The organism is Shewanella donghaensis (assembly GCF_007567505.1).
GTDB classification, from domain to species: domain Bacteria; phylum Pseudomonadota; class Gammaproteobacteria; order Enterobacterales; family Shewanellaceae; genus Shewanella; species Shewanella donghaensis.
This window is the reverse complement of sequence record NZ_CP041783.1, coordinates 4,440,700-4,498,370: the sequence shown is the minus strand read 5'-3', so window position 1 is coordinate 4,498,370 and position 57,671 is coordinate 4,440,700. Positions and strand designations below refer to the sequence as shown.

The 57,671-nt window shown below is 40.0% G+C and carries 51 protein-coding genes (2 of these 51 only partly in view); 21 read left to right on the top strand and 30 right to left on the bottom strand.

What is annotated here, in order from left to right:
* On the top strand, positions 1-591 hold the end of the coding sequence (locus FPK91_RS19205) for a winged helix-turn-helix domain-containing protein (RefSeq protein ID WP_144213456.1). 1,488 nt of this gene lie to the left of the window's left edge; 591 of the gene's 2,079 nt are visible here — the last part of the coding sequence; its start codon lies off the left edge, out of view; the stop codon is at positions 589-591.
* A gap of 44 nt (positions 592-635) precedes the next feature.
* On the opposite strand, the gene FPK91_RS19200 is transcribed toward FPK91_RS19205, so the two are convergent.
* The 5 genes from FPK91_RS19200 to FPK91_RS19180 form a co-directional block, all read right to left on the bottom strand.
* The gene (locus FPK91_RS19200) at positions 636-2,801 is read right to left on the bottom strand and encodes a c-type cytochrome (protein WP_144213454.1); all 2,166 of its coding nucleotides are present in this window, start codon (positions 2,799-2,801) and stop codon (positions 636-638) included.
* A 1-nt stretch (position 2,802) separates the two neighbouring features.
* Positions 2,803-3,417 carry a cbb3-type cytochrome c oxidase subunit II gene (locus FPK91_RS19195; RefSeq protein WP_144213452.1) on the bottom strand — a complete coding sequence of 205 codons (615 nt, stop codon included), beginning with the start codon at positions 3,415-3,417 and terminating at the stop codon, positions 2,803-2,805.
* Positions 3,407-4,816 (bottom strand): cytochrome-c oxidase, cbb3-type subunit I, encoded by a 1,410-nt coding sequence (gene ccoN, locus FPK91_RS19190; RefSeq protein WP_144213450.1) that lies wholly within the window; start codon positions 4,814-4,816, stop codon positions 3,407-3,409. Before ccoN ends, FPK91_RS19195 begins: the two co-directional genes overlap by 11 nt.
* Before the next feature lie 3 nt (positions 4,817-4,819).
* The gene (locus FPK91_RS19185; RefSeq protein WP_144213448.1) at positions 4,820-5,152 is read right to left on the bottom strand and encodes a c-type cytochrome; all 333 of its coding nucleotides are present in this window, start codon (positions 5,150-5,152) and stop codon (positions 4,820-4,822) included.
* A gap of 217 nt (positions 5,153-5,369) precedes the next feature.
* Positions 5,370-5,711, bottom strand: coding sequence for a zinc ribbon domain-containing protein YjdM (locus FPK91_RS19180; RefSeq protein ID WP_144213446.1), 342 nt, complete (start codon positions 5,709-5,711; stop codon positions 5,370-5,372).
* Positions 5,712-6,174: 463 nt separating this feature from the next.
* Between FPK91_RS19180 and FPK91_RS19175 the strand changes: the two genes are divergently transcribed.
* The gene (locus FPK91_RS19175; RefSeq protein ID WP_144213444.1) at positions 6,175-8,862 is read left to right on the top strand and encodes an EAL domain-containing protein; all 2,688 of its coding nucleotides are present in this window, start codon (positions 6,175-6,177) and stop codon (positions 8,860-8,862) included.
* Positions 8,863-8,994: 132 nt separating this feature from the next.
* Here FPK91_RS19175 and FPK91_RS19170 read toward each other — a convergent pair whose 3' ends face one another.
* Positions 8,995-10,038, bottom strand: coding sequence for an alkene reductase (locus FPK91_RS19170; protein ID WP_144213442.1), 1,044 nt, complete (start codon positions 10,036-10,038; stop codon positions 8,995-8,997).
* A gap of 226 nt (positions 10,039-10,264) precedes the next feature.
* Positions 10,265-10,525, bottom strand: a complete 261-nt coding sequence (locus tag FPK91_RS19165; protein WP_144213440.1) for a TIGR02922 family protein — start codon at positions 10,523-10,525, stop codon at positions 10,265-10,267.
* Between the two features lie 341 nt (positions 10,526-10,866).
* Between FPK91_RS19165 and FPK91_RS19160 the strand changes: the two genes are divergently transcribed.
* Positions 10,867-11,589, top strand: coding sequence for a YebC/PmpR family DNA-binding transcriptional regulator (locus FPK91_RS19160; RefSeq protein WP_144213438.1), 723 nt, complete (start codon positions 10,867-10,869; stop codon positions 11,587-11,589).
* Between the two features lie 88 nt (positions 11,590-11,677).
* On the opposite strand, the gene hpf is transcribed toward FPK91_RS19160, so the two are convergent.
* From hpf to FPK91_RS19145, 3 genes are all read right to left on the bottom strand, one after another.
* Positions 11,678-12,034: a ribosome hibernation-promoting factor, HPF/YfiA family gene (gene hpf, locus FPK91_RS19155; RefSeq protein ID WP_144213436.1), complete on the bottom strand. Its 357-nt coding sequence runs from the start codon at positions 12,032-12,034 to the stop codon at positions 11,678-11,680.
* Between the two features lie 511 nt (positions 12,035-12,545).
* Positions 12,546-16,883: an alpha-1,6-glucosidase domain-containing protein gene (locus FPK91_RS19150; RefSeq protein ID WP_144213434.1), complete on the bottom strand. Its 4,338-nt coding sequence runs from the start codon at positions 16,881-16,883 to the stop codon at positions 12,546-12,548.
* A 105-nt stretch (positions 16,884-16,988) separates the two neighbouring features.
* Entirely contained in the window at positions 16,989-19,967 is a 2,979-nt protein-coding gene (locus FPK91_RS19145; protein ID WP_144213432.1) for a TonB-dependent receptor, read from the bottom strand.
* A gap of 448 nt (positions 19,968-20,415) precedes the next feature.
* On the opposite strand from FPK91_RS19145, the gene FPK91_RS19140 reads away from it, so the two are divergent.
* A complete protein-coding gene (locus FPK91_RS19140) occupies positions 20,416-20,859 on the top strand; it encodes an OsmC family protein (RefSeq protein ID WP_144213430.1) in 444 nt (147 codons plus the stop codon).
* A gap of 389 nt (positions 20,860-21,248) precedes the next feature.
* Here the strand turns inward: FPK91_RS19140 and FPK91_RS21195 are convergent, their stop codons facing one another.
* Both FPK91_RS21195 and FPK91_RS19135 read right to left on the bottom strand, forming a co-directional pair.
* Positions 21,249-21,374 (bottom strand): hypothetical protein, encoded by a 126-nt coding sequence (locus FPK91_RS21195; protein WP_264371771.1) that lies wholly within the window; start codon positions 21,372-21,374, stop codon positions 21,249-21,251.
* 274 nt (positions 21,375-21,648) lie between these two features.
* Positions 21,649-22,476, bottom strand: a complete 828-nt coding sequence (locus tag FPK91_RS19135) for a hypothetical protein (protein WP_144213428.1) — start codon at positions 22,474-22,476, stop codon at positions 21,649-21,651.
* A 226-nt stretch (positions 22,477-22,702) separates the two neighbouring features.
* On the opposite strand from FPK91_RS19135, the gene FPK91_RS19130 reads away from it, so the two are divergent.
* Complete coding sequence (locus tag FPK91_RS19130) at positions 22,703-23,653, top strand: helix-turn-helix domain-containing protein (protein WP_144213426.1); 951 nt, start codon at positions 22,703-22,705, stop codon at positions 23,651-23,653.
* A gap of 24 nt (positions 23,654-23,677) precedes the next feature.
* Here FPK91_RS19130 and FPK91_RS19125 read toward each other — a convergent pair whose 3' ends face one another.
* Entirely contained in the window at positions 23,678-24,412 is a 735-nt protein-coding gene (locus tag FPK91_RS19125; protein WP_144213423.1) for a DUF599 domain-containing protein, read from the bottom strand.
* 341 nt (positions 24,413-24,753) lie between these two features.
* Here FPK91_RS19125 and FPK91_RS19120 point away from each other — a divergent pair, with 341 nt between their 5' ends.
* Positions 24,754-25,098: a DUF3634 family protein gene (locus FPK91_RS19120; protein WP_144213421.1), complete on the top strand. Its 345-nt coding sequence runs from the start codon at positions 24,754-24,756 to the stop codon at positions 25,096-25,098.
* 170 nt (positions 25,099-25,268) lie between these two features.
* On the opposite strand, the gene FPK91_RS19115 is transcribed toward FPK91_RS19120, so the two are convergent.
* The 13 genes from FPK91_RS19115 to FPK91_RS19055 form a co-directional block, all read right to left on the bottom strand.
* Positions 25,269-25,760, bottom strand: coding sequence for a DUF3833 domain-containing protein (locus FPK91_RS19115; protein ID WP_405127374.1), 492 nt, complete (start codon positions 25,758-25,760; stop codon positions 25,269-25,271).
* Between the two features lie 52 nt (positions 25,761-25,812).
* On the bottom strand, positions 25,813-26,430 hold the full coding sequence (locus FPK91_RS19110; protein WP_144213417.1) for a chalcone isomerase family protein: 618 nt from the start codon (positions 26,428-26,430) through the stop codon (positions 25,813-25,815).
* 69 nt (positions 26,431-26,499) lie between these two features.
* Entirely contained in the window at positions 26,500-27,024 is a 525-nt protein-coding gene (locus FPK91_RS19105) for a DUF2878 domain-containing protein (RefSeq protein ID WP_144213415.1), read from the bottom strand.
* Between the two features lie 3 nt (positions 27,025-27,027).
* Positions 27,028-28,305, bottom strand: coding sequence for an SAM-dependent methyltransferase (locus FPK91_RS19100; protein WP_144213413.1), 1,278 nt, complete (start codon positions 28,303-28,305; stop codon positions 27,028-27,030).
* Positions 28,306-28,428: 123 nt separating this feature from the next.
* A complete protein-coding gene (locus tag FPK91_RS19095; RefSeq protein WP_144213411.1) occupies positions 28,429-29,253 on the bottom strand; it encodes a DUF1365 domain-containing protein in 825 nt (274 codons plus the stop codon).
* A complete protein-coding gene (locus FPK91_RS19090; protein ID WP_144213409.1) occupies positions 29,250-30,518 on the bottom strand; it encodes an NAD(P)/FAD-dependent oxidoreductase in 1,269 nt (422 codons plus the stop codon). The genes FPK91_RS19095 and FPK91_RS19090 overlap by 4 nt, the downstream gene beginning before the upstream one ends.
* Positions 30,519-30,589: 71 nt before the next feature.
* Positions 30,590-31,357 (bottom strand): SDR family NAD(P)-dependent oxidoreductase, encoded by a 768-nt coding sequence (locus FPK91_RS19085; protein WP_144213407.1) that lies wholly within the window; start codon positions 31,355-31,357, stop codon positions 30,590-30,592.
* On the bottom strand, positions 31,357-31,872 hold the full coding sequence (locus FPK91_RS19080) for a nuclear transport factor 2 family protein (protein ID WP_144213405.1): 516 nt from the start codon (positions 31,870-31,872) through the stop codon (positions 31,357-31,359). The genes FPK91_RS19085 and FPK91_RS19080 overlap by 1 nt, the downstream gene beginning before the upstream one ends.
* 400 nt (positions 31,873-32,272) lie before the next feature.
* Entirely contained in the window at positions 32,273-33,550 is a 1,278-nt protein-coding gene (locus FPK91_RS19075; protein WP_227006780.1) for an ammonia-forming cytochrome c nitrite reductase subunit c552, read from the bottom strand.
* 208 nt (positions 33,551-33,758) lie between these two features.
* Positions 33,759-34,970 carry an NnrS family protein gene (locus tag FPK91_RS19070; RefSeq protein WP_144213401.1) on the bottom strand — a complete coding sequence of 404 codons (1,212 nt, stop codon included), beginning with the start codon at positions 34,968-34,970 and terminating at the stop codon, positions 33,759-33,761.
* A gap of 442 nt (positions 34,971-35,412) precedes the next feature.
* Positions 35,413-36,834, bottom strand: a complete 1,422-nt coding sequence (phrB, locus tag FPK91_RS19065) for a deoxyribodipyrimidine photo-lyase (protein WP_144213399.1) — start codon at positions 36,832-36,834, stop codon at positions 35,413-35,415.
* 59 nt (positions 36,835-36,893) lie between these two features.
* Positions 36,894-37,853, bottom strand: coding sequence for a YbgA family protein (locus FPK91_RS19060; protein ID WP_405127321.1), 960 nt, complete (start codon positions 37,851-37,853; stop codon positions 36,894-36,896).
* Positions 37,854-38,355: 502 nt separating this feature from the next.
* Positions 38,356-39,276, bottom strand: a complete 921-nt coding sequence (locus FPK91_RS19055) for a polyprenyl-phosphate transporter (protein WP_144213395.1) — start codon at positions 39,274-39,276, stop codon at positions 38,356-38,358.
* 245 nt (positions 39,277-39,521) lie between these two features.
* Here FPK91_RS19055 and FPK91_RS19050 point away from each other — a divergent pair, with 245 nt between their 5' ends.
* From FPK91_RS19050 to FPK91_RS19030, 5 genes are all read left to right on the top strand, one after another.
* Positions 39,522-39,998, top strand: a complete 477-nt coding sequence (locus FPK91_RS19050; protein ID WP_144213393.1) for a hotdog fold domain-containing protein — start codon at positions 39,522-39,524, stop codon at positions 39,996-39,998.
* A 165-nt stretch (positions 39,999-40,163) separates the two neighbouring features.
* Positions 40,164-41,354 carry a DUF418 domain-containing protein gene (locus FPK91_RS19045; RefSeq protein ID WP_227006625.1) on the top strand — a complete coding sequence of 397 codons (1,191 nt, stop codon included), beginning with the start codon at positions 40,164-40,166 and terminating at the stop codon, positions 41,352-41,354.
* Between the two features lie 86 nt (positions 41,355-41,440).
* Positions 41,441-42,073 carry a YceI family protein gene (locus FPK91_RS19040; protein WP_144213391.1) on the top strand — a complete coding sequence of 211 codons (633 nt, stop codon included), beginning with the start codon at positions 41,441-41,443 and terminating at the stop codon, positions 42,071-42,073.
* A 71-nt stretch (positions 42,074-42,144) separates the two neighbouring features.
* Positions 42,145-42,414 carry a DUF1294 domain-containing protein gene (locus FPK91_RS19035; RefSeq protein ID WP_158638100.1) on the top strand — a complete coding sequence of 90 codons (270 nt, stop codon included), beginning with the start codon at positions 42,145-42,147 and terminating at the stop codon, positions 42,412-42,414.
* A 153-nt stretch (positions 42,415-42,567) separates the two neighbouring features.
* A complete protein-coding gene (locus tag FPK91_RS19030; RefSeq protein WP_144213387.1) occupies positions 42,568-43,038 on the top strand; it encodes an FKBP-type peptidyl-prolyl cis-trans isomerase in 471 nt (156 codons plus the stop codon).
* Positions 43,039-43,196: 158 nt separating this feature from the next.
* Here the strand turns inward: FPK91_RS19030 and FPK91_RS19025 are convergent, their stop codons facing one another.
* Complete coding sequence (locus tag FPK91_RS19025) at positions 43,197-44,411, bottom strand: M24 family metallopeptidase (RefSeq protein ID WP_144213385.1); 1,215 nt, start codon at positions 44,409-44,411, stop codon at positions 43,197-43,199.
* Positions 44,412-44,695: 284 nt separating this feature from the next.
* On the opposite strand from FPK91_RS19025, the gene FPK91_RS19020 reads away from it, so the two are divergent.
* The 4 genes from FPK91_RS19020 to FPK91_RS19005 all read left to right on the top strand — a co-directional run bounded on the left by FPK91_RS19020 (position 44,696) and on the right by FPK91_RS19005 (position 49,733).
* Complete coding sequence (locus tag FPK91_RS19020; RefSeq protein WP_144213383.1) at positions 44,696-46,483, top strand: aminopeptidase P family protein; 1,788 nt, start codon at positions 44,696-44,698, stop codon at positions 46,481-46,483.
* A gap of 334 nt (positions 46,484-46,817) precedes the next feature.
* Complete coding sequence (locus FPK91_RS19015; protein ID WP_144213381.1) at positions 46,818-48,119, top strand: DEAD/DEAH box helicase; 1,302 nt, start codon at positions 46,818-46,820, stop codon at positions 48,117-48,119.
* A gap of 234 nt (positions 48,120-48,353) precedes the next feature.
* Positions 48,354-48,989 carry a peroxiredoxin-like family protein gene (locus FPK91_RS19010; RefSeq protein WP_144213379.1) on the top strand — a complete coding sequence of 212 codons (636 nt, stop codon included), beginning with the start codon at positions 48,354-48,356 and terminating at the stop codon, positions 48,987-48,989.
* 75 nt (positions 48,990-49,064) lie between these two features.
* On the top strand, positions 49,065-49,733 hold the full coding sequence (locus FPK91_RS19005) for a DUF2913 family protein (RefSeq protein WP_144213377.1): 669 nt from the start codon (positions 49,065-49,067) through the stop codon (positions 49,731-49,733).
* Positions 49,734-49,816: 83 nt separating this feature from the next.
* Here FPK91_RS19005 and FPK91_RS19000 read toward each other — a convergent pair whose 3' ends face one another.
* Positions 49,817-50,380, bottom strand: a complete 564-nt coding sequence (locus FPK91_RS19000) for a DsrE family protein (protein WP_144213375.1) — start codon at positions 50,378-50,380, stop codon at positions 49,817-49,819.
* 214 nt (positions 50,381-50,594) lie between these two features.
* Here FPK91_RS19000 and FPK91_RS18995 point away from each other — a divergent pair, with 214 nt between their 5' ends.
* The 3 genes from FPK91_RS18995 (at position 50,595) to FPK91_RS18985 (ending at position 52,773) form a co-directional block, all read left to right on the top strand.
* Entirely contained in the window at positions 50,595-50,867 is a 273-nt protein-coding gene (locus FPK91_RS18995) for a DUF2960 domain-containing protein (RefSeq protein ID WP_144213373.1), read from the top strand.
* Positions 50,868-50,902: 35 nt separating this feature from the next.
* Positions 50,903-51,412: an RDD family protein gene (locus FPK91_RS18990; RefSeq protein ID WP_144213371.1), complete on the top strand. Its 510-nt coding sequence runs from the start codon at positions 50,903-50,905 to the stop codon at positions 51,410-51,412.
* Between the two features lie 239 nt (positions 51,413-51,651).
* Entirely contained in the window at positions 51,652-52,773 is a 1,122-nt protein-coding gene (locus tag FPK91_RS18985; protein ID WP_144213369.1) for a GGDEF domain-containing protein, read from the top strand.
* 83 nt (positions 52,774-52,856) lie between these two features.
* On the opposite strand, the gene lptG is transcribed toward FPK91_RS18985, so the two are convergent.
* Together lptG and lptF are read right to left on the bottom strand one after the other, a co-directional pair.
* On the bottom strand, positions 52,857-53,915 hold the full coding sequence (gene lptG / locus FPK91_RS18980; protein ID WP_144213367.1) for an LPS export ABC transporter permease LptG: 1,059 nt from the start codon (positions 53,913-53,915) through the stop codon (positions 52,857-52,859).
* Positions 53,912-55,024: an LPS export ABC transporter permease LptF gene (gene lptF, locus FPK91_RS18975; RefSeq protein ID WP_144213364.1), complete on the bottom strand. Its 1,113-nt coding sequence runs from the start codon at positions 55,022-55,024 to the stop codon at positions 53,912-53,914. The genes lptG and lptF overlap by 4 nt, the downstream gene beginning before the upstream one ends.
* Positions 55,025-55,278: 254 nt before the next feature.
* On the opposite strand from lptF, the gene pepA reads away from it, so the two are divergent.
* From pepA to FPK91_RS18960, 3 genes are all read left to right on the top strand, one after another.
* Positions 55,279-56,787, top strand: a complete 1,509-nt coding sequence (gene pepA / locus FPK91_RS18970; RefSeq protein ID WP_144213362.1) for a leucyl aminopeptidase — start codon at positions 55,279-55,281, stop codon at positions 56,785-56,787.
* 312 nt (positions 56,788-57,099) lie between these two features.
* A complete protein-coding gene (locus FPK91_RS18965; RefSeq protein WP_144213360.1) occupies positions 57,100-57,549 on the top strand; it encodes a DNA polymerase III subunit chi in 450 nt (149 codons plus the stop codon).
* Between the two features lie 89 nt (positions 57,550-57,638).
* Positions 57,639-57,671, top strand: the beginning of a protein-coding gene (locus tag FPK91_RS18960) for a valine--tRNA ligase (protein WP_144213358.1). It continues 2,883 nt past the right edge of the window; the window shows 33 of its 2,916 coding nt (coding positions 1-33); its start codon is at positions 57,639-57,641; the stop codon falls past the right edge of the window.

The following is a 57,671-nucleotide window of genomic DNA, read 5'->3' as shown; positions in this document are numbered from 1 at the left end:
CTGACAACAATAGATTGGTCTGAAGATGACAGTAAAGTCGTGGCTTCAGTCAATGATAAACTCTACCTTTTAAACATTAACTCAATGCAATGGAATAGCGTCAAGTTTGATTTTAACAATGTGCATTACGTTAGCTTTATAGGAAATGAGCACTTATTATTTAGCGCAGAAAAAAATGAAAACTGGAATCTTTGGTCTTTAAATCTAGCGACAAAAGAAACTGCATTAATGACAAATACCGAAGGCTATAGTGGGCATATTGAAAATGGATATTTATTTTACACAAAGTTCAGTTCTAAAGGGATATTTTATAAAGAGGTGACAACTGAAAAGGAGTTTTTATTAGTTGAAGGTATCCCTGTAACCGATTGGAATAATTGGCAAGTAAATAGTGATAACCTTACTTACCAACAAGGTGGACAGTTAAAACAATATAACCTTAAAAGTAAGGAAACCTCGATACTATATGAACACGCCGAAAAGCCTCTCCAGTATTGTCGAACCGATACTCACTTAAAAGCGATAATATGTGAACTTAAAGAACGCTCAGTTAGTAATATCTGGCAAGCTAACATGGAAAGTTTGATATAAATAATAATGCCTGCATTAGCAGGCATTATTCTGTCATAAGGAAACTAGTCAATATTGATGTCCTTATCCTTATGGTCGTACATATCAGGTGTAGTATGTAGGTTTCCTGCAAAACCTGCTTTTTCTAACTGCTGCCGAACCTCTTTAACCTGAGCTGCTGTTACTGGCTCTTTTCGGTCCCCTAAATACAAACGTACAAAGCTAATCAGTTTTGCTAATTCATTATCAGATAACACATTCTGAAAGCTTGTCATTGGCATAAAGTTTCGCTCTTCATCCAAATATGTCGGTGCTAATCCACGAATCGTCACTGCAATAGTATTAAAAGGGTCGCTATGCATGATGATGCCGTTATTTAATAATGTTGGCGCTATAGGATCTCGCCCTTTACCATCTGCACCATGACATGCTCCGCATGTTTCAGCATACATGTCATAAGCCGTCATCTGCGCCTCAGAAAAGGATGATTCAACAAACCCTGTCGGTGATAACTGCTTTTGACCATCTGGAATCGTGTTATAACGATCGCCCACCAGTAAATAACGGGAAATGGTTTCAATATCATCACGGGTCATTAAGCTGGTGCTGTTTTTAACGACATCTGCCATACCAGCAAAAGCTGAGCCTTTTGATGAGTGCCCTGTATGTAAGAAGTCAGTCAAAGACACTAAGTCCCATCGGTCCTCATATAACTCTTGTGCCGTAATATTAGGGGCATTCCAACCATCAATAATATTACCCTGAAATATTTTCTCTGGGATTAAGGCTTGTGCCAAATTCCTTGGAGTATGACATTCAGAGCAATGACCTAGCCCCATGACCCAATACTTGCCTCTTTGCCATTGTTCTAGCTCCTGCTCATTAAGTTCAACGTGCTCAGGTGCCGAATACGACAGCGGGTCAGTATCCATAAACACTAAGTTCCAACCCAATAAACCGGTTCGAATATTCGATGGGAATATCATGGCATTTTGATCATTTTGTCTCGGTACTGCAGTAATCGACTGTAAGTAGCCCCACAAATCTTGCGTGTCTTGGTCGGTTAGATACTGATAAGAGGTATACGGCATTGCAGGATATAAATACCCATGTTTCCCTTTGCCATCAAATAGCGCAGCTTTAAACTCGGTATAATTATGGTCACCAATACCCTCACTAAAATGAGGCGTTATGTTGGTTGAATACACCATACCGAAAGGGGTTTTAAAAGGCAGCCCGCCAGCAAAACGCTCACCACTTTCAGAGCTATGACAAGCGACACAGTCACCAGCATTAGCCAAGTACTCCCCTCTTGAAACTGATTTGGGATCAAGTGCTGCAAGCTTCTCGTCATATTTGTTTCTTTGGGCAGTAATGTAAGCGCCGATAGCCAAAATTTCATTACGGCTTAACTGTTCTGAAAACGCGGGCATCAAATTGTTTAAACCAAATTCGATAGTGTGCTTTATCTCTTCTATGCTACCGCCATGAAGCCAAATATCATCAGATAATAGTGGCGCACCAATGTCAGTATTAGCTACTGTGCCATCGCCATGACAACTCGCACAATATTGAACGAATATCTCTTTGCCTAAATCCACTTTAACTTGTGGCGCATTTAAATTTCTGCGTTGTAACGAAGCAATGTAATAAGACATCTTTAAAATCTGATCTTCGGATAATATGCCTTTCCAGCCAGGCATAGCACCATGACGTCCCTGTTCAATAGAATACAAAATATCTGCTTCAGTTCCGCCATATAGCCATTCATGGTCAATCAAGTTAGGAAAGTGCTTTTGCCCCTGAGCATTCGCGCGATGACAAGCGCCACAATGATTTTGAAACAGTAACTCCCCACTGTTGGTAACATCGGCATTATTGGCTAATGCAATTAAACTGAGATCGGTTAATGGCTTCATTTGAAGGTTCAGATCTGTAACAGGTGAGCTAAGCGCATCTTCATTTTGCTCCCACCCCATCAATCCGGCCCAGTTACCCAGCCCCGGATATAAGACTAAAAATCCTGCTGCAATAATAAAAGCGGTCAAATACGACAGATAAAATATACGAGGTGGTGGAGCATCATTTTCTTTTATACCATCAAAGGTATCTATCGTTTTATCTTTATCTGCAGTATGCTCAGTACGCCAATACTTAAGCACCACTAACGCCATAAAGGCGAGAAAGATAAGAATGAGTACAACGACCCAAGTATTCCAGAAAACAGTCATGTTAACGCTCCTGATCGCTGGCTGTATCATTCCCTAAGCTTTGTAAGTAGTGAACCAAAGCCTCTCCTTTCGTCACACCTTTTACAACAAGACGCGACTGTTCTATTTCTTTATCGGTATATGGCACTCCCAATCCTTGCAGAACACGCATTTTGTTTTCAATATCGTCACCGCTTAACACTTGTTCAAATAACCATGGATAAGCGGGCATTATGGAGGTTGGTATCACTTGTCTTGGATTAATAAGGTGTAAACGCTGCCACTGAGCCGAATACTTTCGGCCTAAATTAGTTAAATCGGGACCCGTTCTTTTAGAACCCCAAAGATTCGGATATTCGTAAATATCATCCCCTTCTTTATTGGCTCGTCCATCACGTTTTACTTCAGGCTCAATGTTACGCACCATTTGAGTGTGACAAACATGACAACCTTCGCTGATATATATATCTCTACCCGCTACTTCTAAAGCGGTTAATGGCTTAGCCAATGAGGTCGCTCTTATCTCATCTGTTCGAACTAAATTTGGAACAATAAGTACCAAAATAGAAAAACTGGCCACCACAATAGTGGCAGCAATGAGGATAACGAGCGATTGGGTAAAATCTTTACTTAGCATCGGCTATATCCTCCTGCTGCAACGAAACCGTTTTATAAAGATTAAATACCATTACCAGCAAACCTAATACAAAACATGCACCGCCAAAGAATCGCACAAATAACCAAGGGGCTTTAAAATCCATCGCTTCAACAAAACTGTATGCCAATGAACCGTTTTCTTGCTGTGCAAGCCACATATAGCCTTCGCCTATACCCGCAACCCAAAGCGCGATGGCATAAAGTGCAACGCCTAAATGCGCTAACCAAAAATGCCATTTAAGTAGTCTGTTGGACCAAAGCTCCTTTTTACCCCAAAGCCTAGGAATAAAATAATAGAACATCGCGATACCGGACATTGCCACCCAACCCAGTGCAGCAGAATGCACATGACCAATGATCCACTCAGTGTTATGCGCCAGCATGTTAAACCAACGAATCGCCAACAATGGCCCTTCAAATGTCGCCAAACAGTAATAAAGAATCGCCGACATGAAGAACCACATGATGTAATCTGTTTTCAACTTCTCTTTGTTTTGCAGTAACGTCATTGCGCTATTAAATGCACCTGCCCAGGAAGGAAGCCATAAGATAAGAGACATCACAATACCAATATTCTGCACCCAAACAGGGACTGATGAATAAAGCAAATGATGCGTTCCCGCCCATGTATAAAAACCCACTAATCCCCAAAAGTGGATTACAGATAAGCGATATGAGTAAATTGGACGTTCAGAAATTTTAGGGATGAAATAGTAATTCATACCGATAATGCCAGCCGTTAACAGAAAGCCAACCGCGTTATGGCCCCACCACCATTGAATGATGGCATCTTGCGCCCCAGCATAAATTGAATAAGACTTCATAGCAGACGCTGGCATGGCTAAATTATTGAGTACAAAAATAAGACCGATGACAATAATAAATGCACCGAAAAACCAATTAGCAACAAAGATGTGGTTTACTTTACGCTTAGCTATCGTGCCAAAAAACAATACCGCATACAGCACCCACACCAGCACAATTAACAAATCAATTGGCCATTCTAGTTCGGCATACTCTTTACTCGAGGTGTAACCCATAGGTAGTGTTATTAACGCGAGTAAAAGCACTAATTGCCAACCCCAAAACACCATCCAAGATAAGCTTTGATTAAACAGTTTTGTTTGGCCCGTTCTTTGGGCGATATATAACGAAGTCCCCATAAGCATGTTTACCACAAAACCATAGATAACCCCTGATGTATGCAAAGGCCTCAAGCGGCCAAACTGAATATATTCAGAATCAAAATTAAGCGCTGGCCAATAAAGTTGTGCCGCGAGTACCACCCCGATAAACATCCCTGCGACAGACCACGCCACAGCAGCGACAATAAAATACCTAACGACTTTGACATCATAAAGCTCTATGCCTTGTGACATATATTATTCCCCTTCCTTTTTAGTACCCAAAACTGAAAAGTAGTAAGAAATATCTTTAATATCTTGCTCAGATAAAGCGTCTGCCTGCTGTTGCATCAAAATAGCTAAGCCACTGGTTCGTTGCCGAGACTGGTAGTCTTTTAAGGAGGAAATCAAATAACCTATTTTTTGGCCACGTAGATTGGGGTATGGGTCGATAGTAGAGATACCATCTTCGCCATGGCATGTCATGCATACTTTAGCTTTTTGTTTACCGATTTCAAATGATGGTCCGTAGTCAGCTTTAACATTTAAAGACACGATAGTAAGCATAACTAGTAGGGATATTCGGTTCATTCTTAACTCGCTTATAGTTTCATATACCCTATTGAAACTAGTATAAATCTCTCATTTTTCCATGATTATGGATAATAAGATTTAAATGCCCTTACTCGAACGGTTATTTACTCCCCTCCTATTGATCATATTCTGGCACTTTGAGCTGAAACAAAAAAACCTGCACTAGGCAGGTTTTTAATCATACAAAATCAATTAGATTCTGTGTAAAGCGTAATTAGCTTTGTTTTCTAACAAACTTGGATTTCAGCATCATTTGACCGTGACCATCAACTTTACAATCGATATCATGATCACCATTTACAAAACGTTTAATCACGGCTTTAGTACCTACTTTAAGCACTAATGAAGAACCTTTTACTTTAAGGTCTTTAATTAGCGTCACTTTGTCTTCTTCAGCAAGTAGATTACCTACTGCGTCTTTTAAGATTATTGCATCAGGATCAACGATTTCTTCGTTTGGGTTCCATTCATGAGCACATTCTGGACAAACTAGCTGTGAGCCATCTTCGTAAACATAGGTTGATTCACATTTTGGACATGGTGGGATATTGCTCATGATGAGTTCTCTTTAATTTAATGATTACTTGCATTAAGCACGTTCAACAACACTTTAATGCAGAAATAGATAATTAATATTATACGCAAGATACTGGCTACCTGCTAGGAGGCTAAGTTGCGACTCTTCACAGTTTCAACCCTTGATGTGAAGTTAGTTAAAGTATCTAAAAAACCTCATTAATACTTTACTTAAATCTTCAATTGCAAATTTAACTAATATTAATAACTAAATATACAGAAAACAGCCGTATTCAACCAAGGGGGATATGACACCGAAAAACATCATTACAGAAGAAAATATTCAGACCTTGCTACCGATTGGAAATAATTGCGAACACTGTTTCATCGATTTATTATCGCTCAGCCAGTTGACCTAAACTAATTTGCACATCATATTGAATGTTAAAGGTTAATAAAAATTAATCATATTTTTTACTTATAAAAGATCCAAGGTCGTGTCTGTGAGTTTAGTAACTCATTATCTTCATAAATGGAACATTAGGTTAAGTATTTTACTTGCCTTAGTATGCTTATTGCCCATTCAAAACTGGCTTATTAGCACGATGACGGCTGATGCTCTGAGCCCTCATGACATCAATCTTACCCTGCCGCTTGCTGATGATTTTTATCGTCATAATGCCATTACTCCCGACACTAGAATAAACAAGGTCTTTGTCAGTGGTAGTTTTTCAGACTGGTATAGTGATGACCCTTTTTATGAAATGCTGCCAACATCAGCGCAGCAATGGCACTATGCTCTCCCAGTCCACCCCGGAGATATAGAATATAAATTGGTGTTGCATGTTGAAGGCCAAGATAATCCCATTTGGATTCTAGACCCTAACAACCCTCAAATAGCCACCAACCCTTGGGGCGGAGAAAATTCGGTTTTATATATTTTTGACTGGATAAAAGCCGGTTCGATGATGCAGTTTATTATGCTGTCGATAATTGGAGCACTGCTTCTTTTTTGCGTTTTAGAACCCTTTTTATATTGGCTATTACACTTAAGAATGCCCTTTTATCGTAAGCTGGTCATCAGTAATGTCATTATTCTGGTTTGTGCTCAAATTGTATTTTTTGGTTACCAGCTTCAACAGAATAGACAACTTATTAAGCTCTCAGTCAGCGATACGCTACATAATATGCATTTGTTGTTAGCCAGCAACAACATCGATTTTGAAAACCTAGATAATCAACAACGACACATCTCAAATACCATTGATAACTTTTTCTCCCAAGCAACGACCCGCATAGATAAAAAACAAAATAGCTTATTTCAAATCACCCTTTCAGACTTTGCGGTATTAGATAAAAATGGCCAATTAATTAGTTTGCATCACCGACGTCAAAATGAATCAATCCAGCAAGACAGAGCAATAAAACTAGGCTTTGTAAATACTGAAGATTACTTTATGAATGGCTTATGGGCTCAGTTAATACCTCAAGCCAAAGAGCAAGCGCTAGCTGGCCAATTGCTGACTCAAAAACGACCCCGTACGATGCGTACAATTGAAACCACGCGTACTCGTCAAGCTGAATGGGTACTGGGCTTTAGTCAGCTTATGCAACCTATCGTATACCGTGGTCAGCTTAAAGGGTTTTACGGTGCCTCTATTCAGGTAAAACTCTATGGTGCAGAACTCTTCAATATGCTGTTTTTCCAACTACTGCTGTTGGCTGCAATATTAGGTTTAGCCAGTTGGTTATTAATGCGTGTGGGTAAAATCGTCACCAAAGATATTTTAACGCTCACCAATTGGACTCAAAAAATAGTTAAAGGCGATCTTAATCAAAAGATATCCATTAACAGCCAAGATGAAATCCAGCAGCTGGCAGAAGACTTTGAGATCATGCGAGAGTCATTGGTTGATAGCTTTAAAAAAAATGAACAACAAAATACCAACCTGTTTACCGAAGCTTATTTTAATAACCTTACCGGTCTGCCCAACCGTAAAAAGCTTTATATGGACTTGTCGGAGCAATCGGCTGAATCCTTAATAGCATTCAACATCAATCAGTTTGGGCAGATTAATGATTTCTATGGTGTCAAAACGGGCGATGCCATCATTAAAGTAATTTCAGAGCGAATATCTAAAGTCGCTGAGATGCACACGGTTTATAAAACCGGTGCCAATGAATTTGTCGTCACAATAAGTAAACACATTAATGACCCCCTATTACAGCAATTAGCCGAAACCATCATTGATGATGTGACCCGACATGCCATCATGGTTAACGGTAATGAAATTCACATCAACCTCAGTGCCGGTGGTGCACACTGTATTGATGAAAACTACTCTCAACTTCATCAACATGCCGATTTAGCCAGAAGAATAGCCTTAAGGCACTTTAAGCGTTATCAGCTTTTTTCATTATCAATGGCCGACCCCAAAGCATTTGAAGAAAACATGCATCAAAGCCGCATGCTGGCACTCGCAGTGGCAAACGATGCTGTAACCCCATTTATACAAGTCATTCAACCAATCAATGGCAGTTCAGAGCCTAAATTCGAATGCTTAATGCGTATAAAGCAAGGTGATGGCACCTACCTACCACCTGCAATGTTTATGAAAACAGCCATTCAGTCTCGAATTTATCCTCAGTTAATGCAAAGTATGCTGGCAAAATCTTTTGCATTATTTCATGACCAACCTTATGAGTTTTCTGTCAATATTTCTCTTGATGACATTGTGCTACAAGAGTCTGTTAATCAATTACTGAATTTACTCAGTAGCTTTCCAAATATCGCGAAGCGGTTAACCTTTGAGTTACTAGAAAGCGATGAGATAACCAACTACTCGGTTGTCGCTGACTTTATATCTAAGGTAAGACCATTTGGTTGTAAAATTGCCATTGATGATTTTGGTGCTGGTTATTCAAACTTTGTGCATTTGCTGAGTTTAGATGTGGATATCATTAAAATTGACGGTTCACTGATTCAACATTTAGACCAAGATAAAAAGGCTCAGCACTTAGTGGAAACAGTGTCTCAATTCGCTAAAAAAATGAATATTCAAACGGTGGCTGAATTTGTGGATTCTGACAAGGTATTGGATATGGTCAAGCATTACAAAATTGACTACGCACAAGGTTTTTTATTAGGAAAACCACAACCGACAATAGCGGCAGCATTAGGAAAAGATTAATCTTATCGAGTACTCAACAACTAATTCACAAGAACTAATTCACAAGAAAACAAGCAAGAACGAATAGGCCAGTGCTTACAGATAGCAAAAAGCCGCAAGGATATTGCGGCTGTCATCATATCAGTTAATCAATTAAACCAACTCTTTGAGCATGCCATCTTCATACTCTGTTAGCTCGAGACCATTACGCACCTTCTCAACATAGTCGGGGTTAGCAATGAAAGCGCGGCCAATGGCCAGTAAATCAAATTTATCATTACTGATAGCTTCGCTGCCGGTCTCAGCGGTATAGCTTCCAACACCGACAATCGTTTGATTGTAATGCTGACGAAGGTAACTTGATGCTTTACCGCCTAAATAATCAAACTCCATTGAATCATCAAAAATACCAAGGTGAATAAAGGCTAAATTGCGGGGTTCAAGTTGTGATAACAAATAATCAAATACCTGACGATCGCGGCTATCCGGCTCTATGTTGAAATACGCACCTGGTGATAATCTAATTGCCGTTCTGTCGCTACCAATTCTTTCGCTTATCGCGTCAATAACCTCTAATGCAAAACGTGACATGTTCTCAGGCGTTTGACCATAATCATCGGTGCGGTTATTAGAAGAGTGATGTAAAAATTGATCAACCAAATAGCCATTAGCACCATGTATTTCTACGCCATCAAAGCCTGCTTCAATTGCGTTTGCTGCAGCGATGGCATAATCCTCAACTAACTGACTAATATCCGCTGTTGTTGCCGCTTTTGGGGTTTGATATGTAAGTTCTCGCATACGCGATAGATTCCCCTCTAAACCTAAGTTCGATGCTGAAATAACCTCTCCACCGGGAAAGAAATACGAATGCGCCACTCGGCCCGTATGCCAAAGTTGAGCGAATATTTTACCGCCCTTCTCTTTCACTGCGGCAGTGACCACTTTCCAGCCTTCGATTTGAGCCTGGGTGTATAAACCTGGCGTATTCGGGTAACCCTGAGCATCTGGTCGTATTATTGTTGCTTCACTTATGATTAATCCTGCATCAGCACGGCGGGCGTAATAGTCTGCCATCGTTTGGGTTGGAACTAACTCGTCATCAGCCATACAGCGCGTTAAGGGCGCCATTAATATCTTATTGCTCAGTGTTAGGGTGCTATTCAGTTTAAAAGATTCAAATAGTGTCGCTGACATAATACTTCCTTGGTAAATTCACATCGCTGCAGTTACGGTCATCTGTTTTTATTCTATAGACACAAAAATAGGGTGACTATATTAGCCACCCTATTTTTAATAAATTCGCTTGAGTATACGAAAGCTTATGTAAATGAGTTCAATTAACTTATATAAATTAATTCAATAAACTTAAGTTAAATCAAGAGTGAAATTCAACGTCAATTAGATTTCACTTACGTAAGGACTAGACGAGGTTTTGTTGTGAGTAGACTCGTTCACCCAGTGCGTTCAATATTTTGCATTCGCCATCTAGCACAGCAATAATCGATTTTCCGTGTCTAAAATTACTTGGCAATACAACCCTGCCAGTTTCACTAATGTTTAACCCTGTTAGCACGGTGTTTTTCATTGTTAGACCCACTGGAGCCTCATAAAATAACACTGTCACAGTCGCTTTATTATTGTTGTCTACTGTCGTTGCTAATGGTTGTGTTGGTTCGGTCATAAGTTCGCTCTCTAGTTTTTCAAACGACTAAAACTATTAATTCTTACTGATGTTATGAGTTTAGATTATTATGAGTCTAAACGCCTCATTTATCGGGGTATTACTTAACATTAACCGAACAATAATAGTCATAAGCAATGCTTTTAAAGCGGGTTTAGAGCGAAGCGCTATCAAAACGAAAAAGATTTTCAATCACTACTTAATGTCGGTGAGGTTCATTATTTACAAATAAAGTCGCTAAAATCGACAAAATGGGTCATGAAACAGTATCTTCCCCTAAACAGTTGTCATTATTTTTGCTAGAATCATCGACAATTTTTCGATATAAGAATGAGATTAAGATGGGAAGAGCATACCAAAACCGTAAAGAATCCATGGCAAAAACAGCAGGCCAAAAAACGCGTATTTACTCGCGCTACGGTAAAGAAATATATGTTTCAGCTAAAAACGGTGGTTTTGATCCCGACGGTAACTTGGCATTACGCAGTTTAATTGCACGCGCTAAAAAAGACCAAGTGCCTACCCATGTTATCGAACGTGCGATTGAAAAAGCTAAAGGCGGTGGCGGTGAAGATTATGATACAGCTCGCTACGAAGGTTTTGGCCCTGGTGGATGTTCTGTCATCGTTGACTGTTTAACTGACAACGTAAAACGTACCTTTACTGAAGTGCGCCAAGCATTCGTTAAAAATGACGCAAAATTAGGTGGCCCTGGAACTGTTGCTCACAGTTTTGATCATCAAGCTGTTTTCGTTTACCCAGGTGAAGATGATGAAGCCGTTTTAGAGTTGCTTATGATGGCTGATGTGGACGTGACGGATGTTGAATCAGAAGATGGCATGATCAGCGTTTTTGCACCTATCACTGAATACAATAAAGTCCGTGTTGCGCTTACTGAAGATAATGCTGATATCAGCTTTGAAGTTGAACATATCACTTTCGTGCCTCAAGCAATGACAGAGATTGTTGGTGAAGACGTTGAAACTTTCGATAAGTTTATTAACGCTTTAGAAGATTGTGATGATGTACAAAATGTTTATCACAATGCTGAGATTAAAGACTAGTTTATTCGTTTTTAAGCCAATAAAAAATGCAGTCCTTTGACTGCGTTTTTTATGCTTTGCTTTTGCTCTTTAAATAAGGGCTAGTCGCTTATTTTAATTCCATTTCTTGAACTTTTTCATAAGCAATTTCTGGTGCAGTTACATCTGGTTTGCTGTGTAAGTCTGCTTTGAGTTGTCCTTTACGATGCTTTAGTGCTGCGTCGAGTTTTTTACCTGCTTGAGCAAGTGCTGGGTACATAACTTGATCAGAAGCTTTTGCGGCAATACGACCACCTTCGTAGTTAGTCGTAATTTCTACTTCAAATTCGCCGTGTTCTTTTGAAATAATGATATCGATTGATATCAACGTAGGGAAATGGCTGGCAATTTTAGTGAACTTTTCGTTTACGTGATCTTTTACTGTATCAGTAACATCAACATGGTGACCCGAAAGATTTATTTTCATAGATAACTATCCTTTAATAATATAGCGTCGCTATATACTTCACTTTCTTTTAGCAGAAATTTTATGGTTACACTAAGTATATTGGGGGCTTGTGTCCTAGTTCACAAGGGCAGTTAGATGATTTTTTGTTAATTATACAAAAACATATCACTACCTATCATACTTAATGTTATTGATTTCGCTTGCAGCTTCTTATCTTGTAAACAACAATCAATCTAGTTTACAACTTTAGTATAGACACAAAATTAAAACAAAATCTGCAACTTTTGTCGTGTTTGCAGTTAATTTGTACATATTACGGTTATTCAAGCAATTAACTTCACAATTAGTTTATTTTTCAATCGTTATAACTTCTCTATCCCTTATAAACTGCGCCTGTTTTGTGATTTTTAAAGCGATATTCAACACATCGTAGAGGCTTATTTTATATTTTTAGATGCCTCAATAACTCACTTAAATAAAACCCAGCATTTAGCTGGGTTTTATTATTTTATTGAAATAACGGTGAAATTTAATTCACTTTCGTTACTGATAATATTGGCGAACTCGAACTAGGTCCTGTCACAGTAAAGCGGTAAGTTCCAGCATCGACGACATCAAAGTGCATATTATTGCCTTTTGATACCAACGACTTCATTTCACTCTCGTTCACCGTCTCATCGTCTGCCGCCGCGCCAAAGTCAACCGTAGACCAATCACCAGTGGCAATCTTAAACTCGTTATCTCCAGCTTCTAACGTGATATCTACAGTGTAAACAGATGACCCTTGGTAAGTGAGCGCATCCACTTCACCCCAGCCATTCATGCCACCGCGGATATATACGATATTGGCACCAAACATCTCTGTTTTATTCACCATTAAAACAGGTTCAGTTCGATTGCTCATATCAAATGTAAAGGTATACATTTCTTCAGAATCGAAATCTAGGCTCAAGTTTGAACCTTTCACAGCCAGTAATTTATCCGTTGATAAGGTTACCGTGCCATCTTCATCAACGCTGCCATAGTCAACAGTAGACCAATCACTCGAGGCAATTTTAAAGCCCTTTACACCTGCTGAAATATTCATTTCAACTTGGTAAATACTGCCACCCATGTATACCAATTCATTGTCGGTACTCCAACCATTCATATCACCACGAAGATATACTTGTGTCCCCACAAATGGCTCCTCGTTATAAACGATTAGTACTGGATTTTCTTTGTCTGATGCATCTAACGAGAACACATAAGTTGCATCAGTTGCAGCAGTAAAGCTTAAGTTAGCACCAGATCTTGCCAGTTGCTCTGCCACGTTCTCATCAACACCGGCTTCAGCGTCTGAAACGCCACCAAAATCAACTGTACTCCAGTCGCCTGATGCCACTTTAAAGTCATAGCCACCAGCAGCAAGCGTAATCGCTACACGGTACTCACCCGCACCGATATAAGTAAAGCTATCAACTTCACCCCAGCCATTCATACCGCCACGAACAAACACTTCTGTACTACCATAAGGCACGACATCTGGTGCGCCAGCGGTAGCATTAGCACTTAAACCCTCACCTTGTAAATCACCTTGAGTTTTAATAAATACGGCGGTGGTTTGAGCGGGTACGGTAAAGGTGCCTTCTCCCTCTCCTGCGTTAAAGCTTGCACTTTGCACTGTCGAATCTATCGACATTGCCAACGTAGGATGAAGTGTGAAATCAGCTGCTGTTGGTACAGTATGTGATTGTTCTTGGTCACTACCGTTAATCATAACCACTAATGCATCGACACCAGAATCAATGTCCACTAAATCACTGCCATCATCGATACTCATGACAATGACGCCCTGAGTTTGGTTTTTACCAATATTATGAAAACCAACACGGTCTATGATGTCTTGCTCAGTAGTGAGTCGAAGTAAGGGGGATGTTTTACGAATAGATAAGAACTCATTAAACACACTAGATGCAAACTCAATCTCAGACATTGAAGGTGCAGAATTAGGATTACCAGCGAGTTTAATGATTTGATCCATTTTCTCAGCGTTATCTTGTTCTAACGGTAATCCCACATTCCAGTTACTGCTATTTTTGGTAAAATCCACCCAGTTAAACCAATCACCTGAATCATAAGTATTACGGTCTAAAGATTTTGAACGCAGCATCTCGCCGCCCATTTGAAAAAATGGAATACCCTGACTTAATAGTGGAATTGTAGCGGCAATGTTTTGCACCCGAACACGACTATCAAGTGATAAACCGATATCATTTGAGTACTGTAAAATATCCCACAAGGTTTCGTTATCGTGCTTTGATACATAGTTAATGCTGTCAGCAGGATCCAAAGTGTAAGCCGTTGGCTGTGAGTTCCAGCTAAAGCTACTGCCTAATGCGGTATTGCCACTAAAATCTTTTAAAACGTAGTTTTGTAAGTTACCCGCCATAGACAAACGCAGCGTATCTTGATCTCGGAGGTAATCATCTTTTTGCTCCATAGCAAACAGTGCACCGCTGCGAACTGATTCGCGAATACGGTCGTTATAAGTACCGACTTCACTGCCAGCCATATTAGCTTGAACCGCTTGCTCAAATAAGCGGTTATCGGCTACTTCACCAAAGTTCCAGCCTTCACCATAGAAGTAGTTATCAGCATCAACGGCCTGCACTGCTTCACGCGCATCTAAAATACTCGATTTAGGCATATGACCCATGACATCAAAACGGAAACCATCAAAGCCATATTCTTGAGCAAGAATGACCATTGAATCGGTGACAAATTTATCCATCATACGATGTTCTGTTGCGGTGTTATCACAACAAGTCGATGACTCGATATTACCGCTAATTTCGTTGTATCTATGGTAATAACCAGGCACGACTTTATCGAGCACTGAGTTATCCCATAACCCTGATGAACTAGTGTGGTTGTATACAACATCGAGCACGACACGCAAACCCAAATCGTGTAAAGCTTTATTCATTTCACGCATTTCGATGACACGAGCAACGCCTTCAGCATCACTAGCATAGCTGCCTTCAGGTGCTATAAAATGTTGCGGATCATAACCCCAGTTAAAACTGTCATAACCGCGCATGGCATTAACTAATGCTTGTGCATCTTTAGAACCCGGTTGGCTATCTTGTAAAATACTTTCAATAGTTGCTGACTTATCTTGCGTTTTACAGGCATCGGCATTGTCTTCAATCTTGCTACAAAGCTTACCTAAGGTATCAGTGATATCGACTCGCTCAGCAGCATCCTCATTGATGGTCGCTATATCTGTTGCTGGCAGCATATGAAAATGAGTGACACCACTTTCGGCAAGCTGACGTAAATGCTCAACAGGTGCGCTCCCCTCTTCAGTAAAGGCTAAATACTTACCGCGATTAGCAGCTGTTGTACTTTCATCACGAGCACTGAAATCACGAATATGACCTTCGTAAATAACTGCATCTTCTGGATTAACAACGGTTATAACATCGTGGTCATCCCAACCCTCAGGTTTAAGATCATCGTCGCTTAAATTAATAAACTGACTGTATCGACCGTTAGTTGATACGTTAAGTGAATAGGGGTCGGTAGCCTCTAAGGTTTCAATGGCTTTAGTCACAGGATGAAATACCGTTAACTCATAACGGTAATACATGCGATCTAAACTCATATCACCACTAAATGACCAGATACCTGTTGCTGCATCTAATGTCATTGCTTCAGTGCTAGTCAAGGTTTTCGCGGCATCATAAACCTTGAGGTTTAATGACTGCGCTGTAGGTGCCCACACCTTTGCGACAATGTTACTGCCGTCATAGATAATGCCTAAATTAGTTTCATCGGCATCATTGTCACCTGCGGTATAAAGCGCATCAAGCACTTTGGCAGCCTGCACATGGGTTGCTGCTACAGGTTTATTGTCACTGTCGTATGCCACTAACACTAGTTGGTTTTTAGCAACCATTTTAGCTTCATCAGCGCTAAAGTTAGCTTCATAAGCAGGCCAATCAGCCAAATGAGGTACTAATGCTTTGTGAGCATCGGATAACTCTGAATCAGCTAACTCAACCTGCACTCCGCTGATATTGCTGTCGTTATCGGCAGCAATACCTGCTGTAGCGGAATGATGTAACATAATTTTAGCAATGCCATCTGGTGACTCATTCCACACAAAGGTGTTTTGATCTAACCAATGCGCACTGGCGCCCGCTATAGAAAAGCCAACATCTAGAATTGGGAAATCGTAAACATCACTTTCACCATGAATAGTGAAGTTAGCACGATTAAATTCAGCTTCTGCAGCAGCATCATCTTCAAACGGCTTAAGGTTTAAACTTAAATCGCCATCACCTAACGCCTTACCTGAGCCTTCTGTGCCGATATGGACAATGAAATTAGCACATTCGCCATAACCTTCTTTAAGGTTAATGATCCAGTAAGCACCATAGTTTGGATCGATACCATCAAATTCATGACCATTAGCCCAGTCTGAAGAATCAAATGGCGGCGCATAACTGTCACAAACATCGTTATTCCAAGTATGCAATTTATAACCAGGGTATTCGGTATTCGAATCCGTGTTGTTGTTATCTTTAATTCGGTTGTAGTAAAGCACCGCTTGATTTTCACCAGCAAAAGCAACTGGCTCAGGAAGCTCAGGGTTATAACCCACAATACAACTTTCATTTTTAGCATCAGGGAATTTAGGTGCTGGACAACTCAAAGGCGGCGGTGGCACACATTCAGTGCCTGCAGCATTTGGAATGTTTGGAACATTGCACGTTAGTAAAATCTCACCAGGCTCTGATGAATCTCCACCACAACCAGCAAGAGTAGCTAAGCTCGCTGCAACTGCTGATAACTTTATGACTCTAGAAATACTCATCATGAGTGAGCTCTCCCCATTGAATTTTGATTTAATTGCGCCATCATTTTTTTGTTATTAATTTGATGACTCATCACAGGTAATAACTTGATATTATTATTTTTTTGATTACATGGCATAAGTGAACCCCAAGTAATATTCGCGGCCAAAGTATTGAATTGTGCCTGTCTTGTTTTCAGTGCCGAAGTAACTTTTTGTAGGCTCATCGGTCAAGTTATTCACTTGGAACAACACGCCTAACCCATCAGTTACTTGGTAGGACGCTTGGTAATCAACAACAGTTTCTCCATCAAAGTTCACCACTTGCTCATTAATCGCCACTTGTTCTGATACAAAATCATCGCGGAAACGTCCGCTTAAACGTGTTTCAAAACCTTCGTAAGAGTAAAATAGCGTTGCACTCACCACGTTATTCGATAAACCAGGTAAATCTTGGGTCGATGTATCGCCACCTAAGTTGGTAATCGATTCAACTTCTGATTCGGTATAAGAATAACTTGCGTTAAAGCCCAAGCCTGACCAACCCGCTGGTAGTGATGCAAATACGTGGGTATAGGCTAGCTCTAAACCACGGATGTAACCGCCCTCGGCATTATTGACTGCTGTGGTATAAGTGCCATTGGTGGTTTCAATTTGTTCACCACTGTCTTCATCGATGATGTAATCAGGAACGTTGAATCCATTGCCTTTAAAGTCAAAGTTCTCAATTGCAACCGTATCAATGAACGAGTCGATATTTTTGTAGAAAAGCGCAGCAACTACGGCACCTTCATCAAAATAGTACTCATATGATAAGTCGTATTGATCAGCATAAAATGGCATTAAGAATGGGTTGTTGGTACTTGAACCATTTATCTCACCGTCATCAGAAACTGAAGCACTAATATCACCAGCAAGACGATTTATTGGAGGTCGAGACATCACTTTGGCAGCAGCAAAGCGAACTTGTGAGTCATCTGAAACTTTAAAGTTTAGATTGATTGAAGGTAAGTAATCGGTGTAATCAACACCTTGCACTGTTGGCGCATAGTTTTGGTTAATGATGCCAATTTCATCGGTAATGTTTTGGGCACCTAATTCTGGGTTACCCTCAACATTTTGCAGCATAGTTGCTGATTGATCAGTGTTGACCACACGGACACCAAAGTTACCTGTTATTGGCAGACCGCCAATCTCTGTATTGATGTTAGCCATCACATACCCAGATAACACTTCTTCATACACTTCACCACTTTGCAGTACTGACCATGAATAGTTCGTGGTATAACCTTTTGAATCAATGACGCCACCAGCATTACCCCAAGTTTGTACAGGATCTGGTGTTCCATCTGGGAACCAAGCATTCAAGGCTTTATCTAAATCAATCGCAAGGTAAGACGGGAAGTATGAAAAGTCACCTTCCCAATCAACAACCGTAGTCATATCTTCAGTTAATTGTAATGGAGGCTCTGATTTTGAAAATGCACCATCGTTACCATATTCAAATACCGAACGGTCATTTGAGTAAGTTCGGTCAGAATAACGTGCGCCAAACTCAACGCTAGAGATAAATTCATTATCTAGCTCATAGGTGAAATCTAGTCGATAAGCCTTAACTTCATCTTCGTTCTCAAACGGATAGATACCGTATTTACTGACCATGACTCTATCAATATCAGAAAAAGCATCTGCCTGATTAAAGCCAACATCGGGTAAATCTAAGCCATTTAGTAAATAACTCATCGAAACGTTTTCATCAAAAATAGGCTTATCAGCATTGGCATCAACTGCGACATTTGACCAAAGTAAGCCGTTTCTAAAATCACTTTTAGCAGCAGACAAAGACACATCCACATTAACGTTTAATCGGTCAGTCACTTGCCAATCGGCATTAACACCAAAACTGTCAACTTCATCAAAATCTTGATTATCATCGTTAACTATTTCAACGCGGGTATAGCTTTTAGATGTTCGGTTAAACGTGCCACCGACAACAGAATTACCATCAAAGGTTGGGTTGGATACACTGGCGTCACGACCGCCAAATTTAGCTCTAAATCCTCGGGCAAATGATTCACTGTCAAAACGAGACATGAAGGCATCCGCTTTTAAGACAAAATTGTCAACCGGAGCCCACTCAATCGCGGCCATATAACCATTACGGATTTCTACACCGCCTAGGTGCTGAACTTCAAAACCTTCACTGATGTATTCGTTTGCAGGGTTATCTTCTGGGCCATTAATATCGCCATCGATGCCATCCACATCTTTGGAGTCATTGTAAGCAAGACCAATAAATTGCGTTGCTACGCTGGGCTGCTCTAAACGGGCATAACCCACAGCGACTCCCAAGGTATCTTCAAGAAACTTACCCTGATATGAAAAACTTAACCGGGAACCAAAATCTTCAGCACCAAAAACTTCATCCGCACGATCGTTGTACATACCACGAACATTTGCGGTAAAGCTGTGTTGTTTGTCTTTGCTTAATGGGCTGACAGTAGAAAGTTCAACAGTACCAGCAACGCCACCTTCAATTAATGACGCTTTTGGTGACTTATAAACCGCTGCTGAACTGATTAATTCTGAAGGGTATTGGTCGAACTCAATACTACGAGAGCCACTAGTAGAAACTTGTTCGCGGCCATTAAGTGTTGAAAAGACAAAACCACCGGACATACCACGAATATTAATTTCAGCGGCTTGACCACCGGTACGCACCGCTGAAATACCCGGTAAACGCGTTAATGCATCAGCCATTGATACATCAGGTAATGCCCCCAAGTCATCGGCAGACAGTTGCTCGGATACTGTATCACCGTAGCGCTTTGCATTTAAAGAATCGATAAGGCTTCGGCTGTAGCCGGTCACACTAATCACTTCAATATCTGAATCTTCTTCATTGCTCGCTTTAGCATTATTTGCAACAACATTTTGAGCATTGCTGTTATTGGTCGTGGTTTTATTTTGATTATTAACCGCATCAGCGACCTGTGTTTTTTCTGTGTTTATTTCATCGGCAGCTAACGCGATATCGGAAGTAAAAACAAATCCGACTCCTGCAGCAGCTAGCGCTAGCGATAACACACTAGGTTTACAATTGAACATTGAGTTTCCCCTCATCGTACTGACTTTATAGTCACCCAACATTCAGTTATACAACTCAGACTAATGGAATATCAGGCATTATTATTCAGATATACTAGTCATGGATAAGTATTAGGCTCAATTTACTGCATACGTATTCATAACAATTCATTAACAAGTTAAATATAAAAGTGACTGCTAACTGAATGAAAAACAGCACTAAAAAAGCAAATTTTGATGAATAATTAAATTATCGATGAGGGACTGATTGTTATTTAGATATAAGTGCTATTCATCATCGCTATAGCATTTACATCTAGCCTAGTAATTAAATATCTAAGCTTTAGTAGATTTCAAAACTCACTCAGGTAGAATACTTTTTCAGCTAAAAATGTCTGAATGATTTTCTATTCTCTTATTTGAATTTATTCTCATTAAGCATTTGAAATTGTTAATAAAGGATAAATTGATGGGTTTTAAGTTAACGGTAAAATGGCAAGCAGATCATTTTGACCATGCCGCGCCAGAGTTTAACCGAGATCACCAAATCGAATTTGGTTCAGGTCAAGTGGTTCAAGCCTCTTCAGCACCTGAATACAAGGGAAATGAGGCAAATGTTAATCCTGAAGAGAGTTTGTTAGCAGCATTATCTTCTTGTCATATGCTGACATTTTTAGCGATTGCACATTTGAAACGCTTAACAGTTGAAACCTATGTTGATAATGCCAAGGCTGAACTGGGGAAAAGTGACAATGGAAAACTGTCTGTCACCAAGATGACCTTAAACCCTGAAATTACGTTTGTTGAAGGGGTGGAAGTTAGCCAGGAAGTGATTAAAAAAATCCATGAAAAAGCCCATGCAAATTGCTTTATTGCCAATAGCGTTAAATCAGAAGTTGAAATTAACGGCTAATATTTCAAAGTGTATTTGTATTGAAAAACCATTATTTTGAATTGATGCCGATATTTTAAGAAGACTTGAACAATCACGTAGATGAAAGTTAACCCGCACCAATACTTTGGTAAGGGCTTTTATAGCTGTTCAAGAGCCGGGGCTCGTTCATGTATTAGTTAAAGGTGTTGCTACGATCATCGATGCTATTGCTTCCAAGTAGATCGAATAGGCACTGTTAAATAAGACAATCATCCGAGATCGCAGTTTCATGGGCAGCTGGCTGGATATCTTGCCCTTTGAATGAGACGGATAAAGAGACCATTACACTTCAACCTAGAAATAACGATTGGCTTCATGTGGAACCTAGTGAACCTATTAATTGCTAACATAACTTAGGGAATACAAATTTAATCAACGCCTTGTCTTGAGCAAGTTTTATGAGACAATTGTGAAATTGCACGCACCACTGTAATGGTTAATATCTCTGTGCTTAACAGCAAAATGCCAATCAGTTTGGCTTTATTTACAAACATTCAAACCATCCCCTCAGCATCGACTCATTAGTCTTATATTGACTGAAATCAAGCGAACTGGACAATGCTAAGTTAGAAAGACAGCTTACTTTGGTATTACGCTCGATTACCTTCCCTGCTGAAGATGTCGGAATAATGACCACTATCTGGTCAATAGATTTTTTACCAAGCTAATGCCCTAGCTCACAGTTAACGTTTAAAGCAAATGCCCACTTATTTAGTGGGCGTTTTTTGTGCTGTAGTGTTGAGAACAGTGTGACTTCACCCTCACATGCTAGCTTTGGCGTGTAAAACGATAAGATTGAATCTGTACTTCTTTGCCTTCAATTTGAGTAAAGCTGTCAACTAAGAACACATCTTTGCCTACAAACCTCAGCTCAAGGCGCATTTTATTTCTATCATTACCTGAGTAGGTCTCGCCGTTAACCCCAACAGGGTAATAACTGTACCTTCCGTGTTCACTCACTTCACCAACAAAGTTTAGCTTTTGATTACCATTGAAATTAGTCTCAATTTGGTAACCCTCCTCAGCGCTATAAGCTAAATCAACTTTGCCTGCTAAAGCCTGCTGATCACCATTAACAATCAAGTTATCAACCGAAAGCTGCGTCGCTGTCGTTTTTATCAATGAGCCTTGCGCTTCTGCTGTCGCTTCAATACGATTACCTTCACTATTTAGAGCCCAGATATTCACCTGCCATTGGCCGCTAAAGTTATCTAACTTATCCCAAGTCGCTGGTTGTTGATTAGCTTGTGCGTTTGATTGTGCGTTGCCTGAGATACCGTTAGCTGACAAACCGTTAATATTAATACTCTTACTGGCGTTTTCATTTCTATAGTCTTCTCTATCATTTGCATAATCAGCTCCAGCTCCCGCTACGCCACCCGCTGCAGCGCCAACAGCAGCACCTTTGAGCGCTAAACTTGCATCACCTGCAGCTGCGCCCATAGCTAATCCTAAAATCGCACCACCAGCGATACCCGTTTTCATACCGCGGTTACTTTTTTCGCTACCGTCTTCATTCACAGCACCTGAATTTGCACAGGCACTCAATAAAGACATACTTGCCACTACCAGAATCATCTTGGTCGATTTAATCATATTAATGCCCTCTGTATTATTGATAGCTAAGTAATGGCTCAAAGTAATACCAACCATTGCTGCTTTGTTGGACATCATTAAATCAAATTGACGGGGAACACATTAGGGCATGCTAACGAAAAAAATTTTCCATCATGCCTAGATAACCATTAATAAGCAGTGTTAACTTAGACTTTAAGTACTTTGATCAACAGCTAAAGTTTCTGAAATAAGAAAAGGAAAGCTAATGCGTGCTAACACATTCAAAGATATCGCTGAGTACATTGTAACGAGAAGGTCGGAATCAGGAGACTCGCAAGAGTCATTAGCGATAAAACTTGCCGCATATGATGTGCTGTTTGAAAACTTGGATTCGTTAACGATTAGTCGTTGGGAGCGTGGAAAAATAAGCCCGAATCTGATTAGACAAGTCTCATTAATCGAGTTTTTTAATGACCAGCCCCAACAGTTACTTTGTGACGCCGCATTTGAGTTAAAACAGCTTCCCTCTATAAATAGTTTTTTAAAAATGATGGGGCAACAACTTAATTACAATCATGTTATGGGGGCTCATCCCTACATATCTCAAGATACCATCAGTTTCGATAAACTAAGTAAAAATGCCGACGAAGCCGAAAGTATGTATGGCTGGATAGCCAACTATCATACCAATTTAACCAAAGGCCGAGAGATATGGAGCAAATGTTTTATCAAATCACTCGCTCAAGCAGATTCCACAGATGTGTCTTTCTATTTAGTTGATGGTTTACTGGCTGGGCATATTTTTATCATTAAGGTTAGTGAGCCTACTTTTGATGCCCTTTCAAAAAATCAGCTGAATGACCAACAATTAACACCTGAACATTTAATTCCTGCAGACGAACCGGGTTGTTTATATATGCTCAGCACCTATTTAGGCGGTAAACATGTCACCGAAGATTTCTTATCACAACTGTTAGTCACACTTGCCGAAACTAAAAACAATATAGCCTTTGGATATAAAGCTCGTTCAGATATTGGGGTGAAATTAATGGACTTTTTAAGTGGTGAAGTAGTCCATGTAGGAGAAGCTTTGCAAGAAAAAATGGAAGGAGCAAAATACCAAGGAAAGCGTCGCAGTTATGTGTCATTTAAACTGAGACGCCAATCATTAATTTCCAGTAGCTTGTTTCTCAACCTGACCAGAAGCTGCAAGTAATGAAAACAGTAAAGCTCAGCCCCACTAAAGCTCTTTACTCGCCTGTTCTTTCATTGACTTAGCAATTTCTAAATGAGTTTGCGCCGCCGTAATCGCCTTCACCGCACGTGATTTAAACTCACGTTGGTACAAGGTATAAACCACCAATAAACTGGCTATAATCAGCAGAATAGGATTCCAGAACCAACATAACGCCGCCATAGAGAAGTAATAAGAGCGCAAGCCATAATTGTATGAATGAGCCGCTTGGTCGCCAACCGTCGCCATTTGACGCGAATAAGCCGTTAAATTTTTGTTGGTGCCATTACGATCGATAGGCGCGGCACCTATCATGACATTCAAAAAGCCATATTGACGCATAGACCAAGTGAATTGGAAAAAGGCTAATACAAAAATGGATGCCAACATCGCCAGTTTCACCTGTACCAAAGCATGGTTAGGCTCAGCTGAAAACGGAATTGAACTGATCACTTCTTCAAGACGATCGACTTGAGCAAATAAGGTTAATACACCCGCCAATACCAGTAAGGTTGTTGAAGCAAAAAAAGCAATATTTCGCTCTAAGTTAGCAAGAAGCGATGCCTCACCCACACGGATTTCCCTCTTCATGACTTCCGACATCCAATGAATTCGATGTTGATGTAAGCAACGTGCAATACAGTTGGTGGTTTTCGCTTTTTTACGGGCGAAAAAAGTGTAGCCAACCCAGCATGAATAAAAACAGGCTAATGCGACGAAATCGATGAAGGAAAAAAGCATAAGGCTCAATGTATTATTGGATTAATGCTCAATTATGCTACACATTTTAAATCTCATAAATAGCTTTATCAGTAATACCGCAAAAATAATCATTTTAGATAACTAATGAGCGGAATCATTTACCTACCGTAAATTAAATGTTGATATCAGTAGCGATGTGAATTTTGATAACCAAAGTAAGCTGTAAATGTGAGCTAGATTATAAAGCGGTAAAAAGAATTGCATTCCTGGTGTAGCGGAGTATTTTAATGATTAAGACATTGAAAATTTTGAGTTAAACCTGCTGAGTATTAAACCATAATTGTGTCATATACTCAGACTGTAAATAGAAGGATATTTTCATGGTAGATATGGGATTAAAGGTATTATTTGTTCTGGTATTCCTCGTTATTGCCTACAAGCTAATTTTTTCAGGTAGTAGAGGATTAAAAGTTTTTGAAATGCACTTTAAGGACGGAAAGCTCAATAAGCATTCAGGTAAGATTCCAGAATCTTTTCAGCGGGAATGTAAGAATATCGCCAAACACGAAAAACTCACTTGCACCATTCGTGCAGAGAAACTCAATGGGGTGAGATTACATGTTTCAGCGAATGTTGGGGACAAGCTCACGCAAAGAATAAGAAACGTTTTTCCATTTGAATATTATGATAAGAAGCAGCAAGATAATTCGAAATTAAAAGGATAAGCTTATTATCGATAAGTATATAAAAAATAGGTATTTCTTTATTGGAATACCCATTTAACGTTTAAATATGTGAACAAGTTTTGATTTGGTTTATAACTAAGGTTTTTCCTTACAGATAACTAGCGTGACTCTTTAGTAATCACTAACGTTGTTCTTTCTAATAACTAACTTCACTCTTTACTGATAACTAACGTTACCTGAGCAACTGTCATACCAAATTTTATGATGTCACTTTTGTTGATTATGGTATTTTCATCGACCAAGAACATCCAGTCGTCAAAATGAACTTCATACTCAGAATCATCAACCACCAAGTTCATATCATAAGCCCAGCGCAGTGCGCTGCCTCTAGCTTCACCGGTAGCAATACCTAAGATGTCATTTGCCGTTCCTTGATACTGTCCATTACCTAAATCGGTAATTTCCCAGATACGAGTTTGCTTCTCGCCATCGTCATAGATAAACCATTCATTAATGACGCCTTTATTACCTTGCCAGCTTGCTTCCATGGTGACGGTAAACTTCCGAGTGACCGTGCCTGAATAATCCTGCACGATGCCTGCAGCGGTTAGCTTGCCATCAAAAAAAGCACTTAGATTTAACTCTGGGGTAGTTTTATCATAATCTTCAATGGATGCCGATGAGCAAGCGGTTAAAATCATCAATGATGCGGCAACAAATAATGATTTAAACGTTTTTGACGCCAAGATTACTTTAGTCATTTGTAGCTCCAATTAGTTGTTGGCGTAGTTCTGGTCTGCTGGTATTTTCCGATAACCAAATGCCTAAAAACGCTTCTGAGAAACCAGGTTCGAAAATCATAGGCAAAGCTTCATCATTAAAGAAAAACTGCCCTTTACTTTGTTCATGCATCATAAAGCTTAATTTGTCGCCCTCTTTCACGTCGGGCCAGGCATCTTCAATTTGCGCTTGCAGAAGGGGAATTAAACTTTCATCAATACCAATGTGCTGCCATTGCTCTACAGTGGCTTCAATTAAGTCTGCAGCTTCAATATCTCTGTGGTATTGGATTTCTAATTTAAGCGGGAATTGCTTTGTTTGATATTGACCATCAATAGACATTAATTTTGCGCTGTAGACAGAAAACCACAGTAAATCCATATCGGCGGTTCCGACCATTTTTAAATCTACAGCATCTATTGTCTCAATCATTTCAATATCGACTGCGGTTGAAGCTGCATCCTTTAAATCAGAGCTTATATCAGAGGTTTCTGTCGAGGCTAAAGCACTTAAACTAAACACTGAAAGTAGTCCTGCTATTGCAGTATTAATAAAAACAGATGAACTAGTTAACCCTGTTATTTTACGCATGATGTTTAACTCCAAGAACCTAATGTTTATCACTACCACAGTATCCAAGTACCAATGGCAAGGTAGCCTTTAAATATACTGACCAGTTTCTTTAATGGGTTGTTTACTACGAATAACCAGCGATATTTTTAAACACAAAGGGAACAACAAACACCAAATAAGAAATAACACACCCGACGTAAAAGCGGTGCCGTAAGGTAACGAAACAGCACCGAGATTAGCCCCACCAATGTAACTTAAACTGCCAAATATGCCTCCCAGTAATGCTTGTATCGCTACAGGTAAAGCATTAAACAGTGACAGGCTGTAATTGAGTGAGATAGCAAAATATCCCCACAGTAGTAATAACCAAATAGGCAATTGCGTAAATTCAAATATCCCAACTGCGGCGAGTAAAGAGTCAGACAACACACCTATGACGACAACACTGAACATCACTTTGGCATCTATCACCTTTTGCGGGCTCACCACAAAATGCCACACCACCAATAAAGCTGGAATTAGTATTAATTGATTACCAGCAAGTACCCCCGCCCACCAAATAACTTGGAAGGCGAGAATGTTGATGAGGTTATTATGGTTAGCCGTCGTCATAAGCTACACGCCACTTGCTAAGCTAGTACGGTATTGTGGTCTAACCGCCACAAGATGCACAGCACTAGTGGTTCTCTCTAAAAAACCACCTTCGCAATAGCTGAGATAAAACTTCCACATTCTAATAAAGTCATCGCCGTAGCCGAGTTCCTTAATTCTGTCTTGGGCTTTATCAAACTTCTCATGCCAATGCAGTAACGTCTGAGCGTAATCTTTACCAATATCATTAACTGACCAAACAACCATATCGGTCTTTTTGGCAATATGTTTATTCATCTCACTCACTGATGGTAAACAACCACCTGGAAATATATAGCGTTGAATAAAGTCGACACTTTTTCGGTAACCATCATAGCGTTGGTCCGCAATAGTGATTGCTTGAATCAACATACGGCCATTGGGTTTGAGTAAGGTTTCTAACTTTTTGAAAAAACCTGGAAGGTATTCATGTCCTACAGCTTCAATCATTTCAATAGAAACAACTCGGTCATATTCACCGGTTAAAATACGATAATCGTCCTTTAACAGTGTGACCTTGTCATTTAAGCCTTCTTTCTCTACTCGTTCAAAAGCATAATCATATTGCGCATCAGAAATCGTTGTCGTCGTTACCGTGACGTCAAAATGTTTTGCAGCGTAAATGGCTAATGCCCCCCAACCGGTGCCGACTTCAAGCAAGGTCTGCCCTGGTTGTAGATCAAGACGTTCACAAATTGTTTGTAACTTATGAAGCTGCGCTTCTTCCAAACTCGCATCAGCTTGTGGATATAGTGCACTTGAATAAAGCATTTCTTTATCAAGGAATTGCTCATACATTGGGTTACCAAGATCATAATGGGCCAGAATATTACGCTTAGAGCCCTCTGATGAATTACGGTTAAACAAATGACCAATACGATTCATACCGACACTGAACCATGAGAAGTAACGTTCAATGTTATCCAGCAAAGCGAGATTACGGGCAAATAACTGCACCACTTTAGTTAAATCAGGACTCGACCAGTGACCTTGAATGTAAGCTTCACCAGCGCCAATTGAACCACCCCAAATGATTTGCTTATAGAAACTAGGGTGCGACACTTGCATGGTAGCGTGTAAGTCAGATTCAACGTTACCAAAGGTGAGACTTTGCTCAGGTGCAGAGCTAGTCGCGTTATCAGAACTCACAATAGTAAGATATCCATCAGATAAATGGGCTAATGCTTTTAATAAGATTTTTTTAGCAAAACTGTCAGAGATAGTTTCTTGCACTAAATGAGTATTGGTTGCCGTATTTTCCATGTATATCTCCGCTTGCTACTTATATTTTTTTATGTGCTAACTGATTACTGGATACTCGTTTTATATGAGCACTTAAATCGCTATTACTTATTCAGTACGTACCAAATAATGATTTGGATTAATTTAAGTTTGTGGATGTGGAATAAAAGGAATTCGTTTGATAAATATTTTCAGCGCTTGCCAATAAATCCCTAACATTATCTTTAATGTCATCATCGGAAAACCGAGCAGCATACTGCGAATATTCTTAGCATTAAAATCCTTTTTCTTAAGGAGCAAACTCGCGTCAAACAGCTTGTTATCCTCATCATCCCGATTCTGAATAGTGACATTTAAGCGTTTACTCGGCGCAATCACTTTCCACCAATAATGCATATCAAGATCCATAAAAGGCGATACATGAAAGACTTTGTCAGTGGTGGTCGTTTCATTAAGGTTTACCAGATAGCAGTGTCTTTGATCCCACGGCGTATTACTCACCTCTGCTAACATGTAAACAGCTTCATCACCTTGATAACAAAAATAAAAATTAACCGGACTAAAATAAAAACCAAAGTGTCTCACTTGCCCAGCAAAGACCACCCTATCGCACTCGATTTCAGCACCAAGCTTTTCAATCGCCCATAACACCCTTTGCTTGAGCGCCTGATGACGACTGACTTTATCATTAACCTTCTGATCAACTGGTGCTTTGCTATTAATGGCAGCATCACTATTAAGACTAGTCGTATCAAACTGATTTTCAAGTGCATTTAAATAATCGTCAGCTTTGAATGTTAATGCTGCTTTTTTAGTATCACTAAATACTCGGCTAACTTTAGTGAGTGCATCGACTTCATCTAAATCAATTGCCAACATCGCGATACCGTAAGTGAAGCTGTGATTTTTAGGCGTAAAACGCCTATGAATCACTTCCCCATGATAAATACCGCTGTTGAATTCACTCATAAGCTAATGCCGAAATGGTTACAGACATCGAGTGCACTATGCACGCCATCTTCATGGAAACCGTTATACCAATATGCACCAGCAAAATGAGTGTGGTTAACGCCGCAAATACGTTTACGTTCGCCTTGCGCTTTCATGCTCGACTCATTAAACACCGGATGGGCATAATTGAATTTTCTGAGTATTTTGGTCTCATCAATTAAATCAGTCTGGTTCAAGGTGACACAAAAAGTCGGTGCATCTTTCGGTAAGCGCTGCAAAATATTCATGTTGTAGGTAACACTTGCTGGCCTATCGGCAATTTCAGCAGCATCCTTTCCTTCTAAGCGGTAATTCCAACTTGCCCAGGCAGCTTTGCGTTTAGGCAATAAATTAGTGTCGGTATGCAATACCACCTCGTTATTTTGATATTCCATCGCGCTCAATACTTCTTTTTCATCCTGGCTAGCGTCTTTAAGCATCGCTAGCGCTTGATCGCTATGACAAGCTAGAATCACTTCATCAAAACACTGCACTTCACCATCGTTGATTCGAATATTAATACCGTCTTCTTTACGCTCAATAGACGTCACCCCAGAGTTTAAAAATAAGCGTTCTTTAAAAGGTGCAATAAGAGCTGGAATATAACTACGTGAGCCACCTTTGAGGACATACCACTGCGGGCGGTCACTAATGTTTAATAAACCGTGGTTGTGGAAGAATCGAATAAAAAAGCGTAGTGAGAACTGTCTCATGTCTTTGATGCTAGAAGACCAAATAGCGGCGCCCATAGGTAAGATATAATGTTCGCTAAAGAAAGCCGAAAAACCTTGGGTATCAAGAAATTCCCCAAGACTATTAATCGTGTAGTTATCTGATTCGAAAATGGCTTTGCATTCATTATTAAATCGGACAATTTCAGCGAGAAAGCGATAAAAATCAGGTTTGAATAAATTACGGCGCTGGGCAAACATACTCCATAAAGTATGACCGTTAAATTCCAGCCCAGTTTGCACATTACGTACACTAAAGCTCATTTCAGTTGGCAGTGACTCAACGTCTATTTTTGCCATTAACTTTTGAAATCGTGGATAGGTTCTATCATTGAAAACAATAAAACCACTGTCGATAGCATAGGATTTACCGGCAACGTCAACATCGATTGTCGCTGTATGCCCACCAATATAATCATTAGCTTCAAAAACAGTAACCTGGTGTATTTCACTGAGTAAATGTGCACAAGTTAATCCTGAAATACCTGATCCCACAATTGCTATTTTTTTCATATTATTCCTTCAACTCATTATTCTTATTGCTTTAACTACAGTTAAATGGCTTTACAATTTATTGCTTATATCTAACTAACTTTTGGCGCCAACATTTTATTAATCAACGCCGAAGGTAAACACGATAGGCACTTCAATATATAGGTGAAACGCTTAGGGAAGTGGATTTCATTCTTGCCTGTTTTAAGTTCATTAAAAATCGTATTAGCAGCTTCATCAGCAGTTATTTGCATCGGCATCGCAAAATCATTCTTATCCGTTAGCGGCGTTTTTACAAAGCCGGGACAGATAACACTGACCCCGATTCCAAATGCTTTTAAATCAAGACGCAAACTGCTGGCAAGATAATTAACCGCCGCTTTCGAAGCACCATAAGCTTCAGCTTTTGGAAAAGGGAGATACGTTGCACTTGAACTCATTAATGCAACCCTGCCATTAGTGTCAACTAGCGGTAAAAAATGTTCTAAGCAATAACCCATGGCAATGACATTGGTTTGAATGACACGTTCAAATAAAGCCCCGTCAAATCTCATTGGGTTTTCAATATACTCGCAGCTTCCTGCATTTAGAATGACTTGCTGTAATTTTGCGTTGGCCGCTACCAGCTTCTCACTCAAGGTTTGAGCGGCTTGTTGAATTTGCTGTTTATCATTGATGTCAAAGGCCAGCGCAACAGCACCTGTGATGGTATTTAAACGCGCTTCATTACGGCCACATGCAAATACTAAATACCCGTTGGCAACATAATGCTTAGCCAGTGATAAACCAATACCAGAGCTTGCTCCTGTGATTAGCACCGCTTGTTTTACTGCTGGTTGTTTGGCGTGGGATTGAGTCATTATGTTGATGCCTTATTTTTTACCATTTTGATCAGGCTGCCTAATAAGGGGATTTGCTCGTAAAGCATGCTGCCCAGATCAAAATAATCACGGTGAGAGGTAATTTTTTGTGCCGATGTAGTATTAGAATGAGTTTGTTTAGAAAATTTGAGTTGGCTCATACCTTCAACAGAGATTAAATCGCCCTTGTTCAATTTGGGGTGACTATATTGCATTTCCCAGAAAACAGAAGCTTGCTCGTGATTAAAACTAACCTCTTTAATATCAAATTCTATATGGTCAACATTGGCGTAAAGGTTGGCAAAATAAAGGGTGAGTAACTGAATACCTTCAACTTTATGTAGTGGGTCTTGAAACACGACATCATCGCTATAAACTGGCTTTAACAGGTGCAGAGTATCTTTATTCAGCTGCTTATACATACTGATGAAGTCATCAATAATCTTAGGCCTAGCAAGATCATTATTGCTAGCGGGTTCGGTTAAATGACTCACTGTATTGGCAGTAATTGGCATTGATTGCTCCTTTGACAAACTTGAATTAGCGATAGTAATTCAAACTTGGTATCTGGCTAAATCTTCCAAACTTTAACAATAAAAACTGACTGTTAGCTATTGAAGCTACAAGATCATATTAAGCTTAGTTGTAAGATTTGTCCTATGTTTTATCGTTAAAATTTACAATTTATTAATCTATCAAAAATATAATTGCTTCTATGCTAATTTGTACGCATCTGGAGTCAGTGCAGATCAAAATAAAAAAGGCGCTTAGTTTTCACTAAGCGCCTTTTTCGAAACGAATTTTACTTCAATAGTCTGTTTTAATGATCCAATCAATCATCAACTGAAACCTAAAACGAGCTCGAATAACAGGTTCTAATAAAGCCTCTGTTAATAAGCCCGAACATCAAGTCAGTTATTGATAACCTCTAACCGCGATAGGATTCCAATTTTTCTCAACTTCTTCTTTGATTAATTTTTGCTTTTCTTCGCTAAGCTTAACCGTGTCAATACCCACAGCAGCATGAGCAGATTCTTTACTGCTGATATCAGGGTATTGCACTTCGGTAACCTTAAGTAATCTGAGCACTCCCGCAATAGACTCACGAGCAGCGGTAGCTTGCTCAGTCGCTTTAGTTAATAACTCACGACCTTCATCTGGGTTATGAGCATATAAACCATGTGAAGCCATTGCAAAATCCCAACGCCATTGACCATGACGAATACCCATAATGCCTTCATTCATTTGATGCCAATTTGCACCAGCATCCCAAGCGGCTTTGGCTTCGTAATGTGCTTTAACTAACAAGCCTTCAACTTTACGTGCCATAGCATCGATTTCTTGCTTATCACTATTTAGCTTAGCGGTGATTTCATCTTTACTTTGATGACAGCCTTTACAGGTTTGATCAAAATACGGTAATGCTTTATCAACCTTATGACTGGTAAATGTCTCACCTTTTTCATTTTCTTCTGCAGGCATATGACAAGTAATACACGTTACGCCTTGCTCAGCATGCTTACTACGACTCCAATGCTCGAATTCAGGATGACGCGCTTTCAGTATTGGCGTTTTTGAAATAGGGTGGATCCATTCGAAAAAACGACGGGTATCATAGTACTTCTCAATATCATCAGCTGTACTACCGAAGATCCAAGGCATGTTAACTATGTTACTTTTCTCAGGTTGGAAATAATAAGTCACATGGCACTGTCCACACACTTGCGCACCTTGCATTGAAACCGATTGCTTATCAAACGGAATACCCGCTTTGTTCATTGCATTTTGAGCATGGGCTCTTGGTAGCGCTAATTTTGCAGAGCCATCTTCATGGCAATCACTACAATAAACAACGCTGTTAATTTCAGTGCCCACATCGGTGAAGTTTTTAGCTGAATAACCTTCAAAGCCAAGTTCGTTAATCAAACGAGGTGCATCAGGGGTTTTACAGGTCCAGCAACTGGCAGATAAACCCTTCTCACCCGCTTTGGGTGGTACACCTGTTCGCAATGTTTGGGTCACGTCTGCAACTGCAAATTGGTGTCCGCGTGGACTGTGATATTCCTTCGCAAAAGATGAACCCGCCCATAAGATAATATTGGCAGGATATTGCGCTAACATATCTTCGCGCTCTGACTGCTCTTCAGTTGCAGCCCAGGATTCATAATGATCGGGGAATTTAGTTTCAAAGATATCCTTGGCTTCAGTCGCTACCGCGCTGCCAAAAAAACTAAAACCTAATACCACTGATATTGCTTTTACGGTTTTTGAAGAGACACTAATATGCCGAGTAAATACTGTTAAACCTTTCTTCACGATGCTTCCTTAAAATAGCAAACTTGAATAACTTACTTTTTCTGACGCTAATTTTTAATGCTTTAAATGCTAAATATTAAAATGGTTAACCTGGTCGACCATCAATTCGAGGTCGGGATAATATTGGCGCGTAATGAAGTACAAACAAACCAAATGCCATAAACCAAAAACCACCAGCAAGCCACAACCACATTTGAGTGAGTGCCGGCATAACAAGTGGCATCACAGCTCGCAATAATGCCGCTATTGGTAAACATGCAAATGCAAACGCCATGCTAGGACCTTCATAGATATTTCTACTAGTATGCCCTAATGACACCCTTGATATCATAGCCAAACATAAAGATGCGACACATCCCACTGCAAATAGGTGTAATAAGCTTCTATAAGCATAGTCATCATTAATAAACCAACCTAAGCCAAGCAATGATAATGGCAGTGATAAATAAGACACATGTAAAGACCATAGCATTGGCACCGACAGTGTTTTATGAGGTAACCAACGACTAAAGCGCACTAAATGCAATGTACCAGCAGCAAATAATATGGCTTGCTCAACGGCGACCGGTAACACCTTAAATATAGCTTGAGCTACCAAAAGTATCATTAATACTAACAGGGTCTTCTCTAAAATGAATATCGGCTCAGCTTTAGTCTTTTTTAAGCGCATTGCGGTAAAAAATGGAATGACTCTACCACCAACTATAGTAATTAATAGCGCCAGCCAAAATAACATGCCCTGCCAAATTTGATTCGCTAAAATAAAATTGCGCTCACTTAAGGCGTAATAGCTCACAAGATTGACAATGAGCGCAACCATTAACATGATTGAAAAACCAATATTTTGCCATTGCTTAACCCGATAAACACAGCGCCACATAGTGAATGCTGCAATACCTAAAAATACGCTATCAAAGAATGCTGGTAGCACTAATGGAATGTCCATCGGCAACAATAGTAATAACCTTGCTATTAGCCAACTCGCGAAGGTAATCGCAAGCGGTGTGCCTTTAAGACTAGGTTGGTTAGTCCAGGTTTGCACTGCGGTGAGCAGAAAACCACACACTATCGCCATCGCAAAACCAAAAAGTAGCTCGTGCGGATGCCACCACAAAGGCAATACGTTTGCCCAGAAATTACTGTTAAATAGACTGTACTGCGGGGTAAACCACCCCATCAGCCATAAAGGAATATAAAGCATTGCTAATGCCGCACCGCCCAAGAAAAAAGGCCTAAACGCTAATCGCCAAATGGCAGCTGTTTTTTCCGTTTCAGCAGGGTCGTCAATATTTAGCATAGTAATCAAACCTTTTTAGTGAACACTTAACATGCATTTAAAATGTATGTTTATAGTATTATGTTCAGAGCTAAGCATCAATCTTTAAAATCATCTCTGTTACCAACCTAGTTGAAACTGTGATCTCACGCAAAGAATATTTCAAAATCCAAACTAACAAAACAAACAAAACAAACAAAACAAACATATAGCTAACACATAAAGCGAATAAATCGAACTTAGACTCAATACTAGGCTGAAGTAAAATTAATGAGTGATTTTATAAATGATAATGCGGAATTAAATGTTGAAACTTGAAGGTTAAATCGCTTCTATCTAAAAGATAGAAGCTTATAGACATCACAACTTTTTGAAATAGTAGGTTGTAAAATAGCAAATTGTAGCGATAGCAGCTTTAATCAAAAGGACTTAACCAATTTGGCGTATTCCGATAAGTTAACGGCTATCGTTTTAGCGAACTCAGTACTTCAATCGCCCTTTTACGCGCCATGCTGTGCTCGACGATGGGAGTGGGATAGTCCGACATTGATGGCGCAGAAAACAAATCATCGCCATTAATAAAAGTCGGTTGATGAATTTGCTTTAAATTTGTCGAAGCCAATTCAGGAATATAGTGCTTTATAAAGCTCGCATCGGCATCAAACTTACTGCTCTGGTTCATAGGGTTAAACACCCTGAAATACGGTTGAGCATCGCAACCTGTTCCTGCAGACCATTGCCAACCACCATTGTTAGCAGCAAGGTCCCCATCAATAAGTTGTTCACGAAAGTACTTTTCACCCCAACGCCAATCAACTAATAAATGCTTAGTAAGAAAACTCGCCACCACCATTCGCAGTCGATTATGCATCCAACCCGTTTGATTCAACTGTCTCATTGCGGCATCGACAATAGGAAAACCTGTTAGCCCATCACACCAAGCTTTAAACTCATCTTCATTGTTGCGCCATTCCACTTTGTGGCCATTGGCATTAAAGCTTTTTCCTTTGGATAAATCAGGGAAAGCCACCAGCAAATGTCGATAAAACTCACGCCAAGCCAGCTCATTAATCCAGGTTTTAGCTGGACTCGTATCATCCACTAATGCATCAGGGAAACGGTTTAATACTGAGGCGAGGCATTGGTTAGCACTAATGACCCCAATCGCTAAATAAGGTGACAATCGGCTGGTACTATCTAGTGCAGGGAAATCACGCTCGGCTAAATAGTCTTGTAAATTATTGGCACTAAATCCGTCTAAAATACGTTTTGCCTCACCCTCACCTGCTCGCCAGTGCAAGCTAGACTTTTTCGGATAATCAAATGTTATCGGGTTAGGTTCTGTTAGCGCTGCACCGATAGGTGCAGGAACCGCTACCGGAGCAATACGCCTCGATGACACTATTTCACGCCACTTTTTCGAAAACGGCGTAAAGACTTTGTACATAGAACCTGCGAGATTATTCACTTGTCCCGCTGCGATAATACAATCTTGAGCGATAAACTGGATTGGCACACCAATATCAACCAGCTGCTGATCCCGTTTTCGCTCATTAAACTCAGGCTCTTGGGTGGCAAAGACGTGATCGATTTGATGTTCAATCAAATACTGCGGCATCCAATCCATGACATCATCAAACCAAGGCAGGTTAATGACCTCAAGCTCGACGCCTAAAGCCGCTAAACTTTGCGCCAAAATATTTACGTGTCGTTCAATAAAATCAACTTGTATTGGCGCAACATCATGGCTTTTCCATTGCTGTGTACTGGCAATATAAATCGCTCTAACTTGACCATTTGATTGACGAGCAGACTCGAAAGCCTCTACCACACAGTGATTATCAGCAAGACGTAGATCTTGCCTAAACCAAATTAAGCTATTCATTACAGCAACCTCTTTTAAACATCTTATTTGGTAGACGTCATTCAAATGATCAATACGTTTTAGTAAGCGTATCGCAGTCTAAGTGCTTCAGGATGCGGGTTTAAATAAACCTGTCCTTCAATATACGGTGTTGGAAATTCACGTAAATAATGGTTAATCAGGGTTATTGGTACCAACAGTGGTAACAGCCCTTCACGGTATTTCATTATCGACTCAGTTAGCTCTTCTTTCTGCTCTTTCGAAAGATGCTTTTTGAAGTAGCCTTGAATGTGTTGCAAAGTACTTGTGTGGTTTTTTCGAGTCGCTTTAATTTTTAAGGCGGTCATGAAGCCTTCAAAATAGGTTTGAGCCGTCGCTTCAATGTCATCAATCTGCGCTAAAATAGGGCCTAAATCACGATACCACTGCGGACTATGCGCCATCAGCAGATATTTATAACGGGCGTGGAATTGTTGAAGTTTGTTTTTGGTCCACCCTTGTGCTTGCAGAGTATGCCACTCATGATAAGCGTAAACGCGGGTAATGAAGTTCTCTTTAAGTAGCGGATCATGTAAACGGCCTTCTTCTTCCACAGGTAAGTGTGGGTAAGTATCCATCAGCCTTTTAGCAAATACTCCGACACCTGATTTGGTGCCATTGTTGGTGCCATATTTGTATTCAATGACACGTTCCATGCCGCATGTTGGCGATTTAGCACAAAGAATATAACCGCCAATAAAGTTGAGTTCGTTAACACGCTTTTCACTAAACTCAGCAAGTTTATCTGTCACATCGATGCTGCCATCAGCACTTTTTATAAAAATTTTATCGCCATCGATTTCTTGTCTAATCGTCTTACGTGGGGTCCCCATACCAATGGCCATTTCAGGGCATACACTGATGTAATCAAAAAATGGCGCGAGGTCTTTATTACAATAATTCGAATTTTTATGCCCACCATCAAACCGTACTTTTTGACCTAAAAGGCAACTACTAATACCTATTTGGATTTTCTCAGGATTAAAGATTTCTGTATTCACTATACGACTCCTTGTGGCGACTACTTATGGCGTAGAAATATTTACGATTGTTATCATTAAATAGATCATCTTTTTATTGATATTAGACCTGAACTCAATTTAAGCAATCACTCTTTTGCAGTTAACTTTCAATAAGTTCTATCAAATCTTGTGATTGAGAGAGATTAATAGCTAGATACAAAGCGATTCAGAGATGAGTTAATGTCTTCACAGTAAATTCAGAAGGAATTTTGAAAAAAATAACAGAACAAAAAATAGAATGAAAATCATACAAAAGGCATAGTAATCGAATAAATTACGACATTATGATTAGGAATCTAGATGAGGCACTAAGATGAAACGATGGAATGAAAAAGAAAGCCTAAGGTAAAGTAAACAAATAACGGTTTACTTTACCTCCGGCACGGATGATTTAGTGTGAGCTACTCAGTCGATAAAAATAGGCTGTTACCTACAAACGACTAAAAGAGGCTGTTATAAACAGCCTAGATTGATAGCGTCATTAAGATGATTTCTTCTGGCCGAATTGCTCTAAGCCCCAAACCAAACTAATACCAACAACTAAACAAATAATTGCTGCAGTAAGTTGAGATGGCTCCCCAGTCACTTGCTCAAATTGCATCGGAGACAGGTTTTGCTCGGTTAATGCCACTAACTCCCCTGATGAATTTTCACGCCAGGTGAGTACTTCTTTCCACGGCCAAATTTTACCTAACGTACCCAGCATAAGCCCGGTTAAAAACAGCAATGTCTCATCATGAAACTTGCGTAACATCGCTGATAACACATGGCTAAAGCTCAGTAAGCCAACAACACAGCCACATGCAAAGCAGGCCAACATTAAGATATCAAAGCCTTTAGCTGCAGCCAGTACCGCAGGATACAAACCAAGTAATAGCAATATAAAACTACCTGAAATACCCGGTAGAATCATCGCACAAATGGCAATACAGCCAGCAAAGAAGAAATTCAAATAACTGACTTCCAAATCCACTGGACTCAATACGGTTATCACCCAGGCAAAAGCGACACCTAGGATGAATAATACGATTCTGAGTAAGTTAATTCCTTTCACTTGTTTAAGCATATGCACAACTGAAAAAAGAATCAGTCCAAAAAAGAACGACCACACAGGTACCGGATGATTAGTCAGCAACCATGATATTAACTTTGCCAGTGTAAAAATGCTGGTCAGGATCCCGCCAAACACACAAACCAAAAATGGACCATTGATATGCATAAAAGCGGCTTTAACACCTTGCTGTTTTATGATGCCAAATAACGAAAAGTTGATTTTACGGATACCGTCTAATAGGGGGTCTAAAATCCCAGTAATGAAAGCAATGGTTCCGCCAGAGACACCAGGCACAACATCAGCGGCCCCCATAGCCATGCCTTTGAAGTAATTTAGTAGATGATGCAAAACCAATCCTTATCAATAAAATGATGCTTAGTCTTTTGACTTAAATAGCATTGAGACAATTTTAGGCAAATTATACCTGCACTAGGGCAACGAGAGGAATTTATCTTTCATCAACAACATCAGCTTATGTGCAATCCGTTACAAGGATGTTAAACTCAAACCGTAACGACTCATCTGACCAGATGTAAAGATTGATAATGACTCACTAAAAACATTCCTACGCACATAAGAATTAAAGGACTGCTATGACTAACGATAAACCCAATCACGTATTAGCTTTGTATCACAAAGTGACTAAATACCCTTTCGGTAATAAAATCTTCTCGATAATGGTGTCTAGAATGGCGCCATATTTTGCAACCGTGCGCCCGTTAGTTACCGCCTTAAGAGTTAATCATTGCGCTGTATTGGTCAAAAAGCGCCGCGCTGTTCATAACCATATTAAAACCGTTCATGTTATCGCAATTTGTAACGGCTTAGAGATGGCAATGGGTGTAATGGCTGAAGCTTCTATCCCTAAGCACTTACGCTGGATCCCAAAAGGTATGTCTGTTGATTACACTGCAAAAGCGGGTAGTGATATTTTATGTGTCGCAGAAGTCACCCCAGAACAATGGCAAGTCGGCGATATGCTAGTACCAGTTAATGCTTATGATACTGATGGTAATGTTGTTGTTCGTGGCACCATTAAATTATGGATATCTGAAAAACCAGCCAAGTAGCTTTTTAGCAGCAAAAGTTCATCGCTACTGATAACCGCCTTTAAATACTGTTATCAGATCGACTAAGTTAACAGCCTGTATCAATTTATATTTCAGGCTGTTACTCTTTTTCATAATAATAATTAATCAACATATATATAGAATCGAAATGGATATGAAATAGAAATGGATTCTTCAGCTCATATTAATCCCCTAGCAAGTAAAACGAATAGCAATGACATCACTCTAGAAAAAAACTCACAAAATAATATCACTCATCGCAATGCCAATATGGATGCCCTCAGAGGGTTTGCCATTATTGGTATTTTATTCATGAATATCTTTTTCATGAATGACAGTTTTTACGGTTATGCCACCCATTACCCACAAATTCAATCAGACCTCATTTTAGAAGTATTCAGTAACTTCTTTTTTGAAGGTCGCTTTATAACGTTATTATCAATCTTGTTTGGCGCCGGCTTATATATCCAATACAGCCGCTACGAAGCTAATAACTTACCTTCATACCCTTTATTAAAACGTCGATTAAAGTGGCTTGCTGCATTTGGCTTAATACATGGGGTTTTCATCTGGGGCGGCGATATTTTACTCAGCTATGCATTCAGTGGATTTCTGGTATTGAACTATCATACTTGCAGTATTGAACAGATAAAAAAACGCGCTAACCAATTTATGTTTGTTGCTCTATTGATAATTACTGCGGTGAGCTTATTGATTGGCGAAGAATACTACTATCGTGGTTCAGAGCTGCATCTACAACAATTAGCTTCTTGGTCAGCACCTTATACTGATGTATTACTGCTGCAACTTGCACAAGTCGGTTATATGATGCTTATTATCCCATTGACCCTAATGTGGTTTTTAGGCGGATTAATGATGTGGGGCATGGTGCTATACAGACAAGGCATTTTTGAACATGGACTCAATCGGCTGACTCTTATGAAGTGTGGATTAGCCACATTGTTGTTATCTAGTGTAGATAGCCTGTTAAGTTTCAGCTCAAACCCTATTTATGTAGAGTTTTCGACAATTATGATGATGCTTAGCGCGATACCAATGGCGCTAATTTATATTCATTTGATCATAAAAGTATGCCAAAACTCAAAACTTATCTTAGCCCCTTTCCAAGCTGTGGGTAAATTGGCTTTTAGTTGTTATATTTTACAATCCATCATGGGTATTAGCTTGTTTCGCTATATCGCACCAGAATTAAATACATCACTTGATAGAGTCGAATATATTGGCATTGCTGTGGTTATGAGTGTCATACAACTAGCTTTGGCACCACTTTACTTGCGTTACTTTAAGCAAGGCCCTTTAGAATTACTGTGGCGTAAACTGGTTTCAAGCAAGTAATCTTTAAAACAAATTTTCATCGGGTTACGTTGAGAGTAAAGTATTGAAAATGCTATTTTTTAGAACATGACTTTGAGACTAATACTGTGAAAAAAATAATCAACAAACCCAATCTAATCGCTTTATTGGCAATATTGTCACTGACTAGCTGTATAAGCTGGGTCACGCCAACCGTTGAGCCCGAATTACTTGAATTGAAATCAGGGCAATATCAACTCGACCCCAACCATGCCGCCTTGATATTTAAAATCCAGCACTTAGGGTTATCGACTTATGTTGGAAGATTTAATCAATTTGATGCTTCACTGAGTTTTGACCCTGACAATATGAGCGCGTCTTCACTTGAAGCCATCGTTGAAATAGCCTCTATCGATATTAATAATGCCGACCTTGAAGAAACATTGCAGGACAGCACTTGGTTTAATAGTCAGGCTTTCCCACAAGCACGTTTCAAAAGTTATAGTGTGAGCCCAATATCAGCCACCAGCTTTAATTTTACTGGAGATCTCACGTTACGAGGTGTCACTAAGCCTGTCACTTTCACCGCCACATTTCATGGCGGCGCAGATAACTGGATGACGGGGAAATACACATTAGGCTTTAGCGCTGTTGGCACGATCAATCGTTCTGATTTTGATATGAGTAGCTATATTCCGATTGTGGGTGATGAAATATCATTAGAAATATATGCTGAATTTTTAAAACAAAAACAGCCTTAATACTGATGATACTATTTGCTTTAATCTGCTTATGTTTAATGACCCTGTTTAGTTACACGGTATGGCCGTACTTGGCTATATATGTGCTCGGCGTTAACCTCATCAGTTTTGTCATTACTTGGCATGACAAACGCGCCGCATCAAAACAAGCATGGCGTATTAAAGAGCGAACATTGCATTTATTAGGCTTACTAAGTGGCTGGCCCGCAGGAATGTTAGCTCAACAATTATTTAGACATAAAACCCAGAAAACACCTTTTAAGTGGATTTATCTGTTTAGCATATTGATCAATATATTGGTTTGGTCTGGGTTCGCTTATTATCAGTTTCAGGCTGTTTAACAGTAACGTAAGCTTATATCGCACTAATATAAACACTCGAATAACCTCTGATGGTTAATTTACCCTGCTGTTATGAAATTCAGTCCTAGGGCTTTACCCATCCACTTTCTATGAGTAACATTCATTTATTGCTCGCAACCATAAGAATATAATATGAAAATCATTTTGGCCGTTTGTGTTATCGCAGGGATTATTTTTTACTTCTACACCCAATCAAATAATCAAAAAGCATCGAAAGAAAATATCATTAAAGGCAATGCTTTCTTATTAGAAAATGAACAAAAAGAAGGTGTTTTTACTACGTTATCAGGACTTCAATATGAAGTGATGCATAAAGGTGACGCGACTGAACATCCAAAAGCAACAGATACTGTCACTGTGCATTATCACGGTACGCTTATTGACGGTACTATCTTTGATAGCTCAGTTGATCGCGGAGAAAGCATTGATTTCCCCCTTAACCGTGTGATCCCAGGTTGGACTGAAGGTGTTCAGTTAATGTCTGTAGGTGATAAGTTCCGCTTTTTTGTACCAAGCACCTTAGCTTACGGCAACCGCACTGCAGGTAAAATCCAAGGTGGTTCAGTACTGATTTTTGAAGTAGAGCTATTAGCAATTAACTAAGACTTGCTTATTGAGTACTGAATTGAGTGCTGAGATTTAGCGAGAAGTTGTGTTTCAGTAACAGATAATAAAAATCCCTTATAGCCGAGCTACAAGGGATTTTTTATTGGTTCAATAAGCATAAACCATCACTATTAGCTTGATCGTTTAATGGGTCGTTAACTTAGCCCAAACGGGTCATCAATAGACTTAGCAGGTTGGGTGAACCACTTAGCGCCAGACTCAGTCATATAAAAATGATCTTCGTGTCTGATCCCAAATTCACCAGGTACACATAGCATCGGCTCATTACTAAAACACATGCCCACTTCAAGTCCTGTGTGATCATTAAGCACCAAGTATGGCCACTCATGAATATCTAAACCAATACCGTGCCCAGTACGATGTGGCAGGCCTGGTACATCATATCCTGGTCCAAAACCAGCATTTACAATCACTTCACGGGCCGCTTTATCAACACTCGCACAACTGGCACCAATGTCAGCTGCTGCAAACGCTGCTAATTGCGCTTGTTGTTCTAAGTTCCATAACTCACGTTGACGCTCGCTAGGCTCACCAAACACAAAAGTACGGGTAATATCTGAGTTATAACCATCAAGCTGACAACCAGTATCAATCAATACAGTGTCATTAACTTCAAGTGTTTTAGGGGATTTAACCCCATGAGGATAAGCAGTGTCTTCACCAAATAATACGATACAAAAATATGAGCCCGCAGGTGCGCCCACTTTAATGTGCGCTTTATGAATAAAGTCTTCTACTTCTTTGGTGGTTATGCCATCGCATAAGATGCTCGCTGCAGCGACATGAACCGCTAAAGTCATATCCATAGCACGCTGCAGTAATGCTATTTCAGCCGTTGATTTAATCATTCTGCAACCAGCTGTAATGCTTTTGGCATTGACATAAGTCAGTTCAGAATTCGCCGCTCTAATGCCATCAAAAATGAAGAAGGCTGTAGATTCATCAATACCGACTTTACCTGCATTAATGCCATTATCTTTTAGCATCTGGGCAAACACTTGATATGGGCTTTCATCTTCTTGCCAGGTATTCACCTTACCTTTAACTGCCATATACCCTTCTAAGGTATCAACTTCAAATGCAGGAGCGATATATTCAACATAGCCTTGAGCAGGAATAATGGCGCCAACCATACGTTCACTGGCGTACCATCGAGTACCCGTAAAGTAATGCAAGTTAGTGCCTGCATTGATGTATATGGCTTCAATACCCTGTTGCTGCATCAAATGCTGCGCTTTACTGATCCGCAGCTCAAACTCTTGCACACCAATACGAGTAACATCGTTAGTCATATCAGACAAAGAGTCTAATGCTTGTTGTTGGGTTTTAGTTCCGACTCCGACTGTCATAATACACTCCGAAATTAAGCTCATTTGTGGCTGCATTAATATGCGATACCACCGATTAGGCTTAATCTATTTTGTTAATGATTCGATAATGAGCATAGTGTAAACTTCAAAAATAAAATGTATACAATATAAACTATTAATTTAGTGACAAATTAAGTAACAACATTTGTCTAGAATGATTATCACTATTGCAACAGGATGCCTTGCAACTCATAGCGACCCATTGCGATAATCGCCATTCCTAAATAAGACTGAATCAATCAGCAACCTCCAATGGAGCAACCATGTCAGATAAGATTAACCAGCGCCTTCAAGCCATTCGTCAAACTATGTCTCAACAAAATCTTGATGCTTTTATCATTCCTCGTGCTGATGAATACCTCGGAGAGTATGTTCCAGAGCGAAATGAAAGACTATTGTGGGCCACTGGATTCACAGGTTCTGCTGGTGCAGCCATAATCTTAAAAGACACAGCGGCCATTTTTGTTGATGGTCGTTACACTGTCCAAGTGGCATTGCAAGTCGATGCTGAATTATTTAGTTATGAAAGCTTATATGACACACCACAAATTCAATGGTTAATCGATAATTTAGGCCAAGGGAAACGTATTGCAATTGATAGCAGACTGCACACGTTAGCTTGGTACCAACAAGCTGAGCAGCAATTAACAAAAGCAGATATCAGCCTAGTCTCGGTATCTGAAAACCCTATCGATACTCATTGGGAGCAACGTCCAGAGCTACCAACAGACCCAATTACGTTATTCAGCCATGAAGGCGCAGGCCGCAACAGTATTGATAAGCGTAAACAGATAGGTGACATCGTTGCCAAACAAGGCGCCGATATGGCATTGATTGCAGCACTTGATTCATTTTGCTGGTTATTAAACATTCGTGGCTGCGATGTACCAAGATTACCAGTCACTTTAGGGTGTGCTTTACTGAGTGCAAACGGTGATATGACCTTATTTGCAGATATCAAAAAACTGCCACAAGGTTTTGCTGAACATGTTGGCGCAGGTGTTGAATTTAAAGATGAGTCTTTATTGGCTGATGCGCTTAAGCAACTTAATGGCGTTAAGCTACTTGCAGATCCAAATACTACTAATGCGTGGACTCAATTAACCGCAAAGCAAGCGGGCGCCATATTAGTCACGGGTTCAGATCCTGTTGCATTGCCAAAAGCACAGAAGAATTCAGCAGAACTCAGCGGCATGAGAGCAAGCCATGTGCGTGATGGCGCAGCGGTCAGTCGATTCCTCGCTTGGCTTGATAGTGAAGTTGCAGCGAACCGTCTTTATGATGAAGGCCAACTTGCCGACAAACTAGAATCATTCAGATTAACCGATCCGCTGTATCGTGAACCAAGCTTTGATACCATTTCAGCCACCGGTGCGAACGCTGCGATGTGTCATTACAACCATAATGACGGCACGCCAAGTCAAATGACCATGAACAGTATCTATTTAGTTGATTCTGGCGCTCAGTACATTGACGGTACTACTGATGTTACCCGTACCATTGCCATTGGTGATGTCACAGCTGAACAACAAAAAATGGTCACCTTGGTATTAAAAGGCCATATTGCGCTTGATCAAGCCAAGTTCCCAATGGGCACAACTGGTCAACAACTTGATGGGTTTGCTCGCCAATATTTATGGCAGCATGGTTTTGATTATGACCATGGTACCGGTCATGGCGTTGGGCATTTTTTAAGTGTCCATGAAGGCCCGCAACGTATTGGAAAAAATTCCAACGGCGTTCCAATTCTACCTGGGATGGTGTTATCCAATGAGCCCGGTTATTACCGCGCTAATGAATTTGGTATTCGTATAGAAAATTTAGTGGCTGTGATCCCATCACCGACCCTTGCCAATGCCGAACGTGAAATGTTTGAATTTGATGCATTAACATTAATTCCGATTGATAAACGCTTAATCAACAAATCACTGTTAACCCAATCAGAAATTGATTGGTTAAATCAGTACCATCAAAAAGTCTTTACCACTTTGTCATCAATTCTCACTGGTGATGATTTAGTTTGGCTAACAAAGGTCACAACTGAACTCTAGTTGTTATTTACGAGCATCTGAACAATAAAACTCAATGCCAACGTCTACGTGATTAGACCTTGGCATTTTTGTTTTCAATTTGAATATTTAGCCATCATCAAACACTTATTACTATTAGTTAAGAATTAATCAAAAAACTTTGTTATACTCCGCCGCCGCTGACTCTTTAGCATACTTATCCGATCATAATAAACTGATGCGATAAGCCGCTTTTTAACTAGCACGATGAACTATACTCAGTCAGGTTAATATCCCCAATGCTATTGCTATAGCGGGACAGCTAACTTGAGACTGAATTGTTGAATGACGTGATAATGATAGGAAATAAATACCAATGAAATTTGAATCTTTTAGCTTCGCCCCTGAAATACTGAGTGCGATCGCTGATTGCGGGTATAAAACTATGACACCCGTTCAACAACAAGCTATTCCAGCAATTCGTCGTGGCCAAGATGTACTAGCCAGCGCACAAACGGGTACCGGTAAAACTGCAGCGTTTGCATTACCCATGCTACAAAAAATGTTTGAAAACCCACGCGAATTACAACATTCAAATACCCGCGCATTAATCTTAACGCCAACGCGTGAACTAGCAGCCCAAGTTGCTGAAAACATCATTGAATACAGTAAAAATATCAACATCGAAGTGCTGACTATTTATGGTGGCGTTAAAGTCACTACCCAAGCACAAAAACTTAAACGTGGTGCTGACATTATTGTTGCCACACCGGGTCGCTTATTGGAACATTTAAACGCCTGTAACTTAAGCCTTTCAAATGTTGAGTTTTTAGTCCTTGATGAAGCAGACCGTATGCTTGATATGGGTTTCAGTGCTGATATTCAAAAAATTCTACAAGCCGTGAATAAGCAACGTCAAAACTTATTATTCTCAGCAACGTTCTCAACTTCAGTTAAGAAGCTTGCTAACGAAATGCTTGAAAAGCCAGTAGTGATTACTGCTGATAAGCAAAACACCACTGCAGACACCGTTAGCCAAGTGGTTTACCCAGTTGAACAACGCCGCAAGCGTGAGCTTTTGTCTGAGTTGATTGGCACTAAAAATTGGCAACAAGTTTTAGTATTCACAGCAACTCGTGATGCTGCTGATATGCTAGTTAAAGAACTTAACCTAGATGGTATTCCATCTGCTGTTGTTCATGGCGAAAAAGCACAAGGTAGCCGTCGCCGTGCATTGCGTGAATTTATTGAAGGTAAAGTACGTGTTCTTGTGGCAACTGAAGTTGCTGCACGCGGACTGGATATTCAAGATTTAGGTTATGTCATCAACTACGATTTACCATTCCTTGCTGAAGATTATGTTCATCGTATCGGTCGTACAGGACGTGCGGGTAAATCAGGCACTGCAATCTCATTTGTAAGCCGTGAAGAAGAACGCACCTTATATGATATCGAAAAGTTAATTGGCCAACCTATTCGCCGTATAACAGCGCCAGGTTATGAAGTTGGCAGCCGTGAGCTACTGTTAAAGCAAATTCAACAGCGTCGTAGTTTTGCTAAGAAACAACAACGTACAGATAGCGCAGGCGATCAAGTTGTAGGCGAACGTAACATGAAAGGTCGCCGTGTCACTGTGGGCAAATCAAGCAGTACTGTTAAGTACAAAAAACTGAAATAGCCTGAACCCCATAGTAGATTGAGTATTTAAAAGGCGCTTATTGCGCCTTTTTTTATATCTGTCATTTTCTATGAAATAAAATCGCCCCTGCTCAGGTCTTTTGTGAGACGCTATCTGCGTTCAAAAATGTCAATACCAATAACAGCAATAGACTGTAACGACTAATAGACTCGACTACTGTGCAATAGCCACTGTATCTGGTCACTTTTTGCTTATACGAATATGGACTTCAACATGACTAAACAACTCTTTATTGCCGCACTTCTGAGTGTGGTAAGTTTTGCAACCATCGCTAAACCAATCGCGACCGATGAATACCACGTTATGCCACTGATGAATGGCCAGCAAATCCCTGATGTTACCTTGCAAGATGTCGAAGGGAATAAGGTTAACCTACAAGAATTAACGGCCGCAAAACCGACAATTTTCTTTTTCTACCGTGGCGGTTGGTGTCCATTTTGTAATATTCAAATGGGTCAACTTAAAGCCATCGAGCCTAAATTAATTGAAATGGGTTTTCAGTTAGTCGGTATTTCACCTGACTCGCCAGCAAAGCTAAAAGCCTCAATGAATGATAATAAACTGGATTACTTATTACTTTCTGATGAGAAAATGACAGCATCTCAAGCCTTTGGTATTGCATTTTATACCAGCGAAAAAGTCACCAGTATGTATACATCAAAGCTCAGTGTTAAAAATACATTATGGACAACACCTGAAGGTGAAAAACGTTTAGTGTTACCCGTACCTGCAGTCTACGTTGCAGACAAATCAGGGTTAGTACATTTTCAGTACATAAACCCAAATTATAAAGTGCGCCCTGCTCCAGAACTAATCTTAGCTGCGGCTAAATTACTGCAAGCGCAATAATTCTGCAGCAGCAATAACAAGCCTTTGCTACAATAGCCTCGCCGCACTTCCCATTTTTCTGCGGCGGAGCTATTTATGCAAAACACAACACAACTTCAAACATACAATGACGCTATTTTGGCCGTTGCAGAAACGGGGATTAAAGCCCTTCAAGAATCTGCATTAAAACAAAAAGCCAAACGCACTCCTGCTCAAGAAAGCCATTTCCTTTGTGCCTGGATGGTAGAGTCATTGCGTGAAAAACGCTTCCCTAAAATCGTTGCCGATGATCTGAATAGCTGGATCCGTATGGCTCGTAGTCAAGGTGCTGGTGCAATGTTGCCACAATTACTGCAGCGTATTGCTATTCAGTACCAACAAGTGCTCTCCACAGACCTTTCTCAAAAAGGGGCTGTCGATGCGCTTATTAGTCATTTGCAAGGGGCCGAATGGTTTGTCATTACCGATACAGCCTTTTCAAGCAATAGCTCAACTAAGCTGAAGCTGGCGGGTAATGGACAATCAAGTATCGTTATCTGTGAGCAGCAGTTGTCAGAGTATTTTGATGTTGACCGACTGATAAAGCCCTTGCCGGTATACGTTCGAGGTGATGAACAATACTTTGCCGAGCAAGCCCTTAATAAAGGTTTATTAGTCAGCCAAGGCAACAAAAAGACCAGTTTAATCAAACATCATAAAACCTACTTAATTGTGCCTAATAACCAATTAAAAGAGCTGTGTTTGTTAGTGGAATCTCTTGCGTAAGCGGTTCTCACATAATTAATATCAAAAAGCGCTAACGAAATGTCAGCGCTTTTTTTGTATTTGAAACAGATTACGATACAGCTTTAGAAAGGGTTTAAAGTAAAACCTTGTTCAGCCAAAATAGCGTGCGCTGTCATTGCAGATAATGCCATGTCCACACCCGGCAGCAAAGCCTCATTATCGAGATTGTAATAAGCAGCACTTTGACCACATATGTATATCTTCACCCCATATTGCGTCAGTTGTTTTATAAGTGCTTTATTGGCATTTTCAATCGGGGCTTCTAAACCATGTTGCTGGCGATAAAATTCATTTTTTGCTAAATCACCGACTGCATTGCCATGCACTACCATTGCCAAATGAATATTCTTAGCTGGCACGCCGGCATCCTCATGCATATTAATAAATCTTGCTAGGGTATTTAAACTGCGGTTAATCTCTGCTGGCTTAGCCGCTTTACTCATATCAAATGCAACCTTAAACACCATATCTTTTGGAATGGCAAGCTGACTATCAACAACAGCAATTTGACCATAATCTTTTATTGCAGTTCCTGATTTAAAAGCCTCTTTTCCTGCATGGGATAAACTTGAGAAAGCGAGAAGCAAACTTAAAAATATTAATTTCAATGTAATCGAAGTGGGCATGTTAATTTCCTTATAATTGCACTATGACAAAGCTATCTTGAAACACTGCATTTAGCTATAATAACCAACAAATTTTTACCCTATAGTTAAAATCTCTAGGGTATAGAAATATCAAAAACTGACTTATGGATTCAACATTATCTTTAGCCAGTGAATTTTAGCCGTATTTGTTGCTTCATTATCCAATTGCAAGCAACCAAACTCAGGAGTTTCCATGGCTCGCCAAGTCATTTATACCTTTAAAGGTAAAACCAAAGTTATCGCATTCAGTTACGATATTCATCATGACCTATATGAAGCAGCGGCAGAAGCTGAAGGGATTGATCTAACCCATTTTTTGGCTATGGAACAGCAAATTGCAATAACCTCTAAAAAAGGGGCTAAAGCAGAAAAAGAATACCGTAAAACAGAGTTTGCACGGTTCGGTTTTACCAGCATCAAGTTTGTGCGTGAAGATGATGAAGATACTGGCGTCAGTAAGACTTAAGCATCCATTTATAGCGACGATAACATAGGTTTTACATGATAAATTCAGAACACGCTAACTTTCCGAGAGCCAGTTTCGTAAAACGCTTTGGCGCGATAGTTTATGATTCTCTGCTTGCTGTTGCCGTTTATATGATTGCCGGCGCGGTGGGGTTTGGTCTTTTTGTTGGACTCACCAGCAGTGGCGTTATCGGTATGGATGGTTATGAGCATATTGCTGACTTACTGCATCAAACGCCGTTATACAAAGGTATTTATCAACTTTGGGTGGTTCTTTGTGTTGTGGCTTTTTATGCATTATTTTGGAGCCGTGGCGGCCAAACCTTAGGCATGAGAGCATGGCGCTTAAAAGTCCAACATCCTAATGGTCAAAACTTAAGCTTCGTGACCGCACTAGCTCGTGTTGTATGGTCACTAGGCGGTATTGGTAACGTCTTTATTCTAATGAGTACTGACAAGCTAGCACTACAAGATAAAATGACTCGATCTGAAGTGGTTGTATTATCTGTTGAAGCCAACCAAATGCGCAATTGGCGCGGTGCTTAATTAACCCAGCAACAAGCAACACCTTCCCAATAACCCGCCAGCTAATTTATTATTTCGGCGGGTTATTATTATCCCCGTTTTACACTCATAACGATCAAACCCTTTAAAGTTAAAGCCGCTATTGTAAATAGTGATTTGGTATTCATAACTAACTGGTATATGTTAAGTAACATAGTTTATGTCTTAACTTTAAACCTAAAATCCGAATCATCAATACTCATTAAGGCACTCCCCTCGTTTTGCTTAATAAACAACAGATTAAAAAAGCACTTCTTGAATATCTGAACAGTGGTACAGAACATTGTGACGATCCTGAAAAACGTCATAAGATACTGATTATCAATTGGTTCGGCTTTGTCGGCTTTTTTATCACAATATTACTGGGACTCAATGCCTACTTTGAAGATAATGGCCAACTTGCTTTTGCACTATTAACGTCGAGTTTATTGTTCTTTCTTTCACTGCAATATCATTGGTTGTTTCTTAAAAAATACCGTTTTAAAACCTCCAGCAATTTAATTCAAGTGAGCTTACTCTGCTTGATGCTATATTTGGTCTATAGCGGTGGTGCCAACAATACTGGCCCGTTATGGATATTTTTAGTGCCACCGGTAATGATGTTTTTTGGTGGGTTAAAAGGCGGCACCATAAATACACTGCTATTTATCGTTTGTTACTGCATCATCATGTTTTATCCCGATGACCAATTACTGCAAGCACAATACACCTATGAATTTAAAACGCGTGTACTGTATTCGTTAATAACGCTGACTTTTTTATCTGGCTATTATGAGCACTCCCGCTTTCAATCTTATCTACACATCACCCAGCTAAGCCAAAAATTCGAGCTCCAAGCAAGGCGAGATCATCTTACCAACATCCCCAATCGCCGGGCGATGATGGAACAACTTAACTATGAATATGCCAGAGTCATTCGAAATAAAACCGACATGAGTATTTTGCTTGTGGATATTGATTTCTTTAAACAGGTAAATGACCAATATGGCCATGAATACGGCGATAAAGTATTGGTAAAGCTAGCACAATTATTTTTACAAACCTTACGTCAGCAAGATATGATTTCTCGCTGGGGCGGTGAAGAGTTTTTAATTCTACTGCCTTATACGCACTTTAATGATGCCTACGAAGTCGCGGAAAAAATCAGGAAATCAATTAAAGAAACTAAGCTGAAATTTAATGATATTGAGCTTAAAATTACGGTGAGTATTGGAGTCGGACAAGCAGATATACAACAAAGTATCGATGCCGCAATTAATCAAGCTGATGTTAACCTTTATCAGGCTAAAGACAACGGACGAGATTGCGTTTGGCCCAAAGGATCAACGAACTCTGTTCTTTAACTCATTGTTAATAGTCATTCATCTAAAAAAGCCCCAATGACGCTACGTCATTGGGGCTTTTTTATTTTGAATTAATTTGTCTATTATTTCCTGATGTAATACAAGGCACCAATACTAAAGAGGAAGGCTGGCATTGCCGCGCTGATATAAGCAGGCAAACCATAAACAAGACTCAACGGGCCAAATATCTCACTGCAAATATAGAAACTAAAGCCAGCGACCACACCTAACAGCACTCTCGCCCCCATAGTCACAGTTCTGAGCGGGCCAAAGACAAAAGATAAAGCCACAAGTATCATCACTGCGACCGTAATTGGTTGCATAATTTTACGCCATAGCGCTAATTCGTATCGACTGGGATCTTGTTGGTTAACGTTAAGGTATTCTAAATAACCAATCAAACCTTGGATACTTAATGCTTCAGGCTTAACTGAAACGACACTGAGTTTGTCCGGTGTTAGTGTTGAGTTCCACACTCGCTCTTCTTGATATTCGAGACTGATTTTATCATCGGTAACAATGGTGTTTTTAACGTCGATAAGTCGCCATACATCATTGGAAAAAATAGCCCGAGTCGCTTGCGTCATTTTGGTGAGTTTTAAGTCATCATTAAATTCATAGAAAGTAATGTTATTGAGGGTATTTATTGTTTCAACTTCTCCAATATTAACGAATAAGTCGCCATCTCTTGCCCAAACTCCTCGATGGGATTTAATTAAACTACCACCAGAAACCTTAGTCGCTTGTAACTCTTTAGCGCTTCGTTCGGCAACAGGCGCGCCCCATTCTCCAAGCGCCATAACCACAATCATCAATGGAATAGCCGTTTTCATCGCAGAAATGGTGATTTGCAGTCGCGACATGCCTGATGCTTGCATGACCACTAATTCAGAATTAGACGCCAGCATGCCCATACCGATGAGCGCACCAAGCAACACAGCAATAGGAAAAAACAATTCGATATCACGGGGGATTAAGTAAATTACATAAATAATCGCATCAAACATGGTGTAAGCACCGCGGCCTACCACCCGTAGCTGATCAACCCATTTAATGATGCCTGATAATCCGGTTAAAATGAGTAAACATAAAGCAGACGTACCGATAATAGCCCTGGCAATATAGAGATCTAATATTCTCATACCGTCTCCTGCTTGCGTTTAAATAACTGCAATATTTTAGCACCATTCGGTCTTTCTTTACCCAGTAGAAGCAGCCCTATAATAAATGCTGAGCCATGGATCCACCACATTCCCAATATTTGTGGAATTACTTCATCTTCAAGGGCTTTACGCCCTGCAACCATTAAGCCGAAGTAACCTAAATAAAGTAAAATGGCAGGGAACATTTTGGCAAATTTACCTTGCCTAACATTCACTCTCGCCAGTGGCACTGCAATTAATGTCATTAATGGAATAGCAAGTGGCAAAGCTAATCGCCAATGAAATTCTGCTGCGGCTTCAGGTCCAGGAGTAGCAAGTAGTTCATTGACAGGTAAAGCCGATAGCTTACGACGACGTTCGTCAACTTCTTGTTCTTTGATTTCCATTCGGTAGCCGCCGAATTCAATCATTTGGTAATCAAGGTTTTGAGCACTACCTTGATAACGAATACCGTTATCTAATTGTAATTGCTGACTGCCAAACTTATCTTCTACAACGCGACCATTTTCAGAAACAACAATATTAGTTAGACCCGCTTCATCTTCAGGATCTGGAAGCTGTGCTACAAATACTTTTTGTAATTCATTTGATTTGGAAATTTTTTCAACAAACAATACTGCTCTGCCATTGGGACTGGCTTGGAATCGTCCTTGAGTAATCGCCGCTAAACCCGCTTCAGATTGAGCTTGCTCTAAGACTTGATTTTGTTTTTCTTCCGCCCACGGACCAACGTAAACCGATAAAATACAGGTAAAAACTAAGTTAACGACCGCAATCAGCAAGGTAACGCGTGTTACATACCATTCGCTGATCCCAACGCCATGCAATACGGTCATTTCATTTTCGGCGTACATTCGACCGTGTGCCAGTAAAATCGCTAAGAAAAAACTTAACGGCAGCACCAACACAGTTAATTGCGGTAAATTGAGCCCCAATAAAGTCAGTACCAGCGTTGCTGGAAACTCGCCATCAGAGGCATCACCCAATACACGCACGAATTGCTGGCTAATAAAAATAGTTAACAACACCAAAAGTATCGCAAATTGGGCTTTTAAAACTTCAACGATTAAGTATCTAAATACAATCACAGGTAGGATCCACTGTCTAAACTTGTCTTTTTGCTGGTATCAGAGTAAATTCACTATAAATGTCTGCTTTTAGCAGTTTTTGATAGTTTTCTGACCAGCTCGTGAGCTTCTTTAAGTGTAATTCATTTAGCTGATAAAACAGAAAATCACCAAGGATTTATTTCCTTAAAGGGTTGTAAATTCGGCTTAACAAGCCTAATTAAAACATTATCTAATAAATATAAAAATTTGTCTTTAATAATCTAGGAGTGCTCATGGAATTTAGCGTAAAGAGCGGCAGCCCCGAGAAGCAACGATCAGCTTGTATCGTTGTCGGTGTATACGAACCTCGTCGTTTATCTGGTATCGCGGAGCAATTAGATAAAATCAGTGAAGGTTATATTAGTAACCTACTTCGTCGTGGTGATTTAGAAGGCAAGCCTGGACAGATGCTATTGTTGCATCATGTACCAAACGTGCTCAGTGAGCGCGTGTTATTGGTTGGTTGTGGTAAAGAGCGCGAACTTGATGAACGCCAATACAAACAAATCATCACTAAAACCATCAATACTCTAAACGAAACGGGTTCAATGGAAGCGGTTTGCTTCTTAACTGAATTGCACGTTAAAGGTCGCGATACATATTGGAAAGTACGCCAAGCGGTTGAAACAACTTATAACAGTTTATATAGTTTTGATGCGCTTAAAACCCGTAAAGGCGAAACTCGTCGTCCATTACGTAAAATGGTATTCAACGTACCGACTCGTCGCGAACTAACACTTGGCGAACGCGCTATCGACCATGGTATGGCAGTTTCATCTGGTATGCATTTATGTCGTGACGTTGCCAATATGCCACCAAACATTTGTAACCCAGCTTACCTTGCCTCACAGGCTCGCCAAATTGCAGAAAACCATGACACGTTAACCGTGACAACCATCGGCGAAGAGCAAATGGCTAAACTCGGTATGAATTCATATCTTGCAGTAGGCCGTGCCAGTGCCAATGAATCTATCATGACTGTGATGGAATATAAGGGTGCTGTTGATGAGACACAAAAACCCATCGTTTTAGTCGGTAAAGGGTTAACCTTCGATTCTGGCGGCATCTCATTAAAGCCAGGCGATGGCATGGACGAGATGAAATATGACATGGGCGGCGCCGCCGGTGTTATTGGTGTGATGAAAGCATTATGTGAAATGAACTTACCAATTAACGTTATTGGTATTCTTGCAGGTTGTGAAAACATGCCTGCAGGTGATGCTTACCGTCCAGGTGATATCTTAACAACAATGTCAGGTCAAACTGTTGAAGTACTTAATACTGATGCAGAAGGTCGCTTAGTATTATGTGACGTACTGACTTACGTTGAGCGCTTTGACCCTGAACTGGTTATTGATACAGCGACCCTAACCGGTGCTTGTGTTATTGCATTAGGTAAACATGCTTCAGGTTTATTCTCATCTCATAATCCACTAGCCCATGAACTACTTAATGCTGGTGAGCAATCAGGTGACCGTGCGTGGCGCATGCCAATATGGGATGAGTATCAAGAGATGCTTGAAAGCCCATTTGCAGACATGACTAACTTAGGTGGTCGTCCAGCAGGTTCTATTACTGCAGCTTGTTTCTTATCGCGCTTTACTAAGAAATATAACTGGGCACATCTTGATGTTGCAGGCACAGCTTGGAACAGTGGCGCAAATAAAGGCTCTACAGGTCGTCCTGTACCGATATTAAGCCAATTCTTGATTAACCGCGCAGGCGTTGATCAAGGTGAGTAACTTGAGTTAAAAAGTGCTTGAGCTAAAAGCGCTTAAATTAACAGCATTGTAGTTAACGGCACTGTGATTAATGAAAGGCGAAGTGAAAACTTCGCCTTTTTTGTGTCCGAAGATTAAGACTCTTCAATTCATCGATAAGACAAATCAAAAAACAAAAACGGTTATCCCAAATAAAACCCAAACACCTAAAACAATGATTGTTAATAATTGCGTATATTCTGCCTAATTAAGCGAAATTAACCCCTCATCGCCCTAGCCCCAAACAATAGTTTTAGTGTAAAATTCGCCTTTACTTCATCAAAAATTAAAATAATGTCAAAGACTCTGTTTTACTTAATGCCAGCATTAAATACTCAAGCCACTGCGGCTGAAAGTGTATACCTTGCGGCATGTCAGATTGCAGAACAGCATTATCGCCAGCAAAAGCTTGTTTATATTCATTGCCAAAGCAAACAACAAGCCTATGCCATTGATGAATTATTATGGCAATTTGAGCCAACAGCATTTGTGCCACATAACTTAAAAGGTGAAGGTCCTATTACAGGTTCACCTGTTGAAATTGGTTTTGACAAGCTTGGGGCAAACAAAAGCCGCCAACTGTTAATTAACCTTGCAGACCAAGTGCCGACATTTGCGGTAAAATTTCCGCAGATAATCGATTTTGTAGCTAATGATGATGCACTAAAAAATATTGCGCGATTACGTTATCGAGAATACAAACAACTCGGTATCACACTCGACACCGCTGAATTACCATTTTAGTCATTAATATAAGTAATTTAGCCTTATTTTGAATTGTTGATTCGTTAACAATACAACCTATTAATTTAGATTGAGAAAACATAGATCCCATGGAAAAAACATATAACCCGCAGTCTATCGAA

Bases quoted from the DNA above. Each gene is read 5' to 3' on its own strand.
- FPK91_RS19090 (WP_144213409.1), bottom strand. From the start codon at position 30,518: ATGAAAAAAATAGCAATTGTGGGATCAGGTATTTCAGGATTAACTTGT.
- FPK91_RS19080 (WP_144213405.1), bottom strand. From the start codon at position 31,872: ATGCCAATTACTGCCAATACAGTGAGTCATTTAACCGAACCCGCTAGC.
- FPK91_RS19160 (WP_144213438.1), top strand. From the start codon at position 10,867: ATGGGAAGAGCATACCAAAACCGTAAAGAATCCATGGCAAAAACAGCA.
- pepA (WP_144213362.1), top strand. From the start codon at position 55,279: ATGGAATTTAGCGTAAAGAGCGGCAGCCCCGAGAAGCAACGATCAGCT.
- FPK91_RS21195 (WP_264371771.1), bottom strand. From the start codon at position 21,374: ATGTTTGTAAATAAAGCCAAACTGATTGGCATTTTGCTGTTAAGCACA.
- FPK91_RS19145 (WP_144213432.1), bottom strand. From the start codon at position 19,967: ATGTTCAATTGTAAACCTAGTGTGTTATCGCTAGCGCTAGCTGCTGCA.
- FPK91_RS19135 (WP_144213428.1), bottom strand. From the start codon at position 22,476: ATGATTAAATCGACCAAGATGATTCTGGTAGTGGCAAGTATGTCTTTA.
- FPK91_RS19200 (WP_144213454.1), bottom strand. From the start codon at position 2,801: ATGACTGTTTTCTGGAATACTTGGGTCGTTGTACTCATTCTTATCTTT.
- FPK91_RS19120 (WP_144213421.1), top strand. From the start codon at position 24,754: ATGGTAGATATGGGATTAAAGGTATTATTTGTTCTGGTATTCCTCGTT.
- FPK91_RS19125 (WP_144213423.1), bottom strand. From the start codon at position 24,412: ATGCTTTTTTCCTTCATCGATTTCGTCGCATTAGCCTGTTTTTATTCA.
- FPK91_RS19025 (WP_144213385.1), bottom strand. From the start codon at position 44,411: ATGACAGTCGGAGTCGGAACTAAAACCCAACAACAAGCATTAGACTCT.
- FPK91_RS19185 (WP_144213448.1), bottom strand. From the start codon at position 5,152: ATGAACCGAATATCCCTACTAGTTATGCTTACTATCGTGTCTTTAAAT.
- FPK91_RS19140 (WP_144213430.1), top strand. From the start codon at position 20,416: ATGGGTTTTAAGTTAACGGTAAAATGGCAAGCAGATCATTTTGACCAT.
- FPK91_RS19115 (WP_405127374.1), bottom strand. From the start codon at position 25,760: ATGATTTTAACCGCTTGCTCATCGGCATCCATTGAAGATTATGATAAA.
- FPK91_RS19095 (WP_144213411.1), bottom strand. From the start codon at position 29,253: ATGAGTGAATTCAACAGCGGTATTTATCATGGGGAAGTGATTCATAGG.
- FPK91_RS19020 (WP_144213383.1), top strand. From the start codon at position 44,696: ATGTCAGATAAGATTAACCAGCGCCTTCAAGCCATTCGTCAAACTATG.
- FPK91_RS19110 (WP_144213417.1), bottom strand. From the start codon at position 26,430: ATGCGTAAAATAACAGGGTTAACTAGTTCATCTGTTTTTATTAATACT.
- FPK91_RS19050 (WP_144213393.1), top strand. From the start codon at position 39,522: ATGACTAACGATAAACCCAATCACGTATTAGCTTTGTATCACAAAGTG.
- FPK91_RS19045 (WP_227006625.1), top strand. From the start codon at position 40,164: ATGGATTCTTCAGCTCATATTAATCCCCTAGCAAGTAAAACGAATAGC.
- lptG (WP_144213367.1), bottom strand. From the start codon at position 53,915: ATGAGAATATTAGATCTCTATATTGCCAGGGCTATTATCGGTACGTCT.
- FPK91_RS19015 (WP_144213381.1), top strand. From the start codon at position 46,818: ATGAAATTTGAATCTTTTAGCTTCGCCCCTGAAATACTGAGTGCGATC.
- FPK91_RS19130 (WP_144213426.1), top strand. From the start codon at position 22,703: ATGCGTGCTAACACATTCAAAGATATCGCTGAGTACATTGTAACGAGA.
- FPK91_RS19100 (WP_144213413.1), bottom strand. From the start codon at position 28,305: ATGGAAAATACGGCAACCAATACTCATTTAGTGCAAGAAACTATCTCT.
- FPK91_RS19000 (WP_144213375.1), bottom strand. From the start codon at position 50,380: ATGCCCACTTCGATTACATTGAAATTAATATTTTTAAGTTTGCTTCTC.
- ccoN (WP_144213450.1), bottom strand. From the start codon at position 4,816: ATGTCACAAGGCATAGAGCTTTATGATGTCAAAGTCGTTAGGTATTTT.
- FPK91_RS19165 (WP_144213440.1), bottom strand. From the start codon at position 10,525: ATGACCGAACCAACACAACCATTAGCAACGACAGTAGACAACAATAAT.
- hpf (WP_144213436.1), bottom strand. From the start codon at position 12,034: ATGAAAATAAATCTTTCGGGTCACCATGTTGATGTTACTGATACAGTA.
- FPK91_RS19105 (WP_144213415.1), bottom strand. From the start codon at position 27,024: ATGACGACGGCTAACCATAATAACCTCATCAACATTCTCGCCTTCCAA.
- FPK91_RS18965 (WP_144213360.1), top strand. From the start codon at position 57,100: ATGTCAAAGACTCTGTTTTACTTAATGCCAGCATTAAATACTCAAGCC.
- FPK91_RS19195 (WP_144213452.1), bottom strand. From the start codon at position 3,417: ATGCTAAGTAAAGATTTTACCCAATCGCTCGTTATCCTCATTGCTGCC.
- FPK91_RS19030 (WP_144213387.1), top strand. From the start codon at position 42,568: ATGAAAATCATTTTGGCCGTTTGTGTTATCGCAGGGATTATTTTTTAC.
- FPK91_RS18990 (WP_144213371.1), top strand. From the start codon at position 50,903: ATGATAAATTCAGAACACGCTAACTTTCCGAGAGCCAGTTTCGTAAAA.
- FPK91_RS19085 (WP_144213407.1), bottom strand. From the start codon at position 31,357: ATGACTCAATCCCACGCCAAACAACCAGCAGTAAAACAAGCGGTGCTA.
- FPK91_RS18995 (WP_144213373.1), top strand. From the start codon at position 50,595: ATGGCTCGCCAAGTCATTTATACCTTTAAAGGTAAAACCAAAGTTATC.
- FPK91_RS19180 (WP_144213446.1), bottom strand. From the start codon at position 5,711: ATGAGCAATATCCCACCATGTCCAAAATGTGAATCAACCTATGTTTAC.
- FPK91_RS19005 (WP_144213377.1), top strand. From the start codon at position 49,065: ATGCAAAACACAACACAACTTCAAACATACAATGACGCTATTTTGGCC.
- FPK91_RS19070 (WP_144213401.1), bottom strand. From the start codon at position 34,970: ATGCTAAATATTGACGACCCTGCTGAAACGGAAAAAACAGCTGCCATT.
- FPK91_RS19010 (WP_144213379.1), top strand. From the start codon at position 48,354: ATGACTAAACAACTCTTTATTGCCGCACTTCTGAGTGTGGTAAGTTTT.
- phrB (WP_144213399.1), bottom strand. From the start codon at position 36,834: ATGAATAGCTTAATTTGGTTTAGGCAAGATCTACGTCTTGCTGATAAT.
- FPK91_RS19170 (WP_144213442.1), bottom strand. From the start codon at position 10,038: ATGTCAGCGACACTATTTGAATCTTTTAAACTGAATAGCACCCTAACA.
- FPK91_RS19150 (WP_144213434.1), bottom strand. From the start codon at position 16,883: ATGATGAGTATTTCTAGAGTCATAAAGTTATCAGCAGTTGCAGCGAGC.